At 43.4% G+C, this 57,671-nt stretch carries 56 protein-coding genes (2 of these 56 running past the window's edge); 28 read left to right on the forward strand and 28 right to left on the reverse strand.

What is annotated here, in order from left to right; genetic code table 11:
• Positions 1–290 carry the 5' portion of a hypothetical protein gene (locus EGM68_RS25225; protein ID WP_129550255.1) on the reverse strand. 202 nt of this gene lie to the left of the window's left edge, so 290 of the gene's 492 nt are visible here — the first part of the coding sequence; the start codon lies at positions 288–290; the stop codon falls past the left edge of the window.
• 119 nt (positions 291–409) lie between these two features.
• On the opposite strand from EGM68_RS25225, the gene EGM68_RS25230 reads away from it, so the two are divergent.
• Positions 410–1,594, forward strand: coding sequence for an RCC1 domain-containing protein (locus EGM68_RS25230; protein ID WP_016324907.1), 1,185 nt, complete (start codon positions 410–412; stop codon positions 1,592–1,594).
• A gap of 168 nt (positions 1,595–1,762) precedes the next feature.
• On the opposite strand, the gene EGM68_RS25235 is transcribed toward EGM68_RS25230, so the two are convergent.
• The gene (locus EGM68_RS25235; protein WP_025675722.1) at positions 1,763–2,392 is read right to left on the reverse strand and encodes a YfbR-like 5'-deoxynucleotidase; all 630 of its coding nucleotides are present in this window, start codon (positions 2,390–2,392) and stop codon (positions 1,763–1,765) included.
• Between the two features lie 167 nt (positions 2,393–2,559).
• On the opposite strand from EGM68_RS25235, the gene EGM68_RS25240 reads away from it, so the two are divergent.
• The 5 genes from EGM68_RS25240 (at position 2,560) to EGM68_RS25260 (ending at position 7,631) form a co-directional block, all read left to right on the forward strand.
• On the forward strand, positions 2,560–3,255 hold the full coding sequence (locus EGM68_RS25240) for a response regulator transcription factor (RefSeq protein WP_013373798.1): 696 nt from the start codon (positions 2,560–2,562) through the stop codon (positions 3,253–3,255).
• Positions 3,248–4,252, forward strand: a complete 1,005-nt coding sequence (locus EGM68_RS25245) for a sensor histidine kinase (protein ID WP_040102519.1) — start codon at positions 3,248–3,250, stop codon at positions 4,250–4,252. The genes EGM68_RS25240 and EGM68_RS25245 overlap by 8 nt, the downstream gene beginning before the upstream one ends.
• A gap of 102 nt (positions 4,253–4,354) precedes the next feature.
• Complete coding sequence (locus EGM68_RS25250; protein WP_013373800.1) at positions 4,355–5,116, forward strand: ABC transporter ATP-binding protein; 762 nt, start codon at positions 4,355–4,357, stop codon at positions 5,114–5,116.
• On the forward strand, positions 5,106–7,046 hold the full coding sequence (locus tag EGM68_RS25255; protein WP_129550256.1) for an ABC transporter permease: 1,941 nt from the start codon (positions 5,106–5,108) through the stop codon (positions 7,044–7,046). Before EGM68_RS25250 ends, EGM68_RS25255 begins: the two co-directional genes overlap by 11 nt.
• 189 nt (positions 7,047–7,235) lie before the next feature.
• Positions 7,236–7,631 (forward strand): hypothetical protein, encoded by a 396-nt coding sequence (locus EGM68_RS25260; RefSeq protein WP_129550257.1) that lies wholly within the window; start codon positions 7,236–7,238, stop codon positions 7,629–7,631.
• A gap of 85 nt (positions 7,632–7,716) precedes the next feature.
• Here the strand turns inward: EGM68_RS25260 and EGM68_RS25265 are convergent, their stop codons facing one another.
• Positions 7,717–8,691 carry an aldo/keto reductase family protein gene (locus tag EGM68_RS25265; protein WP_129550258.1) on the reverse strand — a complete coding sequence of 325 codons (975 nt, stop codon included), beginning with the start codon at positions 8,689–8,691 and terminating at the stop codon, positions 7,717–7,719.
• A gap of 164 nt (positions 8,692–8,855) precedes the next feature.
• Complete coding sequence (locus tag EGM68_RS25270; protein ID WP_129550259.1) at positions 8,856–9,821, reverse strand: radical SAM protein; 966 nt, start codon at positions 9,819–9,821, stop codon at positions 8,856–8,858.
• A gap of 244 nt (positions 9,822–10,065) precedes the next feature.
• Between EGM68_RS25270 and EGM68_RS25275 the strand changes: the two genes are divergently transcribed.
• The 4 genes from EGM68_RS25275 to EGM68_RS25290 all read left to right on the forward strand — a co-directional run bounded on the left by EGM68_RS25275 (position 10,066) and on the right by EGM68_RS25290 (position 13,755).
• Positions 10,066–10,929 (forward strand): hypothetical protein, encoded by an 864-nt coding sequence (locus EGM68_RS25275; RefSeq protein WP_013373805.1) that lies wholly within the window; start codon positions 10,066–10,068, stop codon positions 10,927–10,929.
• A 114-nt stretch (positions 10,930–11,043) separates the two neighbouring features.
• Entirely contained in the window at positions 11,044–11,520 is a 477-nt protein-coding gene (locus EGM68_RS25280; RefSeq protein ID WP_040102516.1) for a DsrE/DsrF/DrsH-like family protein, read from the forward strand.
• 135 nt (positions 11,521–11,655) lie between these two features.
• Complete coding sequence (locus tag EGM68_RS25285; protein ID WP_040102515.1) at positions 11,656–13,164, forward strand: aminotransferase class V-fold PLP-dependent enzyme; 1,509 nt, start codon at positions 11,656–11,658, stop codon at positions 13,162–13,164.
• 81 nt (positions 13,165–13,245) lie between these two features.
• Positions 13,246–13,755 carry a DUF1036 domain-containing protein gene (locus EGM68_RS25290; RefSeq protein WP_129550260.1) on the forward strand — a complete coding sequence of 170 codons (510 nt, stop codon included), beginning with the start codon at positions 13,246–13,248 and terminating at the stop codon, positions 13,753–13,755.
• A 114-nt stretch (positions 13,756–13,869) separates the two neighbouring features.
• On the opposite strand, the gene EGM68_RS25295 is transcribed toward EGM68_RS25290, so the two are convergent.
• Positions 13,870–14,922, reverse strand: coding sequence for an LLM class flavin-dependent oxidoreductase (locus EGM68_RS25295; RefSeq protein ID WP_129550261.1), 1,053 nt, complete (start codon positions 14,920–14,922; stop codon positions 13,870–13,872).
• A 250-nt stretch (positions 14,923–15,172) separates the two neighbouring features.
• Here EGM68_RS25295 and EGM68_RS25300 point away from each other — a divergent pair, with 250 nt between their 5' ends.
• Positions 15,173–15,928, forward strand: a complete 756-nt coding sequence (locus EGM68_RS25300; RefSeq protein ID WP_016822536.1) for an AIM24 family protein — start codon at positions 15,173–15,175, stop codon at positions 15,926–15,928.
• Positions 15,929–16,045: 117 nt separating this feature from the next.
• Here EGM68_RS25300 and EGM68_RS25305 read toward each other — a convergent pair whose 3' ends face one another.
• From EGM68_RS25305 to EGM68_RS25315, 3 genes are all read right to left on the reverse strand, one after another.
• Complete coding sequence (locus tag EGM68_RS25305; RefSeq protein ID WP_040102512.1) at positions 16,046–16,387, reverse strand: zinc ribbon domain-containing protein YjdM; 342 nt, start codon at positions 16,385–16,387, stop codon at positions 16,046–16,048.
• A gap of 154 nt (positions 16,388–16,541) precedes the next feature.
• Positions 16,542–17,408 (reverse strand): SDR family oxidoreductase, encoded by an 867-nt coding sequence (locus EGM68_RS25310; RefSeq protein ID WP_025678114.1) that lies wholly within the window; start codon positions 17,406–17,408, stop codon positions 16,542–16,544.
• 231 nt (positions 17,409–17,639) lie between these two features.
• Positions 17,640–18,593, reverse strand: coding sequence for an aldo/keto reductase (locus EGM68_RS25315; protein ID WP_129550262.1), 954 nt, complete (start codon positions 18,591–18,593; stop codon positions 17,640–17,642).
• Between the two features lie 156 nt (positions 18,594–18,749).
• Here EGM68_RS25315 and EGM68_RS25320 point away from each other — a divergent pair, with 156 nt between their 5' ends.
• Positions 18,750–19,415 (forward strand): TetR/AcrR family transcriptional regulator, encoded by a 666-nt coding sequence (locus tag EGM68_RS25320; protein ID WP_025678118.1) that lies wholly within the window; start codon positions 18,750–18,752, stop codon positions 19,413–19,415.
• A 278-nt stretch (positions 19,416–19,693) separates the two neighbouring features.
• Entirely contained in the window at positions 19,694–20,587 is an 894-nt protein-coding gene (locus EGM68_RS25325; protein WP_129550263.1) for a diacylglycerol/lipid kinase family protein, read from the forward strand.
• A gap of 14 nt (positions 20,588–20,601) precedes the next feature.
• On the opposite strand, the gene EGM68_RS25330 is transcribed toward EGM68_RS25325, so the two are convergent.
• Positions 20,602–21,144, reverse strand: coding sequence for a hypothetical protein (locus tag EGM68_RS25330; protein WP_025678121.1), 543 nt, complete (start codon positions 21,142–21,144; stop codon positions 20,602–20,604).
• A gap of 97 nt (positions 21,145–21,241) precedes the next feature.
• Between EGM68_RS25330 and EGM68_RS25335 the strand changes: the two genes are divergently transcribed.
• Together EGM68_RS25335 and EGM68_RS25340 are read left to right on the forward strand one after the other, a co-directional pair.
• Positions 21,242–22,156, forward strand: a complete 915-nt coding sequence (locus EGM68_RS25335) for a phosphatidate cytidylyltransferase (protein ID WP_129550264.1) — start codon at positions 21,242–21,244, stop codon at positions 22,154–22,156.
• Positions 22,157–22,289: 133 nt separating this feature from the next.
• Positions 22,290–22,631 carry a DUF3243 domain-containing protein gene (locus tag EGM68_RS25340; RefSeq protein WP_013373818.1) on the forward strand — a complete coding sequence of 114 codons (342 nt, stop codon included), beginning with the start codon at positions 22,290–22,292 and terminating at the stop codon, positions 22,629–22,631.
• Between the two features lie 139 nt (positions 22,632–22,770).
• Here the strand turns inward: EGM68_RS25340 and EGM68_RS25345 are convergent, their stop codons facing one another.
• Together EGM68_RS25345 and EGM68_RS25350 are read right to left on the reverse strand one after the other, a co-directional pair.
• Positions 22,771–24,768, reverse strand: coding sequence for a PTS fructose transporter subunit IIABC (locus EGM68_RS25345; protein WP_025678123.1), 1,998 nt, complete (start codon positions 24,766–24,768; stop codon positions 22,771–22,773).
• Positions 24,769–24,938: 170 nt separating this feature from the next.
• Positions 24,939–26,891, reverse strand: a complete 1,953-nt coding sequence (locus EGM68_RS25350) for a BglG family transcription antiterminator (protein ID WP_129550265.1) — start codon at positions 26,889–26,891, stop codon at positions 24,939–24,941.
• 147 nt (positions 26,892–27,038) lie between these two features.
• On the opposite strand from EGM68_RS25350, the gene EGM68_RS25355 reads away from it, so the two are divergent.
• The 3 genes from EGM68_RS25355 (at position 27,039) to EGM68_RS25365 (ending at position 29,188) form a co-directional block, all read left to right on the forward strand.
• Positions 27,039–27,767: an SDR family oxidoreductase gene (locus tag EGM68_RS25355; RefSeq protein WP_129550266.1), complete on the forward strand. Its 729-nt coding sequence runs from the start codon at positions 27,039–27,041 to the stop codon at positions 27,765–27,767.
• Positions 27,768–27,793: 26 nt separating this feature from the next.
• Positions 27,794–28,222, forward strand: coding sequence for a MerR family transcriptional regulator (locus EGM68_RS25360; protein ID WP_129550267.1), 429 nt, complete (start codon positions 27,794–27,796; stop codon positions 28,220–28,222).
• A 108-nt stretch (positions 28,223–28,330) separates the two neighbouring features.
• A complete protein-coding gene (locus EGM68_RS25365) occupies positions 28,331–29,188 on the forward strand; it encodes a GNAT family N-acetyltransferase (RefSeq protein WP_129550268.1) in 858 nt (285 codons plus the stop codon).
• A 97-nt stretch (positions 29,189–29,285) separates the two neighbouring features.
• On the opposite strand, the gene EGM68_RS25370 is transcribed toward EGM68_RS25365, so the two are convergent.
• Positions 29,286–29,843: a GNAT family N-acetyltransferase gene (locus EGM68_RS25370; RefSeq protein ID WP_129550269.1), complete on the reverse strand. Its 558-nt coding sequence runs from the start codon at positions 29,841–29,843 to the stop codon at positions 29,286–29,288.
• 245 nt (positions 29,844–30,088) lie between these two features.
• Here EGM68_RS25370 and EGM68_RS25375 point away from each other — a divergent pair, with 245 nt between their 5' ends.
• Positions 30,089–31,207: an RDD family protein gene (locus tag EGM68_RS25375; RefSeq protein WP_129550270.1), complete on the forward strand. Its 1,119-nt coding sequence runs from the start codon at positions 30,089–30,091 to the stop codon at positions 31,205–31,207.
• 222 nt (positions 31,208–31,429) lie between these two features.
• Complete coding sequence (locus EGM68_RS25380; protein ID WP_013373824.1) at positions 31,430–32,470, forward strand: CdaR family transcriptional regulator; 1,041 nt, start codon at positions 31,430–31,432, stop codon at positions 32,468–32,470.
• A 25-nt stretch (positions 32,471–32,495) separates the two neighbouring features.
• On the opposite strand, the gene EGM68_RS25385 is transcribed toward EGM68_RS25380, so the two are convergent.
• Together EGM68_RS25385 and EGM68_RS25390 are read right to left on the reverse strand one after the other, a co-directional pair.
• Positions 32,496–33,641: a glycerate kinase family protein gene (locus tag EGM68_RS25385; RefSeq protein ID WP_129550271.1), complete on the reverse strand. Its 1,146-nt coding sequence runs from the start codon at positions 33,639–33,641 to the stop codon at positions 32,496–32,498.
• A gap of 21 nt (positions 33,642–33,662) precedes the next feature.
• Positions 33,663–34,958, reverse strand: coding sequence for a GntP family permease (locus EGM68_RS25390; RefSeq protein WP_129550272.1), 1,296 nt, complete (start codon positions 34,956–34,958; stop codon positions 33,663–33,665).
• Positions 34,959–35,171: 213 nt separating this feature from the next.
• Between EGM68_RS25390 and EGM68_RS25395 the strand changes: the two genes are divergently transcribed.
• From EGM68_RS25395 to EGM68_RS25405, 3 genes are read left to right on the forward strand one after another with little or no spacing between them, the layout of a single operon-like run.
• Complete coding sequence (locus EGM68_RS25395; RefSeq protein ID WP_129550273.1) at positions 35,172–35,903, forward strand: GntR family transcriptional regulator; 732 nt, start codon at positions 35,172–35,174, stop codon at positions 35,901–35,903.
• Positions 35,896–37,434 (forward strand): gluconokinase, encoded by a 1,539-nt coding sequence (gntK, locus tag EGM68_RS25400; RefSeq protein ID WP_129550274.1) that lies wholly within the window; start codon positions 35,896–35,898, stop codon positions 37,432–37,434. The genes EGM68_RS25395 and gntK overlap by 8 nt, the downstream gene beginning before the upstream one ends.
• A 26-nt stretch (positions 37,435–37,460) precedes the next feature.
• Positions 37,461–38,807: a GntP family permease gene (locus EGM68_RS25405; protein WP_017426040.1), complete on the forward strand. Its 1,347-nt coding sequence runs from the start codon at positions 37,461–37,463 to the stop codon at positions 38,805–38,807.
• Between the two features lie 107 nt (positions 38,808–38,914).
• Here EGM68_RS25405 and EGM68_RS25410 read toward each other — a convergent pair whose 3' ends face one another.
• The 5 genes from EGM68_RS25410 to EGM68_RS25430 all read right to left on the reverse strand — a co-directional run bounded on the left by EGM68_RS25410 (position 38,915) and on the right by EGM68_RS25430 (position 43,303).
• Entirely contained in the window at positions 38,915–39,286 is a 372-nt protein-coding gene (locus tag EGM68_RS25410; protein ID WP_016822518.1) for a DMT family transporter, read from the reverse strand.
• The gene (locus EGM68_RS25415) at positions 39,286–39,837 is read right to left on the reverse strand and encodes a TetR/AcrR family transcriptional regulator (RefSeq protein ID WP_090737594.1); all 552 of its coding nucleotides are present in this window, start codon (positions 39,835–39,837) and stop codon (positions 39,286–39,288) included. The genes EGM68_RS25410 and EGM68_RS25415 overlap by 1 nt, the downstream gene beginning before the upstream one ends.
• A 188-nt stretch (positions 39,838–40,025) precedes the next feature.
• Entirely contained in the window at positions 40,026–40,982 is a 957-nt protein-coding gene (locus EGM68_RS25420) for an endo-1,4-beta-xylanase (protein WP_013373834.1), read from the reverse strand.
• Between the two features lie 294 nt (positions 40,983–41,276).
• The gene (locus EGM68_RS25425; protein WP_016324913.1) at positions 41,277–42,215 is read right to left on the reverse strand and encodes an alpha/beta hydrolase; all 939 of its coding nucleotides are present in this window, start codon (positions 42,213–42,215) and stop codon (positions 41,277–41,279) included.
• Positions 42,216–42,241: 26 nt separating this feature from the next.
• Complete coding sequence (locus tag EGM68_RS25430) at positions 42,242–43,303, reverse strand: LLM class flavin-dependent oxidoreductase (RefSeq protein ID WP_013373836.1); 1,062 nt, start codon at positions 43,301–43,303, stop codon at positions 42,242–42,244.
• A gap of 321 nt (positions 43,304–43,624) precedes the next feature.
• Between EGM68_RS25430 and EGM68_RS25435 the strand changes: the two genes are divergently transcribed.
• The gene (locus EGM68_RS25435) at positions 43,625–44,206 is read left to right on the forward strand and encodes a TetR/AcrR family transcriptional regulator (protein WP_016324915.1); all 582 of its coding nucleotides are present in this window, start codon (positions 43,625–43,627) and stop codon (positions 44,204–44,206) included.
• A 147-nt stretch (positions 44,207–44,353) separates the two neighbouring features.
• Here EGM68_RS25435 and EGM68_RS25440 read toward each other — a convergent pair whose 3' ends face one another.
• Positions 44,354–44,764 carry a YjdF family protein gene (locus EGM68_RS25440; RefSeq protein ID WP_019689041.1) on the reverse strand — a complete coding sequence of 137 codons (411 nt, stop codon included), beginning with the start codon at positions 44,762–44,764 and terminating at the stop codon, positions 44,354–44,356.
• A 285-nt stretch (positions 44,765–45,049) separates the two neighbouring features.
• Between EGM68_RS25440 and EGM68_RS25445 the strand changes: the two genes are divergently transcribed.
• Complete coding sequence (locus EGM68_RS25445) at positions 45,050–46,495, forward strand: DEAD/DEAH box helicase (protein ID WP_129548454.1); 1,446 nt, start codon at positions 45,050–45,052, stop codon at positions 46,493–46,495.
• Positions 46,496–46,558: 63 nt separating this feature from the next.
• Here EGM68_RS25445 and EGM68_RS25450 read toward each other — a convergent pair whose 3' ends face one another.
• Positions 46,559–47,641 carry an elongation factor G gene (locus EGM68_RS25450; RefSeq protein ID WP_240664109.1) on the reverse strand — a complete coding sequence of 361 codons (1,083 nt, stop codon included), beginning with the start codon at positions 47,639–47,641 and terminating at the stop codon, positions 46,559–46,561.
• A 267-nt stretch (positions 47,642–47,908) separates the two neighbouring features.
• Here EGM68_RS25450 and EGM68_RS25455 point away from each other — a divergent pair, with 267 nt between their 5' ends.
• On the forward strand, positions 47,909–48,499 hold the full coding sequence (locus tag EGM68_RS25455; protein ID WP_129548455.1) for an RNA polymerase sigma factor: 591 nt from the start codon (positions 47,909–47,911) through the stop codon (positions 48,497–48,499).
• On the forward strand, positions 48,460–49,524 hold the full coding sequence (locus tag EGM68_RS25460; protein WP_129548456.1) for a DUF4367 domain-containing protein: 1,065 nt from the start codon (positions 48,460–48,462) through the stop codon (positions 49,522–49,524). Before EGM68_RS25455 ends, EGM68_RS25460 begins: the two co-directional genes overlap by 40 nt.
• A gap of 93 nt (positions 49,525–49,617) precedes the next feature.
• On the opposite strand, the gene EGM68_RS25465 is transcribed toward EGM68_RS25460, so the two are convergent.
• The 5 genes from EGM68_RS25465 to EGM68_RS25485 form a co-directional block, all read right to left on the reverse strand.
• Positions 49,618–50,193 carry a histidine phosphatase family protein gene (locus tag EGM68_RS25465; RefSeq protein WP_090737577.1) on the reverse strand — a complete coding sequence of 192 codons (576 nt, stop codon included), beginning with the start codon at positions 50,191–50,193 and terminating at the stop codon, positions 49,618–49,620.
• A 172-nt stretch (positions 50,194–50,365) separates the two neighbouring features.
• Positions 50,366–51,076, reverse strand: coding sequence for an SDR family oxidoreductase (locus EGM68_RS25470; protein WP_129548457.1), 711 nt, complete (start codon positions 51,074–51,076; stop codon positions 50,366–50,368).
• A 21-nt stretch (positions 51,077–51,097) separates the two neighbouring features.
• Positions 51,098–51,658, reverse strand: coding sequence for an NAD(P)H-dependent oxidoreductase (locus tag EGM68_RS25475; RefSeq protein ID WP_129548458.1), 561 nt, complete (start codon positions 51,656–51,658; stop codon positions 51,098–51,100).
• A gap of 80 nt (positions 51,659–51,738) precedes the next feature.
• The gene (locus tag EGM68_RS25480; RefSeq protein ID WP_129548459.1) at positions 51,739–52,317 is read right to left on the reverse strand and encodes a TetR/AcrR family transcriptional regulator; all 579 of its coding nucleotides are present in this window, start codon (positions 52,315–52,317) and stop codon (positions 51,739–51,741) included.
• A 370-nt stretch (positions 52,318–52,687) separates the two neighbouring features.
• Complete coding sequence (locus tag EGM68_RS25485) at positions 52,688–54,187, reverse strand: malate:quinone oxidoreductase (protein WP_129548460.1); 1,500 nt, start codon at positions 54,185–54,187, stop codon at positions 52,688–52,690.
• 544 nt (positions 54,188–54,731) lie between these two features.
• Between EGM68_RS25485 and EGM68_RS25490 the strand changes: the two genes are divergently transcribed.
• On the forward strand, positions 54,732–55,088 hold the full coding sequence (locus tag EGM68_RS25490) for a hypothetical protein (RefSeq protein WP_129548461.1): 357 nt from the start codon (positions 54,732–54,734) through the stop codon (positions 55,086–55,088).
• Positions 55,089–55,119: 31 nt separating this feature from the next.
• Here the strand turns inward: EGM68_RS25490 and EGM68_RS25495 are convergent, their stop codons facing one another.
• Both EGM68_RS25495 and EGM68_RS25500 read right to left on the reverse strand, forming a co-directional pair.
• On the reverse strand, positions 55,120–56,697 hold the full coding sequence (locus EGM68_RS25495) for a sigma-70 family RNA polymerase sigma factor (protein WP_129548462.1): 1,578 nt from the start codon (positions 56,695–56,697) through the stop codon (positions 55,120–55,122).
• A 155-nt stretch (positions 56,698–56,852) separates the two neighbouring features.
• Positions 56,853–57,671: the 3' portion of a P-loop NTPase family protein gene (locus tag EGM68_RS25500; protein WP_129548463.1), read on the reverse strand. 45 nt of this gene lie beyond the right edge of the window; only the last 819 of its 864 coding nucleotides appear in the window; the start codon falls outside the window, past its right edge; its stop codon occupies positions 56,853–56,855.

A 57,671-nucleotide genomic window follows, 5' to 3' on the forward strand; every position in this document is an offset into this window, starting at 1 on the left:
CTTTGAGGTAGTTCTTGAGCAAATTGAACCGGCTGTTCAAATCGGATCAAATAATCCATGCTGGGGGCTGCCAATGGTTGTTCGATCTCTTTATCCATTTTTTCGATGCTTTTAATTTTAGCACGCCCCGTGTATACCGTTGTGCTTTCCAGGCGTTCTAAATCAAAAATGGATTGAGCCACCACTTCATTTGTATGAGGTTGTTTAACTGGCGACGCCGATTCCGTTTTAGAACATGCCGACAATAAGGCTGATACAAGTAAGACTAGGACAAAAACTCCTTTTTTCATCAGTGATCCTCCCTAATCTGGTTTATCATTTGCGACTTACTAATAAGACGTGACAGGAACAATTTGGTTGCTTTCATCATGTATTCATCCATTACTATTTCGAAAGGTGTGTAGTTTATATGTTAAAAAAACTCGCTCTAACCGCTCTTGCCGCATCAACACTTCTAGTGGGGAGCTCCATTACGGCAAGCGCCGATTCTGCCGTGAATTACGACCATTTGCTTTCAGCAGGGACCACTAACGCTTACTTGGCTATGGAAGATGGATCTTCATTTTACGCAACGGGAAGTAACGGCAATGGCAAGCTCGGCGTGGGCGCTGGCGGAGGGAATAATAAAACAAGCCCGATGCAAGCAGATGTATCTGACATCGCTATGATTGATGCTGGTGATTTGCACTCAACCTTGCTCAAAAAAGACGGAACGATCTGGTCTTGGGGTTTTGCAAGTTACGGCGAACTAGGAACAGGGAACAAGCGGGATACGGCAAGAGTCCCTGTTAAAAACAAATATATTGATAATGTTAAGGAAGTGAGAGCAGGAGGTCAATTTACACTTGCCCTCAAAAATGACGGTACGGTGTGGGCTTATGGAGAAAACAACTTTGGGCAACTGGGCATTGGCACCAAAGGAGTTTCCGCCTTTTCCGTTAAGCCTGTCCAAGTACAAGGCTTAGAAGATATTGTAGCCATTGACGCTGGTGACAGTTTTGGCGCAGCTCTAGACAAAAATAATCAGTTATGGGTATGGGGGCGTGGTTATGATGGCGCTCTGGGACAGGACGATAAAGAAAACCAGCTTACCCCTGTTCAATACCGAATTGATGATATCAAAACCTTTACCGCTGGAGCTGACCGTATTTATGTATTAACGAACAGCGGGGAAGTATACGCTTCGGGTAGCAATACTTCTGGTAAGCTGGGGGATGGAACCTCTACCTTTAGAAGATCACCTGTATTGATCAACATTTCCGACGTAAATAGACTGAAGGCAGGCAAAACCCAAACTTTCGCGCTGAAAAATGACGGAACTCTTTGGGGTTGGGGAACTAATAATGAAGGACAGGTAGGTGACGGGACCGATGTATTTTCTGTTAAAGTCCCATCCCAAGTTGTAGATGACACAAACACGCCACTAACCGATGTAGTAGCATTCAGTGCAGCAGGAACCCACTCCCATGCTTTGACAGCCGATGGGACGGTCTGGTCCTGGGGATTTAATAGAAATGGTGAACTGGGAATTGGCAATACCAAGCAACAAAATGCAGCCACTAAAACCAACTTCCCGAATCCATTTTCAAAATAAGCATAGCTCTTCCGTGCTTCTCAATCTAAAAGAAGCCAAAGTAGCAGTTCAATCAACTGCTGCTTTGGCTCTTTAATTTTACTTAGGAGCTGCTTATTACAAATAAGCCTATGATTATGTATGAACAGAAGCGCTTCACAGCTTCTGAAAGATAGTAAGGAAATTCTTTTACAGAGCTAAAGCCTCTTCCGTAATCTTTTTGATATCAATGGATGAAGGCGTTTCTTCCTTTACCATATCTGGTAGGATATTTTCCAAAAAATATTCAACGCATTTCAATTTAATATTTTTGATTTTTACAAGCGCATTGCGATACATCACGATAAATTCTTTTTCCGTATTTCCCCGCTGAAGCTCGGCAAATGCTTCATACACCTGATCCATTTTATCCGCTACTTCTAAAATTAAACCTTCAACAGAATCATCTTTACCTTCTCTTAGCTGTTTGCGGAAAATCGCTTTAAAATCCTCGGGAATATTCTCTTCAATAAAATACTCAATCATACCTTCTTCGACCTGCTGGATTAATAGTCGGAGTTCCTTGGAGGAATGCTTAACAGGCGTTTTAATATCTCCAATAAAAATTTCCCCATAATCATGACTGCTAGTAATCTCGTATAGCTTTTTCCAGTCAATGCAGACACCGTTTCTCTCTTCAATATCAGCTAGCGTTTTGGCATATTGTACTACTTTCCAGGAATGAGCCGATACACTATGTTCCTCAAATTTAAACTTGCCCGGACAACGGATAATTCTTTCCAACTCATTTAGCGATCGAAAATAGGTGTGAATCCCCATCCATGCATCCATCCTTTTAACGGTATGAGATTGTAGATATAAACCAACTATAAACCTCAACTATTAACAGCAGATTATCGCAATATCAAGTTGATTCAACCCCATATAGCACATAAACAAATTTTGCTATACACTTTATATAAAAAAATTAAAAAGTGGTGAAATCGTTGTTTAAAATCTTGCTGATTGAAGATGATGAAACTTTGTTCCATGAAATAAAGGACAGGTTAACTCAATGGGCCTATGATGTGTACGGTATACAGGATTTTAGTAAAGTCATTCAAGAATTCACAACGATAAAGCCTGATCTGGTCGTGATTGATATTCAATTGCCGAAATTTGATGGTTTTCATTGGTGTCGAATGATTCGATCCCACTCTAACGTCCCGATCATCTTCTTATCATCGCGGGATCACCCTACGGATATGGTGATGTCGATGCAGCTTGGAGCGGATGATTTTATCCAAAAACCCTTCCATTTTGACGTACTGATTGCAAAAATACAGGCCACACTTCGCCGTGTATACAATTACAATACAGAACCTGTTTCCCTGAAAACATGGCGTGGAGCGACGGTCGATTATGAAAAAAATGTAGTAGCCAATGAGGCTGGCTCCATCGAATTAACCAAGAACGAGATTTTTATTTTGAAGCTGCTGATTGAACAAAAAAATAAAATTGTCGCACGAGAGGAATTAATTAAAAGCCTCTGGGATGATGAACGTTTTGTCAGCGACAATACCCTGACCGTCAACTTGAACCGCCTGCGTAAAAAATTGGACGAGCTGGATTTGGGCCGTTTCATTGAAACGAAAGTGGGGCAAGGCTACATGGCTACAGAAGAGGCACCTGCCTATGATTAAAAAATATCTGAGGGAAAGGTTGAGCTGGATTCTACTGTTTGTGTGTCAGCAATTCCTGATCCTGTTCATCGCTTATGTGGATGCAGCAATTCCATTAATGCCGATCCTTTATATCGTCTTCTTATCTATGATGATTTTCTTGGTTTTTTTAATCATTCGCTATCTCAAAGAAACTAAATTCTATACCACATTAGAAGAATGGGAGAGCCCTCTAGAACTAACAGGTATAGGCGAACCAGAGAGTCCGTTTGAGCAAATCATTGAACAAAAAATCACTGACCAGACCGAACGGTTACAACAGATCATCTCGCAAAATCAACTAACACTTGAACATGAAAAAGATGAACTACTATCCTGGATTCATGAGGTAAAAACACCTTTAACCACCATGCATTTGATGATTGAGCGGTTGGACGACAAGTCCCTAAAAGCTCAGTTAACCTATGAATGGCTACGAATTCACTTACTGCTGGATCAACAGCTCCATCACAAACGCATATCTTTTATTGAAAATGATCTATATGTCGAGCAAGTGGATTTAAAATCTCTGGTTTTTAAAGAAATCAAAGCATTACAGTCATGGTGCATCCAAAAAGGGATCGGTTTTGACATCCGACTTGAGCAAATGGAAGTGCTAAGTGATGCCAAATGGCTGGCTTTTATCATCAGACAGCTCTTAACCAATGCCATCAAATATAGCGATGCCAGCGATATTATCATTCACAGCTATGAACAAAGGGATCGAATACAGCTTGAGGTCCAAGACTTTGGGCGCGGTATTGATCCGAAGGATATACCTCGTATTTTCGAGAAAGGTTTTACATCCACGACCCAACATTCTGATCATACTTCGACGGGCATGGGGTTATATTTAACAAAAAAGGCAGCGCAGTCCCTGCTCATACATATAGATGTGCACTCCAAACCGAACATGGGTACTACCTTCACTTTAATTTTCCCCAAACGAAATGATTTCGTAAGTATGCTGAGCATGTGACAGAGATGTCACATGCTTTTATATACTGTTCGCCCAATCAAAGGAAAATCATCGGTACGATTTTTATAATAAGGCTACAAGAACAATAAGGAGTGCATCGAAGTGAATATTTTAGAAGCCCATAAGATTCACAAAAGCTATGGTAATAAGCTAAATATGCAGGAGGTTTTGAAGGGAATAGATATCGTTATTGAAGAAGGTGAATTTGTCAGTATTATGGGAGCCTCCGGTTCAGGTAAAACCACACTGCTAAATGTCCTCTCCTCCATTGATAAAGTGAGCCACGGTTCCATTAAGATCAATGATATCGAAATGACGAAAATGAAAGAAAAGCAACTGGCTGAATTCCGCAAAAAGCATTTAGGCTTTATTTTTCAGGAGTATAATCTGCTGGATACGCTCACCGTGAAGGAAAACATCCTCTTGCCTCTATCTATCACCAAAACGCCTAAAAAAGAGGCTAACCGAAGATTTCAGGAAGTCGCTACAGAACTGGGGATTTATGAGCTCAAGGACAAATACCCCAATGAAATCTCGGGCGGGCAGAAACAGCGTACATCTGCGGCTAGAGCGTTTATTCATGAGCCTACTATTATTTTTGCCGATGAACCTACGGGTGCGCTTGATTCGAAGTCGGCATCCGATTTATTAAACAAGCTGGGTCAGCTGAACCAAAAGCGCAAGGCAACGATTATTATGGTCACGCACGATCCGGTTGCAGCCAGCCATTGCAGCCGCGTTATTTTTATTAAGGATGGGCAAATGTATACGCAGCTTCATAAAGGCGTGCAGGAGAGACAAAGCTTCTTCCAGGATATCATGAAAACCCAAGCGGTCTTAGGCGGGGTTCAACATGAACATTAATCTACTCATTCTAAAAAATCTGAAAAAAAATCTGAGCAATTATTATCTCTATGTTTTTGCTCTCATTTTCAGTGTTGCGCTCTATTTCTCCTTCGTCACATTACAGTACGATCCCTCCATGGACGAAGTGAAGGGTTCTGTTAAAGGTGCAGCCTCCATACGGGCAGCTTCTGTTTTACTGGTCGCTATTGTCTGCATTTTCCTTATGTATGCTAATAATATTTTTATAAAAAGACGCAGTAAAGAAATTGGCTTATTTCAATTGATTGGAATGACTAAAAACAAAATTTTTCGCATTCTAAGTGCTGAAAACTTAATTTTATACTTCGGTTCGCTTTTCGTCGGAATAGGGGTTGGATTCTCCTTTTCCAAACTAGTGATCATGATCTTATTTAAGACGACGGGTGTCGAAGCCATTGCCACTCTATATTTCTCTAACCAAGCACTGACTCAAACACTCATCGTTTTTGTTGTCATCTACTTACTGATCATGGTCATGAATTATTCTTTTATCAAAAGACAAAGTATTTTGTCTTTGTTCCGAGTGACCTCAACCACCGAAGGGAAAATCAAGAAAATAACGATCTTTGAGATGATCATCGGGATCATTGGCATCTCGCTTATCGCCTTAGGTTACTATGTTTCCTCCAGATTATTTGGTGGAGATTTTACATCCTTAAATGAACTATTTATGGCGATGGTGTTTATTTTGGGCTCTGTCATCATCGGGACATTTCTTTTTTATAAAGGATCCATCCGCTTTATTTCCAATATCATCAGAAAAAGCAAAGGCGGATATTTAAACATCCATGAGGTGCTGTCCCTCTCATCCATTATGTTCCGCATGAAATCCAATGCTTTGTTGTTAACCATTATTACGACAGTATCGGCACTTGCTATCGGTTTACTATCCTTAAGCTATATCGCCTATTATTCTGCGGATCAAGCAGCTGAGGACAATGTACCTTCCCATTTTGCCATGACGAATGTGCCGGATGCGGAGAAATTCAAAGCGTTACTTCATGAACATGATATAAAGTATCGAGAAAAGAAAATTGAAGTCATTCAAGTCAGTGTGAAGACAGCACAAATTATGGAGACTCCTATGGAACCATTAAATGATGGTACGGATTCCATGACACTGCCTGTCATTAGCGACCAATCTGTGGAGGGTACGGATGTATCTCCAGGCCAAACGGTTTTAACGGGCTATAATGATATGTTACAGAAATTCATGTCCTTGAAAGACTTTGGACCCTTGGATTTGAAGGGAAAAACAGAAGTCATACCTCAACAATATGTGGGTCTAAAAAGGGATTATGTCATTCCTTACTATTTTACAGCCGGGGGGCTACCCACTGCCATTGTAGATGAAACCATCTTTGAGCGGTTAAAAAAAGACGTAAATCCTAAGATTCAGAAGAAGTCATCCCCATATATTGGAATTGATATACTAAATGAAGCACAGATCAAAGAGGCCGATCGACTGTTTGCAGCTGCGAATTTTAACGATCAACAAACATCACAGCTTGAAATGAGCAGCAATCAGAAGAGAAATATGGGAGTGATCATGTTTGTTGTTGGCTTTTTGGGACTGACCTTTCTCATTACATCAGGCTGTATCCTTTATTTTAAGCAGATGGATGAGAGCGAAGACGAAAAGGCCAATTATACTGTATTGAGAAAGTTAGGCTTCACCCAAAGTGACCTGCTGCGAGGCATTAAAATAAAACAACTCTTTAACTTCGGCATTCCGTTAGTGATTGGCCTATCACACAGCTATTTCGCCGTCCAATCCGGCTGGTTCTTGTTTGGAACCGAAGTTTGGATGCCTATGATCATCGTAATGGTACTATACACTGCCCTATATTCCATTTTTGGAGTGCTATCCATTCTGTATTATAAAAAGGTCATTAAAGCAGCTTTATAATCAGTTATACGCCCAAAAGTCTCTGGCAAGAAAGTGCCAGGGGTTTTTCCAAATATTTGAGCATTTTCGTTCCTGCGTGTACAATAAAATAACTATTATCGTAACCCCAAAGGGGGAGAGCCTATTTTATTATTACTCATCAATGGCATCGGCATTATAGCGAATATTATACTCGGTTCCTCTGTAGGGGTGGCTATTATCGTAGGAATCGTCTTTTTCCTGATTGGCTTCCCTGAGTTTAAAAAATCGCCCAAACTCACGAAAAAGGCTAAAAAAGATATCACTTATATTATGTCAACATTATTAACGCTTGTGATATTCGTAGTTATCGTTTCTTGGAATATTCATACTTCAGGTGACCTGTTTCTTGAAGGTCCGCTAATACCGCAGATGAAGCTTCATTGGGGGCAAAAGGTATTGATATTGGGGTTGGTAGAAGGTCTATGGGCTGTCATCAGTCTAAAATGGCTGTTGCCCATCTTTTTTGATCCGCTGGATCTCAGTAAGAAGCAAATCCTTGTTTTAGTGAGCGGGATTGCACTTAGTATGATTTCAGGCATCTATGCGATGCTTGAAGCAAGTTAAAAAGTCTCGCCCTTCTCTGTTAAGGAACAGGAAGAGCGAGACTTTGTTATTGATGGCTTCCCTCTAGAGAGGCTCGTGTGAATGCTTAGCGCAAAGGCTCAAATCCCTCTGCTTGCTTCAGAATCTGCTCAATTTCCGCGCAGGTCTCCGGTTGCAGCGTCACCTCGACTGCTTTCACATTTTCTTCGATTTGTGCCGGTTTGGTAGCCCCAATCAGTGCAGCGCTGATACCCGGTTCTCTCAGAATCCAGGCAAGTGCGAGTTGTGACAGGGTGACACCCAAATCCTTTGCCAGCTTGTCCAGTTCCTGAACGCAGTTGAGAACGGTATCGTTCATGTAACTGCTGATGACACTATTGACAGAGGCATCAGCCCCGCGACTCCCCGTCGGTATAGGTTGTCCCGGTTTGTATTTACCCGTGAGGATGCCTTGGGCTAGAGGTGAAAATACAATTTGGCCGAGGCCTATCTGCCCGGATACGGGAAGAACCTCATGCTCGATATAACGCTCGAACATATTATAGATCGGCTGATTGGCAATCAGCGGCCGCAGATTCAGCCTTTTTCCGATACCATAGGCATCCGTGAGCTGGGCGGCACTCCATTCACTGACCGCAGCATACAAGATCTTGCCTTGAGCCTGAAGATCATCTAGCGCCCGCAGTGTCTCTTCCAACGGAGTATCTGGATCATAACGATGGCAGAAGTACATGTCGATATAATCCGTGCGGAGCCGCTTCAAACTCGCCTCACATTGCTCCATAATATGCTTGCGTGACAGCCCCCTGTCATTGGGACCGGAATCCATAGGAAAGAATACCTTAGTAGAAAGCACATAGCTCTCTCTCCGATAAGGCTTCAATGCGGCTCCCATAGCCTTCTCGCCTTCTCCACGGTTATACGCGTTCGCGGTATCAAAAAAATTAATCCCAAGTTCAAAGGCCTTGGCAATACAGGTATGAGCTGCTTCCTGTTCGGCGGCCGTACCGTACGTTAACCAGCTCCCCAGTCCGATTTCACTAATTTTAAGACCGCTGTTGCCTACATTTCTATATCTCATATCTACTCCTTCTTTCATAAGAAGCTTGCATTTTTATATATCTTAACATGTAAACCCTTTCATTAAAACAAATAATAAAGGACTCTTGGAGTTACATGAAGGACATCTACCACCCTACTTGTTAGGGCAGTAGATGTTTGTCACCTCATCATTTCAAATCATACCTACTCCATGCTTCCTTCAGGGAAAAGCGCATCATATGCAGGACAAGGCAGTTTGTCGAGAAACTCCTGAAGCTGCTTCGGCTTATTTTTGTAAATATCCTTTAAGGATGTTCCGTTATAGATATTACCGATGACTACAGGATGGCATAGTTCACAGATTAGGATGTCCCCGTTCCCGTGAAGATGAAGCTGTTTTTTACCATCAACACAGTTGGAAAAGTATACCCCCGGTTGCTCCTTGAAGCCCAGCGCCTCAGCAAAACGGTCCATACAGGTAAAATACAACACAGTATCGTCTTTTTTATGCGCAATCAGGTCATGAACGGAACGGACAAGTGCTTCCTTGGTGGAGATCGCGTTCCAATTCGTATGATCCATCACGATGCTGTTTTGGATTTCATGGATGCGTACACCGAGTTCGTAAACCTTTTCACTGATCGCTGGCATGTTGTTCTGCGTCTCTTCAAATAACAATGTCTCCAGCACCGTTTCCAGCTTGGCTTCGGTACACAAACGGATATTTTGAATGATTTTCTCATACATACGAGGGTGAACATGATAATAGGCTGCATATTTATCGGCATCCGTGAAGTTAAAGGAGATATGAATATTGGAAAGCCCTGCGTCACGCAGTTTCTCAATTCGTTCAGGGCTAAGCAAGCTCGCATTGGTATTAAGCTGGGTTGCAATTCCCTTGCTCGAACAGTGAGCCACGATGTCCAGACAATCGTCATACTTTAAGGTTACTTCGCCCCCGGAAAGTCGCACACGTTTTAACGTTGGAATGTCATCAATAATACCTATGACCTCTTTGCTGCTGATGCATTGTCCGTCGTTCCGCTGATATGCGCAGCAGTAATCACACTTGAAGTTGCAATTAGAGGTGACCCCGACTTCCAGTCCCTCCAGCTCGTAGATGCCCGGCTTTTCCAGTTCAAGTGCTTTATATTTGTTCTCTATACTCAATTTCTTATAATCCTCCCGATCTCAGGCTTGTGTCTTGAATTCCCTTGAGATTATACAGAATGGGATGGGTTTGTAGATATGACATTGGTAACGGCAGGAGTTTTAGAGTCTATTCTCATCACATATTGACATGTGGTATTGAATATCCCCAAAAAACATCCAAATTAGTGCAACAAAAAGGAAACTTATTCCGTCTCTTTATAATGTGCAAATAATAATACTAATGAGGAGGATTTTTAAAGAAATGAAAAAATTGTACAAAGCAATCTCTACAGCAGCACTTGCAGGAATCATCGGCGCTCTTCCGGTAATACCGACTCATGTCTATGCAGCAAGCTCTTCTGTCAAGAGCACTACCACAAGCTCATCTACTGTAAATGCATCTACACCATCAGACAGTACAGTTATTAAAAATGCTCAAAAGAAATTACAGGAGATTACAGGTAAGAAACTGGAGCTCGTTTACAAGCAAGCTTCAGGAAATGAAATCGAATTAAGTGTTAAAGGGCAAGGATTTGATCAAGTTTCTACCGATAAAAATGGGAATATAACGGATGCCCATGTCGAAGTAGGTAATCGCACATTCATGATTAAAAATAACAAGTTAGATCATACCGTAGAGGACGTTGACACGAGCAAGGCAGACAAGACAGCTCTGAAAGCGGCAGAAGGCGTGTTTGGAGCTCTTGACGGAGTAACCAAAGGAAACCTGAAGCACATCTCCCTGATTGCGAAGGGAAATAAAAAGGTTTTTGAATTTATGTTCCAAAACGGTGATAAGGAAAGCCCTGTTTGGATTCAGGTCGAAAAGGGCTCCAATCAAGTGATGTCGATCAATACCAGAATTCTCGCAGACAAGCTTTTCGGAAAAGACAAAGCAGAAGTCGATAAAGTAGAGCAAAAACTGAAATCATTCTCAGAAGATCAAATTCTGGAACTGGCCCAAAAACAGGCTAAAGAACTGCTAAACGTTGATCTGACCGGATATAAAGTGATTAAGAATACGCAAATGCACGGCAGAGTCACTTTTGAAAAAGATCATTCACCTAAGCTGAGTGGAGACTTTAATTCAAAAGGTCAGTTTTACTCCCTTAAGGTAGAATATTGATTCTTAACTGGTGTAAGTGCCTCCACTACAATTGTGATCAATATGTGAACTGGGCATAGTTCTCATTTCCAAATCCATACTGAATATATCTGTTGGTAATGGAGGCGGAAGATCGTGAACAAAAGGATGAATCTGCTTATGTTCAGCGGCGATTATGATAAAGCAATGGCTGGACTGATTTTGGCCAATACAGCTCGGGAGTTGGATGTCGAGGTTACAATGTTTTTTGCATTCTGGGGATTATCATTGGTTCGTGATCCCGATAAAATGACGCTTGAGGACAAGACCATTTACGAGAAACTTATGGATTTGGTGACTCCCAAAGGACCTGAAGCCTTGCCGTTGTCCCATATGAATTTTAGCGGTCTGGGCAAGTTGATGCTGACGGAAATGCTGGAAGACAATGAAGCACCGAAGCTGATCCATTTCCTGAAGGGAGCCCGGAAGAAAAACGTCAAATTCTATGCCTGCAAGCTATCGGTGGATATTATGGGTTTTAAACCGGAAGAATTCATCCCTGAACTGGAAATTATCGAGGCCAAAACGTATCTAAAAGACGCCCTCGAGTCGGACATGCAGCTTTTTATCTAATATATACTCATGCCTTATCCTGCTATTGGATGAGGCTTTTTAATTTGACTAAATGATGACATTCGCCTAATTATTTTAACCTATCCTCGCCTACCTACGTACCCTAAGAAGACAGAACGACTTGGGAGGCGCCGTATGCTCATGGCTCGAATCGGAAGTAGTAACTGTAGGTATCAGCCTTCTAACGAGGCTCATTTCCAAAAGTATCGCGAGAATACAATCGGTTATCACCAGACCTTTGAATCTCCATATGGGCTTAAAAAGCTGATTTATGCGGATTGGGCAGCCAGCGGTCGTCTGTATGGACCCATCGAGTCGAAAATAGCTAATGAATTAGGTCCATTTGTGGCGAACACGCATACGGAGTCTAATTTGACAGGTACTCTGATGACCCAAGCCTATGAAAAAGCAAAACAAATCATTAAGAACCACGTTCATGCCAACGAACATGATATCATTCTATTCGCCGGGTCTGGGATGACAGGTGCGGTGAATAAGCTTCAGCGACTATTAGGATTAAAAATACATGAAAAATTAAAGCCCCTCTACCCCATCGCCGAAAAAGACCGCCCCGTTATTTTTGTTACACACATGGAGCATCATTCCAATCATATTTCCTGGGCAGAAACCATTGGAGACGTTGTGTGTCTCCCTCCGGGCCCCGGAGGGATGGTCGATCCAGCGCATCTCGAACGACTGCTGCATCAATTTCGGCATCGCCCGATCAAGATTGGCGCTTTTACCGCCTGCTCCAATGTTACAGGGTTCGAAGTGCCAATTCACCAACTATCCCGCAAAATGCATGAACATGGTGGCGTATGTTTCGTTGATTTTTCGGCAAGCGCACCTTATGCGGAGATCGACATGCATCCTACAGATCCCCTTGAGAAACTGGACGGGATTGTATTTTCTCCTCACAAATTTCTTGGTGGCCCCGGCACAAGCGGCGTTCTCATTATGGATTCGCGGCTGTGTCTCCATTGTGCTCCCGATCAGCCCGGAGGCGGCACGGTAAGTTGGACCAATCCTTGGGGTGGATACGAGTATAAAGATAGTATTGAGGCCCGCGAGGATGGAGGCACTCCTCCTTTTCTACAGGCTGTTCGAACCGCGCTCTGTATTCAGTTGAAGGAACAAATGGGATACAACCGCATGTGGGAGCGTAAAAAGGAGCTGACCTCATTATTGCTAAAAGGCTTGAGCATCATACCAGGTCTACACATTTTGGGAGGGAGCAGCCAAGATCGGCTGGGAATCGTTTCTTTCGTTGTTGGTCATATTCACTATAACCTGATTGTAAAACTACTCAATGATCGATTTGGCATTCAGGCCCGGGGCGGCTGTTCATGTGCAGGCCCCTATGGACATTATTTGCTGGGCATCGACCAGCAAGCATCTAAGCAAATGACAGACCTGATTCATGCGGGAAACTTATCTCGAAAGCCGGGCTGGGTGCGTCTGTCGCTTCATCCCATGATGACCAATCAGGAAGTCTCCTATATTGTCTCTTCCATACGGGCTATCGTGGAAAACATAACAACCTGGCAAAAAGATTATACCTATCAACCGGAATCGAACGAGTGGCGATCTATGAATGAACATAACAAAATGGACATCAGCAAATGGTTCAACTTTAGCAATTAAGAGACTCTTGTCCGTTTCCTTCTTTCAAAATACTCATAAGCTACACTGTAAGATTACTATATGAGGAAAGAAGGGGCGACAATGGGTCTCAATTTTCGCAACAGCACCAATGCGGCTATCTTTGTAGTTTTTGCCTATCCAGACTTCAGCTGTACTCCTGTTAACTACTCCAAAGCAGGCTGGTATCGCGTAAACCCCGGTCAAACTATTCAAGTATGGAGCGGCTTCGCCGGAGGTAATACGTTTTTCTATTACGCCGAGGATGATTTTGGACGTACATGGCAGGGTTCATACTTCACTCAAGTTCCTGAGAATGCCTTCGATTGGTGCTGGGATACAGGCTGTACCACTTGTAGAAACGTGGGACTGCGGAGAATTGCGGTTAGCCCGTTCGTCTTGAACTATACTATCGACTTTATAAGAAGCAGCAGTCAAAGAAAACCTGCCTCAACCACACTCCGCATGACGCTGCCTTCCAAAGCAACCCAAGGGAAACCTATCTTGCGCAGAGTTCCTGCCAGACCTAAGAGATTACAACAAGGGAAGCCTCAATTACAGAAACGCATCACTCATAAAAAACGGACAAAATAAAGAATAATCTGAACAGATTAATTAGAAACAATACAGACTATTTAGAACCAAAAAGGAGCGACCTCCTTACACGGTCTGCTCCTTTCTCTTTTCTCTATACTGAGGTCAATCGGCTTATTTGCTCTCGGATTCCCACTTGGATATCTCTTCACGCACCCGTGGCGCTACCTCTGTTCCCAATAACTCAATAGCTCTCATGACATCATCATGCAGCATCGTGCCGACGGGCACATGCAACAGAAAACGTGTAATGCCTACCTGTTTACGGAGATGAATGATTTTCTTGGCAACTGTATCGGGATCGCCTACATACAATGCTCCTTCAAAGCTGCGCGCGGCATCGAAGCTAGAACGAGTATAAGGACCCCAACCGCGTTCACGCCCAAGCACATTCATGCTCTGCTGAGTGGAAGGGAAAAACTTTTCCGCTGCAAGCTCGGTGGTCTCCGCGATAAAACCATGCGAGTGGGATGCAACTGGAAGCAGCGATGCATCATGACCTGCGTGCTTAGCTGCCTTTTTGTACAACTCCACCAATGGTGCAAACTGCATAGGGCTGCCTCCGATAATGGCAAGCACCAACGGCAATCCAAGCAAGCCCGCACGAACCACAGATTCCTGATTGCCTCCACTCCCGATCCATACAGGCAAAGGATTTTGCACCGGACGCGGATACACGCCTAAATTGTTGATCGCAGGCCGATGTCCGCCTTTCCAGGTGACTTTCTCAGACTCCCGTATTTTCAAAAGAAGTTCCAGCTTTTCATCAAACAACTCATCGTAGTTATCCAGGTCATATCCAAACAACGGGAACGATTCGATAAAGGAACCTCGACCTGCCATAATTTCAGCTCGTCCGTTCGAAATACCGTCCAGCGTAGCAAAGTCCTGAAACACACGCACTGGATCATCCGATGAAAGCACCGTAACCGCACTGGTTAGGCGAATTCGTTGGGTCTGTGCCGCAGCAGCAGCCAGTATAACAGCCGGAGCAGATGCCGCATAATCTTTACGATGATGCTCTCCCACGCCGTACACATCCAGTCCTACTTGATCAGCAAGTACAATTTCCTCGACCACTTCACGTATCCGTTGTGCGTGACTGATAACCTCATTGGTTTGGGGATCCGGTGTTGTTTCTACAAACGTACTTATACCTATCTCCACTTGTCTTACCCCCTATTGTATGTTTCATTTTTCATTCGGTTGCTTTCGAAGCAATCATTTTAAAAACCGATATCTTTATATTGAACCTTTTTTATATCTTTTTCAAGCTCTCCTTTTCTGAGTTTGAAAATCAGGCGAGAGAAGTGCCGAGATCTGCGCAGGAAAAGCAGTCTCTTTGTCGAATTATGGTATGGAGTAAATAAGATTTCCATCCCCACACCATGAAAACAACAAGGAGGCGCATACATTTATGGCTTTTGTTATTAATAATTTAAAGGATAACAGCAATGTTGCCATCACTGACCAATTAGGTGGATTTACGGTACTGGAATACATAACAGATTTGAGTTGCACCTCGGTTGCGGCTGCGAAAGACAATTACTATATGAGCAAAAGTAACATGCGCCGCAAGCAGCTCATGATCGAAATCAATAATAGTGAGATTATGATGAGGGCTGGTGCCATGCAATATACTGTAGGTAGCATGGAAATGACTACCGGTGTAAAAGGCGTCGGAGGCTTAATGCGAAACTTGGTATCCGGTGCTGTAACAGGGACAGGTGCCATTAAGCCGCACTATAAAGGCACGGGAACCATCATGCTGGAGCCTACCTATCAATATATTTGGCTTATTGATGTCGATAATGATGACATTGCCATCGAAGACGGATTGTTTTTAGCTTGCGACACCACACTGGACATATCCGTAGTTGCACGTAGTAATCTTTCCTCTGCTGCACTGGGCGGAGAAGGGTTATTTAATTTAAGCGCCCGTGGAAAAGGAGTGCTGGCACTTCAAGCGCCGATCCCTTCTGATGAAGCGGTCGTTATAGAATTGCAAAATGATGTGCTTAAGGTGGATGGCAACTTTGCCCTTATGTGGTCCAACACCCTACAGTTTACCGTCGAAAAATCGGGGAAAACCAAAATGGGCTCGGCCGCTTCCGGCGAAGGGCTGGTTAATGTATACAGGGGAACAGGAACCGTGTGGCTGGCACCACTATGACATCTATGTGGGTATGAACATTGAAAGTCCAATGATGCCCAATGCTAATAAAAAAGGAGAAGCCTCGGCTTCTCCTTTTTATCCTCATGGAACTGAACAGTTTCTCTGCTATATACTTTAATTCTTTTTAACAAACTCCGATTTTAGCTTCATTGCTCCAAAACCATCAATTTTGCAATCAATATCGTGGTCGCCTTCCACCAGACGGATGTTTTTTACTTTGGTGCCAATTTTCAAGACGGAAGAGCTTCCCTTCACTTTAAGGTCTTTGATGACAGTTACAGAGTCACCATTCTTCAGAATGTTACCATTCGCATCTTTGACGACTTTTACGTCTTCACTGCTTTCAGTTTCTGACTCGGCAGACCACTCATGGGCGCATTCCGGGCAAATGAACAGACTACGGTCCTCATAAGTATACTCTGAATTACACTCAGGACAATTTGGCAAATTAGACATGGTATTATGTACTCCATTCATTTTTATTTCTATTCCAAGCTACCTTGGAGTTCCCTACAAGTATATTGGATAATCAGTCGCGGTTCCAGTTATGAATGTAACTAAAACAGATGCTAACCTTCCTAGGCAGCACCCGTTTTGTACGACACGTTTATTATGCTTGGATTTGCTTGACCAGTTCACTAATTCCTTGCTTAAGCGGCGTCAGGGGACGCTTCAACAGCTTCTCAAAATCGTTGCTTACAACATCCAAAGCTCCTTCACGAATCGCTTGTTGAATGCCTACCACAATAGGGATGGCACCTTCCGGTACTCCCGCACCGAGCATGATCTCGGCATACGCAGCATCGTCTACCTGCTGTACAGGAACGTCCTTACCCAGGACCTCAGCAAGTATCGCTGCCAACTCTTCTTGGGTAATCGGCTTACCAGAGAGCTCGTAGATTGTATTCTCATGTCCTTCGCCAGACAACACGGCTGCAGCCGCTTGCGCGTAATCAGCGCGGGCAGCCCAACCTACTCTACCGGACCCTGCTGAGGTTAACCATGGAGCTCCCGCGAGTACGGATTGGATCGTGCCTGCTTCATTCTCAAGATACCAATTATTACGCAAGAAGGAGTAAGGAATACCTGACTCACGAATGAACTCCTCCGTAATACGATGTACGGGTGCAAGGAATAGAGTGCTGTCAGCGGCATTGGCCGCACTGGTATACGCGATGAAGCCTACTCCCGCACGCACAGCAGCATCAACAGCCGCTTTATGCTGACGAATTCTAGTATCATTATCCCCGTCTGCGGATATAATCAACAATCGATCTACACCAGCAAATGCCTGATCCAGCGTTTCTGGCTTGTCAAAATCGCCATAACGAACGTCAACGCCTCGATTACGTAACCCCTCTGCTTTTTCCGGATTTCTTACGCTAACAATAAGGTCTTTTGCCGGGACGGATGCAAGCAATGTATCTACCACAATGGAACCCAGTTGCCCCGTTGCTCCTGTTAATGCAATTTTCATACGAAATCCTCCATTCAGTTTTTATTTACTTTTATATAGTAACTAAAAATATGATACATGTCTAATTTAGAGTCTAAAGGTATGCTTTTTAGCACATACTAGAATCCTGTACTGCCCCCAGTCCGTTCTATTAGTTGGCCACATCTATGAGATGCTAAAAATAATATAAAATAGCCCACCAGTAACTTGGTAGGCTATTTTATATTTAGTATTTTCATTATGAGAATAAGTCTAGTAACGGCTGCCAAACACATTTGAACTAACAGCATCGATACGAGCAAAATCCTCAGGGGTAAGTTGAATATCAACGGCCTTGATATTATCCTCCAAATACTTACGACGTTTCGTTCCAGGTATCGGCAATGTACCTCTTTCAATTGTCCATGCGATTGCTAATTGAGGTACCGTACAGTTCTTTTCTTTAGCAATTTCGGCTAGTCTATCAACGATACTAATATTTTCCTTGAAGTTATCGCCCTGGTAACGTGCCAATGAATTGCGTATATCGTCTGCTTGCAAGTTTTCATTAATATGACGTTCCCCAGTAATAAATCCTCTGCTTAAAGGACTATATGCTACAAGAGTAATCCCTAATTCTTTTGCAGTGGGCACAACTTCCTCTTCAATGTCTCGAGTCCAGATAGAATATTCCGATTGAATTGCAGAAATAGGATGCACTTCATACGCTTTGCGAATAGTAGCTGGATTAATAACAGACGCATTTATTCCGTTAGATAGGCCAAGATAACGTACTTTTCCGGCTTTCACTAATTCAGCCATTGCACCAACTGTTTCCTCAATTGGAACATTAGGATCCACCGTATGTTGATAATACAGGTCTATATGATCAAGTCCAAGACGTCGTAGGCTTTCATCAATTGCTTTCTTTACATAGTCAGGGTGTCCACCGATGAATTCCCAATTGGGACCATATGAAAACTTAGTAGCAACGATCGCCTGATCTCTTCGTCCCTTCAATGCTTTTCCTAACAGTTCCTCGTTATGACCGTTACCATACGCATCAGCCGTATCAAGCAAAGTCACCCCGAGATCAAGCGCCCGATGAATCGTTTTGGTAGACTCTTCATCATCTATAGCTCCATAAATACCAGGGGACATGCCCATCATACCCAAGCCAATAGAAGAAACTATGACATCACTACGTCCAAGTTTCTGTGTTTTCATTTTAGGCACCTCATTCTTATAAGTTCTTCACTTCATGTACAGATTAGCATACAAAAAATACAAAGTAAACAAAATAATTATTTATTGTTTACTTTGTATTCCGTTTGTATGCTGCTGTTCTAATTCAGGTTATAATAGATGCAGGAGGGACTTCACTTGAATAACTATATGCAAGATAAAAAACATGAAAAAAAGACCAAGCTTATTAACAAGCTACTGCCCTATCTACGAAAAAACGGACTTCAGTCTATTCGGATGGATGAGATTTCTAAAGTAATGGAGATCAGTCGAGCCACCTTATATAAGTATTTCGCAACTAAAGAAGAAATTGTACAGTTCATCGTAGACGGATTTATTGAATACCTGAAAGACTTGACTTATAGTTCTTTGGATTCCAGTCAAAGCTTTGGTACTCGTTTCTTGAAGATATTTGAACAGACTATTTCTCTTGCCGTTTATTTTTCAGACACTCTTCTTCAGGATATTGAAACCAGTTATCCAGATTTGTTTGATCGCTTTGACAAAACTATGAGAGAGCGCGAAGACAAAATACTAGCTTTTTATAAAGAAGGCATACAAGAAGGTTTTTTCAATGAAATTAACGGCAGACTGCTAATTAAGCAAGATGAAATTCTAAGGGACTTGTTTGATATTAAATACCTCATGACCAATCAATTTACGGTTCAACAAGTTTTATACGATTATTTTCAGTTAAAAAAACTTCAGTTGTTTAAGCCGGAAAAACTTGTAGTGATTGACGATAAAATGATAATGCCAGTACTAGAATACTTGACTCAAAAAATCTCCAAAAACATTCTTTAACCTTTATAATTTTCTAAAAACAAAGAGGCTCTTCAAACTGACAGAAGCTTCGTAAAAGAATTCGCTTTCTTTACGTTTGTTTGTTCGACTTCTTAAAAACGAAAAGAAGCTGCTCAATAAGCAGCTTCTTTTCGTTTAGATCGAATCACTTATCCATAATCCCCGCTTATTAGTGTATTCCAAACTTTCTGTATAGCTTTACGAAAAATGTTTGTAATTTCATGCTTTTCGGGTAAGGGTTGGTAACCCAGACTTTCCCCAAAGAGAGGAATATGTATATGAAGAAAGCTATGATCATTGTAAATCCCTCTTCTGGCAAAGAGGAATCCCTCCAACATGTCAGAAACGTAGAAGAAATTCTACGTGAGCAAGGATACGCCGTTACAGTCGAAGAGACGGCACAAGAACTTGATGCCACCCGTTTTTGCGTCACTGCATGTCAGGAAGCTTATGATCTAGTCATTTCCCTCGGTGGAGATGGCACGCTTCACGAAACCATTAATGGTTTCATGGATCAAGCCCATCGTCCAAAACTAGGGGTCATCCCGCTTGGGACCGTCAATGATTTTGCCCGTGCCTTACAAATTCCGCTAAGTCCTGAACTGGCGATCCGTACACTCACTTCTGCTCGCGTGAAAGTCGTAGATATGGGTCTCTTAAACGGTCGAATGTTTGCCAATGTTGTTGCCACTGGCTCGCTTGCCGAATCACTATCCGCTGTGTCGTCAGACGATAAATCCATGTTTGGTACATTTGCCTACTTTAAAGAAGGTTTGAAAGAACTTATCAACCATCCTGCCCATCCGCTTATCGTCCGCTATGATGACAAGACTTGGGAAGGCGAATCCCCACTCTTTTTTGCTGCTTTAACCAACTCAGTTGGCGGATTTGAGAAACTGGCACCCGGGGCGGCTGTTGATGATGGCCTGCTTCACTGCTTCATTTTCAAAAACCTTAATATATTGAACACGGTGACGGCCAGCATAAGCTTATTTTTAGGCAACCTGAAAGATCATAGTGATATCGTTTACTTTACTGCAAAGCATGTAAGTGTCAGCTCTGCAGAACCGGTCAGTACGAATGTAGATGGTGAGGAAGGACCCTCTTTGCCTATCGAGCTTGGTATTCTGGCGCGTCACATCGAGGTAATTGTGCCTGAGGAGTCTGAGTAATACGGTGCTTATCCTCAGGCTTGAGGCTCATAATCGCTCAATTTCCCCTCGTAGATCAGATGGAATCGGTCACTTTGCCGAAAATCGTCTGGTGTAATAAGGGCGGGCAACTTGTTCCATATTTTGATGCCGGATCGCTGTAAAATTTCCGCGACAAATTGCGAACAAAAATAAGAATTACTGAACTCGACTGGTTCTTTGAGTGCAACGCCAATTAATCCCAGTAAGTTATACATATATTTTTGCCGACTTCGGATAAATACATGTAAAACTCTCTTCATTTTCTCGACTTCACGGTCGGTTACTTGAAGCTCGTAGATGACACATGTTGTATTCGGAAATCTGCTGTATGTACCTGTCTTAATATCCTCTTTCACGAAACCACCATCCAGAGGGTTACTGGGGGTCTTTCTCCCGAAGCTGTATAACTCCGAAAGTTCTCGGTTGAAGGAAATGGAGGCGTGATTGTATGGTGCTCTTGTATAGCTTTTAATGACTCTCGTCAGAAACGTTCCCGTATTCGTAAGCAAGATAAAAACCGATTGATCAGCTACCATTTACGAAACTTCCCCTTATCAAGTTTGAATTATTCCTTCATAATAACATAGGACCCCCTTCAGGGAATCCTATTTCGCTATAAGTTGGTGAGTCGCAATGGACAGTTCGTTATTAACGTTAACCCTCATTTGTATAGCCTTATTAATCATCCATCTAATTTATATAGTGGTAGTCAAAACACAGCCAAACAAAGACTATGCAGCTATTGGACTTCGCATTAAGACCTGGTGGGGCATGTTCTTTATCTTTTGCCTGGCAACACTTTTCAATCCGATCGTTTCACTGCTTTCCTTGATGGTGCTTACTTTCTTTGCGCTAAAAGAATACTTCTCCATGATTAGATCCAGAAAAGCTGACCGCAGGTTGTTTTTATGGGCATACTTGGCGATTCCTGTACAGTTTTATTGGATTTATATCGGGTGGTATGGGATGTTTATCGTCTTTATCCCTATCTATGTATTCTTGCTGCTACCGCTCCCGCGATTGATCAATAAAGGAACCGTTGGTTTCCTACGTAGTGTCAGCTCGACTCAATGGGGACTCATGCTGATGGTTTTTGGACTGAGTCACCTGGCTTATTTTCAGTTTGCTACGCCGCAATACGGAGCAAAACTTGTACTTTTTCTAGTGGTACTGACACAGCTCAATGATGTCGCACATTATCTGGTATCACTCTATTTCGGCAAGCGGAAAATCGTCCCGACATCCAATCCCAATATAACTTGGGAAGGCTTTGCATTTGCTTTTCCCGTAACCATAGCGGCTTCGTATCTAATCTATCCGTACCTGACGCCGTTTGATCTGAAATTTGGGATTATTTTCGGTATGTTGATTAGCTTGAGCGGTTTCTTCGGGAGCTTAACGGTTTCCGTGCTGAAGCGAGATTTATTAATCGGCGATGATAATAAGTTCGATGCTTTGAAAAAAAGCTACTTAAGCCGGGTAGATAGCTTGACCTACACCTCGCCCGTCTTTTTTCACGTGATTCGTTATTTTTTCGACTTTATGTAACAATATGTTTTTCTTCATCGCTCCACGATACTCTGCTTGCTTCTCACCGTTTTCATTTTGGTTAGCCGGGGTAAGTACTACTGTACCGCAAGCAGTCCTTATCCTAGAAAACAATCTTGAGGAGGCGTTAGAAATGGCAGAGCATAATCATGTTGTGAATAAGGAAGGCGAAGTGGCCTTGAACAAGGTAGATGACGCGTTAAATCGGATAGACGACAGCAAAAAGGATGACATCTTGGGCAGCTTTGATTCATTCAAAAGTTATTTGAGCGACAAAATTGAAATGGCTCAAAAAATCGGCTTGAATGAAGAAGTGATGGCAAAAGCAGCTGAGAAGATCGCAGGCTATCTGGCAGCCAAGGAAGAACCGCGCAATAGCGAGGAGAAGCTTCTTCAGGAATTGTGGAAGGTAGGGGACAAAGAGCAGCAGCACGCGCTTGCCCACATGCTAGTACGTGTGGCTCAATCCTCGTAGAAATATTTAATTTATGAAAAACAATATTTTACTATAAAAGAGCAGTCTATCCTTAGATGAGGATAGACTGCTCTTGCGTTTACTATCGTTGCAGCGCGTTCCGCTAATGATTACAATATGTTCTGCTTAGCGCATGGAATTAATGCACCTGAGTCAGTAATTGATATGCATCTTCCTTGGTCGTAACCGCCAGAAGCGCTTCTCTAAAATGGTCGTCCATCAGCTTACGAGATAGCATTTGTAGCACCTTCAGATGGGCATTGTCCTTACTATTACGCGGAACAGCAATCATGAAGATCAGTTTCGCTTCACTTCCATCCATACTTTTCCAGTCCACTCCGCTCCGCTTCACCCCAAAGACCACGCTTGGCTTCAGAACAGCTTCCGATTTACCGTGAGGAATGGCAATATTCATTCCAATGCCTGTGGAGCTTTCCTTCTCTCGGTCCAATATAGCCTGTTTAAAACCACTGGCAGAACTTACGGCTCCATTTCTCTCAAGTGCTCCGATCATTTCATCAATCACGGCATCCTGTGTCGTTCCTTCCAGATCCAGATTAATCAGATCCATCGTTACAATATCTGTCAACTTCTCAATGTGAATGGCTTGCGAAGATACTTCGGGCTCGTTATTTGCAATCGCTGAAGCTGATGACTCGGCGGCAGTCGTAGTCATCGTAGATTGTTCCGTTACTGCGGCAGAATTTCCAGATGTCTCTTCTCCAGCAACAGCCGGATTTGCAGTTGCAATATCCCTTTTCAGCAGACTCACCAGGATAACTGAGACGGCTGCGCCGACAATAACAGCAATGAAGAACATGAACACATTGTCCACTGCACCAAGAATGGCTACAATCGGTCCACCATGAGCTACCTTATCTCCTACATTTCCCAACATCGCAATGACTGAACCGACCATAGATCCTGCCATGATACTAGGAATAACACGCAATGGATCTTGTGCAGCGAAGGGAATCGCTCCTTCAGTAATACCGAATAATCCCATCGTGAATGTAGCTTTTCCGGCTTCGCGTTCTGCTGGTGCAAATTTACGCTTGTTGATCATTGCTGCAAGTCCCATTCCAATCGGTGGAATACAAATCGCAACGGCGATCGGTCCCATAATTTCGTAATTTCCTTCACCAATCATGGCCGAGCCGAATAAAAATGCTACTTTATTGACTGGACCACCCATATCGAAGGAGATCATCGCACCTAAAATCAGTGCCAATAGAATTGAACTTGTACCTTGCATACCTGCAAGCCAACCCGTCAAAGCTTCAAACAATTGTGCGACTGGAGAACCGATTATAAAGACAAAGATTAATCCTACAATTAAAGATGACAACACAGGGATAATAATAATAGGCATGATCGGCTGTAACGCTCGCCCAACCTTCATTTTCCGAATACCCAGTGCAACATAACCCGCCAGGAAACCAGCGATAATTCCGCCGATAAATCCGGCTCCCGCCTCACTTCCATAAAAACTGCCGTTCGCAGCAATGAATCCGCCAACCATACCCGGTGCAAGCCCCGGTCTATCCGCAATACTCATCGCGATGAATCCAGCGAGGATTGGTATCATAAAGGTAAACGAAGCCGAACCGATATCCTGAACCGTCTTCCAAAATGAACCGTCCGGTATAACCAGACCGCCTGGTGTCTTCTCACCGCCAATCGTCAACGCAATGGCAATGAGCAATCCCCCAATGACAATAAAGGGCACCATATAGGATACACCATTCATCAAGTGGCGGTAGATAGGATTCTGCTTCGGTTTATTCTCCTGTGAGCTAGCTTCGGAGGCACGTGACTCTGCCTGGTACACAGGCACATTCCCCTTCATCACCCGCTGGATCAATTCTTCCGGACGGCGAATCCCATCTTGTACTCCAACGACCAGCAATTTCTTGCCGACGAAGCGGTCTTTGACCACCGTCTTATCCGCTGCAATAATAATGCCATCCGCTTCACGGATCTCCTGCTCCGTTAGTTGATTTTCTACTCCAATGGAGCCTTGTGTCTCGACCTTCATCTCGATACCCAGTTTGGCTGCTGCCTTTTGCAGATTCTCAGCTGCCATATACGTATGTGCAATTCCGTTAGGACATGAGGTTATCGCTAATATCTTCATAGTCATTCCCCTTCTCTCTGATGTTTCCGCTTACATTGATAGTATAACCGCCTTTTTTGCTGTTATCGGGCGAACTTTTTACCGGAACTTTCGGAAAAATAGAATAATACGGACAAAAAAACAGGACTTATAGATAAGTCCTGCTCCTAAGCACGGCTTTTAATTTTAGTTTATCCCTTTAGCTTCCCTAATAGTCTCATCGCATCGGTCTCCTTAGATAAAGCATGAACTAGAGCTGGCTGCTCACTGATTAGGGACAATTCCTTAAATAACTGCCGCATTTCTTCCCGCCCATCCTGTTTTACCGCAAGCAAGAACACAAGCTCTACTTTCTCGGTTCCCCAAGTAAGTGGCTTCTTTAAAGTAGCGACTACAATGGAGGACTGCCTTATCCACTCTGAGCCGCCATGCGGGATGGCTATGCCTCCCCCAATCGTCGTAGCCGACATTTTTTCTCGTGCCAATACGCTGTCCACATATCCTGTCTCCACATATCCTTTGTCCTCCAGTATTTGCGCCAGCTTGGAAATCAATTGTTCCGGACGCTGCACTTCTTGCTGGGGAAATACTAAAAAAGGTGTTGTGTACTTAAAAAATACAGATTCATCTGCGACTCTAGGTTCCGGCTCATCCATTCGTCTGATCACTTGTTCCAGTTGACGCTCATCCTTGGCATCCAGCAATGGAGAGACGAGAATGTGCGGAACGCTCAGCTCTGGAAGAGCTACGGTTGTAATGATGAGATCCACCTCCTGGGTTGCCAGATAGTCCTGGACTTCTGCCTTAGAAAGGGTTGTCTCCACATGTACAGCCGGAAACTTACGTTCCACCTTTGTGCGCAGTAGCTGGGACATACCGATACCCATGTGACACACGATGATGGCTCTCTGAGGATGACTCTCTTTCTGGTGAAGTCGCTCCACAGAAGCCTGAAAATGTAGCGTTAAATACGCCGCTTCCTCCTCAGGGAACGATAACCGGACCGAATCCCCTACCTCTTCCAGCGTAATAATAACCCGGTCGAACATGTAAGGATACATCTTCTTAATCTCAGTCAGCATAGGATTGGACACCGTCAAACCATATTGAAGCCGGTTCAGGGTCGTATATAAATGGACCTTCAACCCTTTCAGCAACATCTTATCCTTGGAAAAGTCAATCATATTCAGCTCCGACATCCGCCGGACTAACTGCTCAATCAGCTTAGGCAAAAGCGGATGGCTGTCTGCCAGATCGCTTTGTTTGCCCTTTCTATCCTCTTGCTGGTAACGGAACTTTCCGCCCAGCAAATGCAGGGTTAGATAGGCCGTTTCTTCCTTGGAAAAAGGTACGGAAAACAGCTTTTGCAGCTGCCGTAAAAACGAAGTAGCCCATGTAAATTCGGCCTTCTCCTGCAAAAAGGCAATGTCTTTCTCGGAGAGAGAGATGGGCTGTCCCAGCTTGGTTCGTTTGACCATTAAGAGAATATGGAGCATTAAACCCTCAAAAGCTTCATCAGTAAAGCTGAGTTCATGATGCTTTTGAAATGCTTTTAATTCATAATTGATGGTTGCAATCTCGTGCGGCTCAAACTGCTTGCGCATCATCTGTCCTGTTAACTCAGGACTATCAATCAGCTGATTCATCCGCGCCAAAGCGATCCGCTTGTTTTTCTCTGTGCCTTGAATGGTCAAGCCTACGCGCTGCTTGGTAACCAAGGCAAGATCAAAGCTGTGCAGCCAGTCATCAATCTTTTCCATATCTCTACGGATCACCGTCTTGTTCACATAATACTGGGAGGCCAGATCTTGTATCGTTACAGGCTTGGCATCCATCAAGAGCCGATAGGCGAGATGCAACACCCTCTCCTCATCCGATTCATGCTGGGCTGTACTCTCGCCTGCATACAGGCGGTGGAATAAATCAGCCTGCTCCACTTCACTTATCTCCAAATAAATACCGCGTCCCGGTCTTCTCACCAGATTAGCATCGGAGTGCTTGACTAGGTATTCTTCAATTACTTTTAGATCGTTTCGAATCGTCTTTTCTGAGCAATCCGTTTGATCGGCCAAATCCTGCACTAACCACAGTCGGTTCGATTCAGTTAACAACTTGCGGAAAATTTCTACTTGCCTTTTGTTCATTCCAATCTCCTATCTTCCAAAATAAAGAATGTTCAGGCATATCGGGCAATAATTCGTTGGTTTTGTGTTGACTTTAAGTATACTCCAAGTAGTACATTTAAAGCATGGTGGCCGCCAAATTTAAGAATGATGAAAAGAGGATTGCTCATGAATATTGGAAAAACAGTGCTTATTACGGGGGCCAACAAAGGAATCGGATATGAAACGGCCAAGCAATTGGGGGACATAGGTTTTACAGTTCTGATTGGCTCACGGAATGAGCAGAGTGGCCGGGAAGCGGTGGCTAAGTTGGCTAATGAGGGAGTAGAAGCCCGATTGATTTTGTTAGACGTGACGAATCAAAGTACGATTGATTCCGCAGTCCATCAGATCAAACAAGAATTCAGTTCCCTTGATGTACTAATCAACAATGCTGGAGTATCTCTTGGGGGGGCCACTCCTCCAAGTCAATTCCCTTTAACCGATTTAAAAGAAACGTATGAAACCAACTTTTTCGGTTTGGTCGCGGTGACTCAAGCCTTACTTCCTTTATTGAAAAAATCTCCACGCGGCAGAATTGTTAACTTATCAAGTGGCCTTGGTTCGTTAACCTATAATAGCGATCCTGAGCACGAGCATGCCCAATTTAATTTACTTGCCTACAATAGCAGCAAAGCAGCGGTTAATATGCTAACCGTCACACTTGCCAAGGAATTCAAGGACTCACCTCTCAAAATTAATTCGGCTGACCCCGGCTTTACCGCCACCGACTTAAACGGCTTTACAGGACCGGGTTCGGTACAACAAGCCGCTGCTATCGTTGTTCGTTTAGCAACTTTACACGATGATGGGCCGACAGGAGGGTTTTTCGATGCGAGTGGAGAAGTACCTTGGTAATTGTTACAATTAAGGAGTGGAATACTTTGCAGGAAATTCCAGAGACCGTAACCTCTATTAGTCAAGCTGCTGAACTAACAGGTTTAACAGAGGATACCATACGTTACTATGAGCGAATTGGCTTGCTACCTTATGCAGAACGAAAGGCTAACGGACACAGGTTTTACAGTAGAGATCAGATTCTAGGGATTATCTTTCTAACCCGATTAAAAGCTACTGGGATGACCATAGAAGAAATGAAACATTATCAAGAACTTTCGATGCAAGGTAACAGCACCATCCCGATCAGACATTCCTTACTTGAAAAACATAGTCATAAGATTCAAGGAGAAATCTCCAGACTGATGGAAACCCAAAAAATTATTGAATATAAACTCAATCATTATCGTGACCTCTCTACCAACCCTGATCTTACCGACACTAATTGCAACCCTACAACGAAGGAAAACTTATAATAATAACCCCTTTTCAAAGGGGTTATTTCCATTTTAACCAGGAGATTGATGGAGCCCCCGTAATACCCTACAATCGAAATATAACCTAAGTTTCTAGGGGGAGTAACAGTGATCACCTATTTGAGATGCAATGAAGTCAGCATGGAGCACATTTTCCAGGCATTTTCGCTCGGATTCTCAGACTATTCCATTCGCCTGACCATAGAACAGGACGATTTCGCGGCACGTCTTTTCGGTCCAGAGGGTAATTCACGGAGCCACTCTTTCCTTGCCATGGATGAAGATCAGCCAATCGGCTTGATTCTCGGCGGTATCCGGCAGTTTGACGGGCGCCAGACCATGCGTTGCGGTACGCTATGCATCGGTCCAGCTTACCGTGGCCAGGGTATTAGCAACAGGTTGCTCGAATTGCATAAACAAACGGCCATCTCCGCGGGCTGCCAGCAGCTATGGCTCGAAGTCATCAGAGATAATCACCGAGCTGTCCAATTCTATAAAAAGCACGGCTATCAGGCACGCTATACGCTAAAATATTATAACGCTATGCTCCCATCGGTCTCTCCCGCTCCTTCATCTTCGTACACTCTTAAAAAACTTATGTTTGATGATGTCGCAGATTTCCGTACAACCCTCACCGACTGTCACATCCATTGGCAAAGTGACACACCTTATTACGCCAACAGCACACAAGAAGTTTTTCTCGGCATCTATGCAGTCGATCAAACCCGACTCGGCATGATTGCTATGGGTGCTCAAGGTAAAATCAACTTTCTTTGGGTCGATCCCAAACATCGAAACCAAGGCCTTGGACGTACCCTACTTCATAAAGCGGCAGAAACCCAAAAGGCCGAGAAGGTATATATCTGCCTGTCCGACAATAACTCTCTTGAAGGCTTTATCCAAAAGGTAGGCTTCTCTAAGGACCCTATTGAGCAGTATGAAATGTGTATACCCCTTCATAGATAATGGTTCACCACATTTAAATCAAAAAGAAGGTTAATCATGTGTACAATGATCAACCTTCTTACTGTCCATATTCCCCTGTTTGATCCAACTATATCTTTCATTTCTGATACCGTTTGATATATTCTGATTTAACGAGTGCGCACATGCAAAGATCATCATATTTCCCGGACGTAAATTCATACTGGGACAGGATTCCTTCCTGCCGAAAGCCTGCTTTTTCAAGCAAACGCAAGGATTGTGTATTCTCCGGCTCTACTAGTGCCTGAATGCGGTTCAAGAGGAGGGTATTAAACCCATAGTCGATTACAGCTGCAAGTACCTCTGACATTAACCCTTGGCCCCAATAGGCTCTGGACAATTCATAACCCATTTCTGCCCGGTGATGACGTTGATCCCAGTTATGAAATCCGCAAGAACCGATGATTTTACCGTCCTTCGTTTGAAGAGCCCAGCGAATTCCCTGATCTGTCTCAAAAATCCGATCATACCAACGGATCTCTTCCAGTGCCTCTTCTTCAGACTCAAATGGGCTCAGTCCATAAAACTTCATCACCTGCTCATCTGAAAAGTATTCCAACATGTCCTTGCTGTCCGTCGCTACCATTTTTCGTAATACAAGACGTTCGGTTGTTATAACCGGAAACTCACCTTTCATATTCTCACCCCTGTCCCCTTGTTCACTTTCGCCAGCTTTCCATTCATACCTACGCCTCCTAAGTTCAATATTCGATGATCATTACTTTCTTCTTCCAATTATAAAGTAATTGAAAGAATACCTCTAAAGGGATATTTATAATTAGTTCTTTGTTTATAGAATGTTTTCCTAAACATGGATGATAAAAAGACCGTTATATAAGGAGTGTGTCTTAAATTATGGAATATTAAAATGAGGTGTACGATTTGGAAGACCAGCACATATCACAGAATTCACAGGCAACAGCAAGAGAGAGGTACATTCGGCATGGGCAAAACTATGGAGAAACAAACAGAATGGCCGAAATATCAAAAACCTACGGTTCGTCTATTTTGTTTAGACGTTGGGGAGCAACGATTTTTGATTTCATATTTTTTATAATCGGTTATATTTGTTTTTTTATCTCGGTCATTCAGGTAACAGACAGATGGTTGTTGCCTTTAGCGATTGCTTCCCGTTGCATTCTGATTATAGCTTTCTTCTGCTATTATTTGCTTTTGGAAGGTTACACAGGCTATACGCTTGGCAAATTCGTTTTTCGTATTAAGGTGGTTAACGGAGAAGGAAACCCTCCTGGTTTTCTTAAATCACTCATTCGCACGCTGCTCAGGTTAATAGATACCAATCCATTGCTAATGGGTTCACTACCTGCTGGTATCAGCGTGTTAGTAACTGCATCAAGACAACGAATTGGTGATTTAGCCGCAGGTACATATGTGGTAAAGGTACGGGATTTAGAGCCGATTAGCAAAAAGGTAATGAGATGGTCGCTCTTTATATTTTTTACCGCAATGGTGATTTTGGGAGCCTCGTTTGTAAATGCTATTTTTGTACTGGCAAACAGTTACGAGTCCAATGAAGCTCCGATAAGCAAGCAGGAACAGAGCTATGTAAGTAGAGATGGAAGATTTCAAATCTCAGCCCCGTTAGACTGGTCAACAGACCCGGACTGGGAAGGAAAAGCAGATATTGCGATATTTAATCCCTACATTCAAAAGTCTGTTATCGTACGATCCAATTCGAAGGAGAAATTGGGTAATGTAACGCGCCAGTACTACACAAAGAAAATCCAAAACAATATAACCAAAGAGTTTAATCTCTCTACGGTAGGACCTTCATCCAACACCACGATTCAAGGATATCCTGCCACTCAGTTCACGATTAAAGGACAGAAAGATGTAGACCGTTATGTCACCCATGTAGCTATTATTGAAACTGAAAATAATTTCTATCAGATCATCGGTTATACACCTGCATCAAAATATAGCCGTTTAAAGAAAGAACTTCATGACATTACCTATAGCTTTCGTGAGGTTCGACCATAGGCAACATGACTAGCAATGAGAGAATACGACGCAAAAAAACAGGCGCTCCTTGGAGCCCTGTTTTTTTGCATACAACTACTCTTGATATCTATGATAAAATAGGCTGACACGTTCAGCGCCCTGCTCTATTATATTGTTCAGATGCACAACGAATTGAAAACCCTTTCAAAAATGCGATATAGTAAAACACCTTACATCACTAGATAAAGGAGGAGTCCTGATTTGTTTCCGCTCTCCGAAAGACAAGCCCAAGACATCGTAGACAAAATGATGAAGGATATTCCATACAACATCAATATTATGAATGAACGAGGCATCATCATTGGCAGCGGCGAGAGTGAACGAATCGGAACCATTCACCAGGGGGCTGTTCAGGCGCTCGAAACCGAGAAAATGATTGAAGTGTGGCAGGACGGACATTACGAGAAAAAGGGAACCAATGAACCAATTGTCATTCATCATGAGCTAGTCGGTGTCATTGGTATTTCAGGCAATCCTGACGAAGTGCGTCCTTTTTGCAATATTGTTAAAACTACGGTGTCTCTTCTGATTGAACAGCGCATTTCCTTGGAGCATTTGGCCCACGAGGCCAACCGTAAAAAATCCGTACTGGAAATGCTGTTAAATCATCAGGGAGCCTACACCCAAAAAATAAAAAAAGAAGCTGCTCAATATCACATTGATTTGCTTCTCAAAACTTCGGCTGTATATGTAAAGCATCTTCCTTCAGATCCTGCTCATTTGGCCGAGTTATCCAATATATTGATGCAGCACCCATCCTTTCGGATGGAGGAAGACAGTTATCTCATCCTGATACAAAATCAGGAACCAACCGCCAAACTGTTGGAACCACTTGTACGCAGCCATCCCGATGTGCTGCTTGCCATCAGCAGACAAGAACACAGCATTGCCAATGTTTATATGCAAGCCAAGTCCGCTATGAATGTTTTACTAGCACTGCGTCCGCCTGTGCAGATCGTTTCTTTTGTTGAAGTCGAATTTCTGGTCAAATTAAGCCAAACCAACCTGACCAACACGATTCATCTGGTTAGCAAGCTGGAAGATACCGTGGATTTGCTGGATACGCTGCGAAGCTTTATTAACCATAACGGCAGTGTCTCCTTCACCGCAGATGAATTAAACATTCACCGAAATACACTGCAATACCGCCTGAAGCGCATCCATACCTTAACTGGCAAAGATCCCCGGAATCTCCTTCAGCTTTTTGAGCTTACGCACGGCTTATTGGCGTTGTATCAATAAACTGCCGGATCACTCGAGAATCCGTTCATTTCTCATTGAATTGAAGTACTCTTGCGATATTCTCGCACGTACGCTCTACATTTTGCGGTCCTTCGGCCAGCAGCTTACCCAGCTCCGAGGCTCCCGGCACGATGCCAAACACTGCATCTATTCCTTCCTTGTACAGCGTGTCGATCCCTTCCCCGATATAACCTGCGACCGCAATGACCTTTTTGCCGGATTGTTTGGCTGCCTGAGCTACTCCGTACGGAGTTTTACCGAATTTGGTCTGAAAATCAATGCCGCCTTCCCCCGTCAATACGATATCGGCCGTGGCTAGCTTCTGCTTTAAGCCAGTGTATTCAATCACGATTTCAATGCCTTTTTGCAGCGTCGCCTGAGTAAAAATCAATAAGCCCGCACCCAAGCCACCTGCTGCACCTGCGCCCGGAAGATCGCGTACATCCTTGCCCAGCTGCTGCTTCACCACATCCGCATAATGGGCAAGATTGGCATCCAATTGCTGCACCATTTCTGGCGTTGCCCCTTTTTGCGGGCCGAATACACGGGATGCCCCATGCTCTCCGCAGAGCGGATTTGTCACATCACAGGCTACAATCAATTGCACCTGCTGCAAGCGGTCATCCAGTGATGAAATATCAATACTGGCCAGCTCGCCCAGACTGCCGCCGCCGCGTGGAAGAGGATTGCCTGCTGCATCCAGAAATCTAGCGCCCAGCGCTTCTGCCATACCTGTACCGCCATCATTCGTGGCACTTCCGCCAATGCCAATGATAATTTTTCGAATTCCCTGGTTCAGACACTCCCGAATTAACTCGCCTGTACCATAGGTTGTTGTCTTTAACGGGTTTTTGTTGTCCTTATTAACCAGATGGATTCCGCTGGCAGATGCCATCTCGATTGCCGCAGTGGTGCCGTCTCCCAGCAAGCCGTATGCCGCATTTACAGGTTCTCCAAGCGGTCCGGTCACCTCCATGTAACGAAGCTGTCCGCCTGTCGCATCCACCAGTGATTGTACCGTTCCTTCACCGCCGTCTGCCATCGGAACGTGGACATAATGGGCTGTAGGATAGACCTTGCGCAGCCCTTTCTCCATTGCGATGCACACTTCCTTTGCCGTCATGCTTTCTTTAAAAGAGTCCGGTGCCAGTACAAATGTTTTCTCTCTCATTTTGTCACCCCATCGTGAATATTAAAGTATAAATCCATATATGATTGTTGCTACAATCGCCATAGTTCCGCCCACAATAGCCTCATAAGGGATCAATCCCATCCGTTGTTTAATGCTCATTTTCATGCTGTCTGCCGTAACGTGAAAATAGTTGCCCTGTGGTAAGGAATCAATGACGGTAGCTCCTGTATGCACCATTACAGCGGCGGCTAACGGGGCAGTCCCCATGTTCAAAATGGCTTCCCCAAACGAGCCAGTCGCCAAAATAACGCCCGTCGAGGTCGACGCTGTGGCAGCCGCCATCAGAATCCCTGCAAGCGGTGCCAAAAATGTGCCAGAAACTCCCGAAGCTTCAATCAAGCCAACTACCTGAGCAGATAAATTGGAGGCAGAGATCAGACCCGCAATCCCGCCTGCACCGATCAAGATAAGCACGGTTGCCGTCATTTTATTCAAACCGGAAGCCGAATACTTCAGAATATTGCGCCCTTGTCCCATGGCCAGCATACCCACAATCCCGGCAATCGGCAGAATGTACATTGCGTCGACCTTGAAATTCGACAGTGCTTCAATGCCAGAGATGGAACCAATCGGGTTAATCATCAGCAAAATAACGGCTACCACCGGAGCTACAATCGCCCGTCCCAATGCCGGGTACTTCGACGTATCGACATCACTATCCATAATATCCTGTTCGGATACCTTCACGCCCTTGTTTTTTAACATAGACGCCACCAGAACAGTCATGATTAATCCGCATATCGCGGGCACCACACCCGCCAACATCACGTGGCTTAAATCCAGATTAAACCCGCGTGCTGCCGCAATCGTATTGGGATTTGGAGAGATAATATTTCCCGCCTTTCCGCCTCCAGACAAGGCCAGCAGGAGAGCCAGCTTGGAAATCCCCATTTTGTTCCCAACCGACAAAGCAATAGGTGCCACGATTAGCACTGCGACGGGAATAAATACGCCTACTGCTGTAATAATCATCGTCGCTAACGCTAGGGCAAGGATCGCTTTACTGCCGCCAAACTTCTTTACAATAGTCTGTGCAATTGTCTCCGCTGCCCCAGACTCCATCATCACGCCTGCTAATACACCGGCCGCGAGCACACGAATGACCGTCCCCATCACACTTTGCGTACCACTAATTAACACGCTGATCGTTTGCTCCAGATTGGCTCCGCCCAATAAAGCGCCTACAATAGCTCCCAAAAATAAGGCGTAAACCGGATTCAGCTTTCTCAATATCAAAATAATTGCAATAGCCAGCCCTGCCAGAGCTCCTATCCAACTGATCGTTAACCCTTCCATCTGTCTAACCCCCCGGGCAATTTTTGATTACGCTTTCATTATATCGATTGCAGAGTGTGAATTATATTGAAGAACAGACGAAATTGATTGTGCATTTGCACAAAAAAACCGAACTGGCTTACAAAAATAATCTAATGAATACGCTTGCAAATTTAAAATTTTAGATTATAATACTTGTATACAAGTATACTTGATTGATGAGAAGGTGAATTTATGGTTCAATCCAGTGAATTCCTATATCCCTCCAAATGGCTTCTAAAAGCCTCTGCTGGTGATCGTGTAACATCCGAGCTTAGAATGCGCATCATTTCTGGTGCAATTGAAAGCGGTACCATATTATCTGAAAATAAATTGGCTGCTGATTTTGCTGTAAGTCGCTCACCTATTCGTGAAGCGTTAAAAATACTGGCTTCCGAAAATATCATCCGCTTAGAAAGAATGGGTGCCGTTGTTATGGGGCTATCAGAGAAAGAAATAGAAGAAATTTATGATGTTCGTCTACTTATAGAATCCTTCGTATTTGAACGTCTTATAAAGATGGACACTCATGATTTAGCAAAGGAACTTAGTAAAATACTCGAAATGATGAAAGTCGCGGTCAAATACAGTGATGCCGATGAATTTTCATATCAAGATGTCTTGTTCCATGAAACGATTATTCGTGCAGTTAATCATTCATACATCCTGATGATCTGGAATAATTTAAAGCCCGTGATGGAAAGCCTTATTCTGTTGTCGATGCGTATGCGTTTCAAAGAAAAGTATGAAGACTTTACGCGGATTGTAAAAAATCATGAGATTTATATTGAAGCAATCCAGGCAAAAGATAGAGACCTTATGATTAAGTCTTTACATGTAAACTTTGATGATGTTCAAGGTAAAGTAGAAGACTTATGGATGTCCCAACAATTGCTGTCTAAAGGAGCCGTGCCACAAAATGACTAACTATATGTTAGGTATAGATATCGGAACCACCAGTACGAAAGCCGTTTTATTTAGTGAAAAAGGCGAAGTCATCCAACAAGAAAATATTGGGTACCCGCTTTATACACCGGATATAGCGACAGCTGAACAAAACCCCGAGGAGATTTTTCAGGCAGTCCTACAAGCGACTTCCAATATCATGAAACATCACTCACAAAAAAAGCTATCGTTTGTTTCATTTAGCAGTGCCATGCATAGTGTCATTGCAATGGATGAACACGACCGGCCACTTACACCTTGTATCACTTGGGCAGATAATCGCAGCGAAGCGTGGGCACATCAAATAAAAGATGAGTTGAACGGCCAAGAAGTCTATAGACGAACAGGAACACCCATTCATCCCATGTCACCCTTAACTAAAATAGCTTGGATTGTGAATGACCTTCCTGAAATCGCTATCAAGGTTAAAAAATATATCGGAATTAAAGAATATATTTTCAAAAAGCTCTTTGATCTATATGTTGTTGATTATTCCCTGGCTTCAGCCATGGGCATGATGAATCTCGAAAAGCTGGATTGGGATGAAGAGGCCTTAAAAATTGCGGGGATAACCCGTTCCCAACTATCTGAGCTCGTACCCACAACCAAAATATTTACCGACTGTAATTCAGTTTTAGCAAAAGAGATGGGGATCGATCCACAAACACCATTTGTCATTGGAGCCAGCGATGGGGTTCTCTCTAATCTAGGTGTCAATGCGATACGAAAAGGCGAAGTTGCCGTCACCATTGGGACAAGCGGTGCCATTCGAACCATCATAGACAAGCCACAAACAGACGAAAAGGGAAGAATATTTTGTTATGCGTTAACGGAAAAGCACTGGGTCATTGGCGGGCCGGTAAATAATGGCGGGATGGTCCTTCGCTGGATTCGTGACGAGCTTGCCTCATCAGAAGTAGAAACAGCGAAGCGACTAGGAATTGATCCATATGATGTGTTAACTAAAATTGCTGAACGCGTAAGGCCAGGATCTGATGGATTGTTATTCCACCCCTACCTCGCTGGTGAACGTGCACCCTTATGGAATCCAGACGTACGTGGCTCATTCTTCGGTTTAACGATGTCACATAAAAAGGAACATATGATTCGCGCAGCCTTAGAAGGAGTCATTTACAATTTATACACCGTATTTTTGGCCTTAACCGAATGCATGGACGGGCCCGTGACCCGAATCCAAGCTACAGGAGGCTTCGCAAGGTCAGATGTTTGGCGGCAGATGATGTCTGATATATTCGCATCTGAAGTCGTCGTTCCGGAAAGCTACGAAAGTTCTTGTCTAGGAGCTTGTATTTTAGGCTTGTACGCCACCGGAAAAATCCAATCATTTGAAGTCGTCTCTGAAATGATTGGCAGTACCAACAAACATGCACCCAAAGAAGAAGCAACCAAGGAATATAGGAAGCTGCTGCCGATTTTCATTAACCTATCCAGAGTATTGGAAGACGATTATACACGGATTGCCAATTATCAAAGAAGCTTAATTAAACACTAAAAGGATAAATACAGGGGGTAATTACAATGCCATTAGTCGTTGTAGCGATTGGAATTTTAGCATTACTCGTTTTAATCATGGGCTTCAAATTAAATACCTTTATTTCCCTAATCATTGTATCGTTCGGCGTGGCCCTAGCCCTTGGAATGCCCTTAGAGGAAATTGTCAAAACCATTGAAGCCGGATTAGGCGGAACACTAGGCCACTTAGCGTTAATCTTTGGACTTGGGGCGATGTTAGGGAAGTTGATCGCTGATTCTGGGGGGGCCCAAAGAATTGCCATGACCCTCGTTGACAAATTTGGTGAAAAAAATATTCAATGGGCGGTCGTAGCCGCTTCATTCATTATCGGAATTGCGTTATTTTTTGAAGTAGGATTAGTATTGTTAATTCCAATCGTATTTGCCATTTCAAAAGAATTAAAGGTTTCTATCTTATATCTCGGTATTCCGATGGTCGCTGCTTTGTCCGTCACACACGGTTTCTTACCACCACATCCAGGACCAACCGTGATTGCTGGTGAATATGGCGCGAACCTTGGTGAGGTTTTACTTTATGGCTTCATTATTGCTATCCCAACCGTTATTTTGGCTGGTCCTGTATTTACGAAGCTTGCCAAAAAACTCGTACCTGCTTCATTTACGAAAACCGGTAACATTGCCTCTTTAGGTGAACAGAAAGTATTTAAGTCTGAGGAAACTCCTGGATTCGGAATCAGTGTATTTACTGCAATGCTTCCTGTCATTTTAATGTCGATTGCTACGATTATTACTTTGCTTCAAAAAACAATGGGATTTGAGGATAATAGTTTACTGGCAGCGATCCGTTTTATTGGTGATGCATCAACATCCATGTTGATTTCCTTGCTGGTTGCCGTCTACACCATGGGAATCGCAAGAAAAATTCCAATCAAAGATGTAATGGCATCTTGTACAACTGCTATTACTCATATTGGGATGATGCTCTTGATCATTGGGGGAGGCGGAGCCTTCAAACAAGTACTCATTAATGGCGGCGTAGGTGACTATGTAGCCGATTTATTCAATGGAACTACATTATCACCAATTCTGCTAGCCTGGATCATCGCTGCAATCTTACGTATTTCCCTGGGTTCTGCGACTGTTGCAGCCTTAACAACCGCTGGTTTAGTAATTCCGATGTTAGGACAATCTGACGTTAATCTTGCTTTAGTCGTGCTTGCCACGGGAGCGGGTAGCTTAATAGCTTCACATGTTAACGATGCCGGGTTCTGGATGTTTAAAGAGTATTTTGGTTTAAGCATGAAAGAAACCTTTGCCACATGGACATTGCTTGAGACCATTATTTCTGTAGCCGGATTAGGATTCATCTTAATACTAAGTTTATTCGTATAAACCATGATTTCAGGGCGGTAGATCCCCCACCTATCTTTCTTAGAATCTCTAAGTCGATAAGTGAGGATCTACCGCCTCTTTACAAACTGGAGTGATATTATACTTTTTCATTTTTGGACGATTGAACTGGTTGCTTCTGTTGTTCCTTTGGCCTCACCATGTCCTGCACCAAATAGGTTCAATACCACCACGCCAATAACAATTAAAGCAATCCCTACGATACTCCCTGTATTGATTTTCTCCTTCCAAATCAATACTGAAATCACCGTTGTAGCAACAGCCCCCACCCCTGACCAAATGGCATACGTCATATTAAGAGGAAGTGTCTTGAGGGTTAGTGAAATAAAGAAGAAAGAGATTACAAACGCGACAATCGTGAATAGAGTCGGATACAGTCTCGTAAAACCTTCTGAAGCTTTAAGCATTGAAGTACCAATAAGCTCACTAGCAATAGAGATTGCCAAGAAAAAATAAGCCATCATTCATTCTCCTTTATATATGTCTTTAATTCTTCTATAATTTTTTGCTTCAATTCTTCATTGGGAAGAGCGAGTCCGAACATTTCGGCAAACCACAAACCGTCTATAGCTAATCGGACAATCGTAGAACGAACCGGATTTAATTCGTCGTTTTCGATTTTATTTTGGATATTCGCATACTCATCCTGAAGCAGCTTGAGCATTTGAGGGTTCGTAAATTGTGCTGCCGAGAGAGCGGTATACAGGTCACTTGCATCCTGATCCCCGGAAAATGACGTATTCATATAAGCACGAGTCCATCTACCTTGGGAATGTGTATCGTTTTCTGCCCTTTCATTAAATTCGGTGATAAAGCTGGTCGATAGCTGTTCAACCATCCCCAGAATCAATTCATCTTTATTCGGAAAATGGTAAAGCAATCCTCCCTTACTTACTCCCGCTTTCTTAGCCACCGCTTCTAACGTTAATTTTTCTACTCCTTCTTCTTGTACAATTATAGAAGCCGCTTTAAGGATTAATTCTCTTTTTAATGTTTTTTTAGTTGTATTCATTCTGATCACCACCCATTTTACTATACCGTCCAGACGGTTTTATTTCAATCAAAAGATACGTTTAAGCTAAATAAAAAGAAGCCTTGGGCGTGTAACATTTCAGCCAAGACTTCTTCAAATAAACAACTACCCAGCCCGGATATTTAGCAAAAGTCCGCATCTGTTGGGTTTTAAGTGCCACCTATAGCTTATCTCTTCAGATACTGTCTCAGCCATTGGAGCGCAGGACGTTCCGTGCCGTTAGAGTTCAGCAGATGTGTACCATCTTTCCAAGTTTGTCCTTGGATATACCCCCAAAGCGTAACTCCCTTCACTGAGGGGTTTTGCCAAAGGACTGGAAACTTCTCTTTGTATCTGGCAAGTTGAGTATTATCATCCCCAGTTATATCCAGTTCCGACACATAGATCGGTAACCCGGTCGCCGACAGCTTATTTAGTACAGTATTCATCGTGTTGACTGAGACGTTGTCCATACTGAAATGGTGGCATTGAATGCCAATACCGTCAATCAGGCCTCTACTCTTGAGCTGATTAATAATATTGACATATTGGTCGGCTAAAGAAGGGTCGTTGATAATACCATAATCATTTATATGCAGTTTGGCATTCGGGAAAGCTTGTCTAGCCTGTTGAAACGACCATATGACCCAATCCCATCCGGTCGACCCGTCACCACCAATGGCATTGCGGTAGGACGGCTTCTGATGCAACGGCTCATTCACCACATCTACAAACGCCGCATTCGGATAGCGCTGACCTGCTGCTTTAATCCACTGAGTCACTTCCGCTTTCTGATCAGCAGCCGACAGTCCTTTAACCCATCCTGGCTCCTGGGCACCCCATACCAACGTATGGAACTTGAACGGGAAACCATTGCTACGGGCATAATTGTAGGCGGTATCCGCCTGCGACCAGTTCATGTTGTTACGACTGCCTTCAACCGATTCCCACTTAGTCGAGTTCTCCGGCGTCACTTGATTCCAGTATGTCCCGTAACTAGGAGGGACACTGCCCGCAATGATATTCCCCAGAAATTTGCTTCCATTTGCCAGGCCAGCATCAGCCTGGTTGACCAGAACAGATGATAACAACACACCCGCCAACGCCAAACTGCTCACCAGCTTGCCCACTTTAGTTCTTAACATAAAATCTCCTCCTCACACGTATAATTTGATAATACTCTTACTCAATAATTTAAGCGCTTACATTTCCAATTATAAGAATGAATAGTTGTTTTCTGCTACATGTGAAAGTATAGATTTTACCCGAAAAATCTTACATCATTGCAGAACAGCCACAACACGAATCCCAAACAACTCTGAAACGAAAAGAAAAGGCTGCTGCGAAAAGTGATATACCCCCTTCACAGTAGTAGGTTTTATTATTCAACCTGTCTATCTTCTTGGGAGCATATCACCTGAAGACCGCTCCTTAATTATTTAAGGATTAAGCGCTCTTGCAATCGCGTCTACATAACTTTGGCTGGCGCGTTGACTTACTTCTGCTTGAGGAACCATCCCTTCAAAATTGTGGAATGTGCCGGGATACAGATGAAATTCGACGTCAACGCCCGCTTGGGCAAGGCGTGCCACATATTCGATCGTCTCATCTCGGAATAGATCGAGCTGCCCTACGCACGTGTAGGTCGGCGGCAGACCAGCCAAGCTTTCTGCTCTCGACGGCACCGCATATGGGGAAACCTCGCTATCTTCGGTACGATTACCCAAGTACATGTTCCAGGCCGTCAAGTTGTTCTTCCGGCTCCATGGTGCATTATCGGCCGTAATTTCATGACTTGATGCCGTAACATTGCGGTCGTCGATCATCGGATATAGCGGCATTTGGAAGATAAGGGCTGGTCCGCCTTTGTCACGAGCCATTAAAGCAAGTGCTGCGGTTAGACCGCCACCCCCGCTTGCACCAGCAATTGCGACCCGGTCCAAGTCGATGCCCAGCAGCTCAGCTTCATCGGTCATCCACGTCAAAGCGGCATAACAGTCATCGATGGCAGCTGGGTAGGGGTGCTCGGGAGCAAGTCGATAATCGACCGATACGACGACGCAATTAGCCGCCTGCACGAAGCGTTCGCACAAAGCATCGTCCATATCAGGATGCCCCATTACATAGCCTCCCCCGTGAATCCACAGCATGGCCGGAAGCTTAACGTCAGTTCGCTGGGCAGGTTCGTAGATTTTGACTAATATCTCGCCTGCAACGCTCGGAATCATCCGGCTTGTCGTGCGTACGTGTTCCGACTGCTCAATAGGCGGACTCGACAAATAACTTCTGCTCAGTTCTAAATTCTCCTCCAGTTGGAAACCGGGGAATTGTGCAATTACTGACCTTAGTTCTGGTAATAAACGATTTTCAAAATCCATGCGAATCACTCCTATGTTAGGTTATTTTATAGTCTTTTTTCCGTCTCCGCTTCCCACTTGGCTATTTCCTTCCGCACTCGGGGTGCTACCTCTGTTCCAAGTAGCTCAATGGCTCTCATCACCTCGGCATGCGGCATCGTGCTTAACGGAACATACAGCATAAAGCGTGTAACACCTACATGCTTGCGAAGATGAATGATCTTCTGAGCAACCGTCTCGGGATCGCCAACATACAGCGCACCTTCAAAGCTGCGCGCGGCATCATAGCTGGAACGATCATAATGCGCCCAGCCTCGCTCCCTGCCCAATCTATTCATACCTGCCATCGTAGAAGGGAAATATGTATCTGCCGCTTGCTCATTATTCTCTCCGACAAATCCTATCGAGTGCGACCCAACTCTAAGCTGCGATTCATCATGACCAGCGTGCGCTGCTGCTTTCTTATAAAGCTGGACAAGCGGTGCAAAATTTATCGGGTTTCCTCCAATGATCGCCAGCATCAAGGGCAGTCCTAACAGACCTGCACGAATAGCAGAATCCTGCCTTCCCCCGCTGCCTACCCATATTGGTAAAGGGTTCTGAACTGGCCGTGGATACACGCCCAAATTGTTAATGGCTGGCCGATGTCCGCCCTTCCAGATTACCTTTTCGGACTCCCGTATTTTAAGGAGAAGTTCCAAATGTTGTTCAAACAGCTCATCATAGTCATCCAAGTCATAGCCGAACAGAGGAAAAGACTCAATAAAAGAACCCCGACCCGCCATAATCTCGGCACGTCCATTTGAAATACCATCCAGCGTAGCAAAGTCCTGAAAAACGCGCACCGGATCAGCTGAAGAAAGCACCGTCACTGCACTGGTTAGCCGAATCCGTTGTGTCTGCGCTGCAGCCGCGGACAGCACCATTGCTGGTGAAGATGCCGAATAATCCTTTCGATGATGCTCACCTACACCAAACACATCAAGTCCCACTTGATCAGCAAGGATAATTTCCTCGACAACTTCACGCAACCGCTGTGCGTGACTTATCACTTCGCCTGTCTGAACATCAGGCTTTGTCTCTACAAACGAGGTAATACCTATCTCCATGGTCTATCTCTCCCGTTCTAATAGCTTTCTTTGTGTGCCAATTGAATAACAATAAAATATCATACCAAACGGTATGTTATTTTCCCTAGTAAATATAACTCACAAAAAAGAATACTGTCAACAATCATAGTAAATCCACTTTGATTATTCTTTCATATGCACCTCCTCTTTTCGGGAAAGACCAACCTTCATTTGACAATTTTAAGGACTAATTATAAGATAATAACGTACCAATTGGTAATAAAATGAATGTCACTGAACATTATAATCAGATACATGGAGCCATTAAGAATAAAATCATGAGTAACGAGAGGTATTGTTATGGGACGAATCCGCGAATTTGACGAAGAGAAAGTTTTAGATGCAGCTATGCAAATATTTTGGGAAAAGGGATATGAAGCCACCTCATTAAGTGATTTAACTTCCAGAATGGAAATTCAACGCCCCAGTATATATTCCACTTTTGGGGGCAAAAAAGAATTGTTCGAAGCCGCGCTACGCAAATACACGATGTCCCGTGCTTCTTTAATCCGAACCAAACTTCAAAGCATTCCATCTGTAAAAGAAGCATTTCGTACTTTTTTTGAGGGTGTGGTTGAAGAGGAGTATGCGGAAAATCCTAGAAAAGGATGCTTTTGCATTAATACAATGGTTGAACTTGCGCCCCATGATGAGAAGTTTGAAATTCTTACAAGGGAGCATCAAATGTACCTGGCGGTCATTTTTCAAGAAACCATTGAACGAGGTATACAATCAGGTGAGCTTGAGATCGGACTAGATGCGAAGGCTGTATCACAGGCATTAGTTGTATCGTTAATTGGTCTGACCGTCATGATAAAGTCTCGTCCAGAGCGATCATTTATTGATAATACAATAGAAGTAACACTGACACTGCTTAAGTAATTTGGAATGGATTCATTTTAGCGGATACCAATCTCTATACGACAGTTTAAAGGGCACCCAGTCGGGTGCCCTTTGTGTGTAACACATGTTTTCACATATGCCGAGATAAAACATGCGTTACAATTCCGGATAAGGATGGAGGTTTTATTAATGTCCGCGATGTTTTTCCTTCGCTTTTTTCTCCTTTAATTCCCTTATCCGTGCCTTCATAGATTCCCTTTGCTGTTTAGAGTAGGTACGTTTCTCCAACTTGCGCTTCTCATACTCTAACTTTAAAGCCTCTTGTGCGTTGGAAGAGACTCCCTTCCGCCTTAATTCATACGCTGCCTGCCTTGCTAGCCGCTTCGGATTGACCTTCTTCGTTTCAGACCACTTTATAGCCACCTCTTGTGAAAGCCGACTAACAAGTTCCCACATTTCCTCACGGATAAAATGGAGAATTTCTTCGTCTTTAGGCTCTGTCCCAAAAATGTACCTAGCTGCCTTCAATTTCCCCTGGTCCTGCTCCTCCACGACTCCAACCCAATACTGTCCATCATGATAAATCGTAAGCTTCATTTGAATCCCCCTCATTTTAAATCGAAACGATGGACATCCCGAGGGGGGAAGGTTACTGACATGGCACTCTTGCAATTATAGAGTCTTCCATGCGCCTGGACTACCAACCAGACTGTGTTTTTTCGTCTCAGAAAAAGTATAGTTGCCTTACTGGAAAACAGCAAGTTAATCGCTGATATGTATTAGAGTGTAGCTGGAATAGAGTATACTGGTTGAGTATAAGTTCGATACACGATGACATGATATATGTAATGGTACTTAAATACAGCGCAGAAGAGGTTGAGAATGAGTCAAAAGCATTTTGCAGATTACCCATTAAGTGAAGAAATTGTGAGGGCTCTGGATAGCCTGGGCTATGAGACGCCAACAGAAATTCAAACGGAGGTTATTCCCGTTGCGCTTGAGAAGAAGGATCTTGTGGCCAAATCGCAAACAGGCAGCGGCAAAACAGCAGCATATGGTATTCCACTGTGTGAGCTAGTAGATTGGAATGAGAATAAACCCCAAGCTTTAATTCTGACACCAACCCGTGAACTCGCATTACAGGTTACTGAAGACATCACGAATATCGGACGCTTTAAGCGGATAAAAGCAACGGCTCTTTATGGGAAACATCCTTTTCATATACAAAAGGCCGAGCTAAAACAAAGAACACATGTGGCTGTAGGTACGCCCGGACGTGTACTAGATCATATTGAACGAGGCACACTATCCTTAAATCGAATTGCCTATCTCGTGATTGATGAAGCTGACGAGATGCTGAATATGGGCTTTATCGAGCAGGTTCAGTCGATTATTCAGGCACTGCCTAATGACCGAGTTACGATGTTATTTTCCGCTACTTTTCCCGAAGATGTAGCCAAACTGTCACGTAAATATATGAACGATCCTGTGGAAATTGAGATCAAGGCGACAGGTGTAACCACAGCCACGATTGATCACTCTCTTATTCAGGTGCGGGAGGCGGACAAGCTGGCTCTGCTACAGGATCTGCTCATTGTTGAGAACCCTGACAGCTGCATCATTTTCTGTCGTACGCAGGAGCATGTAGATACACTATTCAGAGCATTGGCTGACCTCGAATATCCATGTGATCGCATCCATGGCGGCATGGAGCAAGATGAGCGATTTGAGGTAATGAACGCATTCAGAAGGGGACAATTCCGTTACTTGATCGCAACTGATGTAGCCGCCAGAGGGATTGATATCACGAATATCACCCATGTCATCAACTACGATATTCCCCTTGAAAAAGAAAGCTATGTTCATCGTACAGGACGTACAGGACGTGCTGGCAAAACAGGGAAAGCCATTACTCTAATCACTCCTAAAGATAGCAAACGTTTAGCTGATATCGAAGCATACATTGGATTTGTAATTCCGCAAATAAAGGCTCCCTCAGAAGGGGCTGTTGATCTTCACAGAAAAGATTTCGAGCGGAAACTACATGTAAAAACTGTACTCAAAAACGACAAACGCGAGCAATTAAACCAACAAATTATGAAGCTCAATTTTAATGGCGGTAAGAAGAAAAAACTTAGAGCTGTCGACTTTGTGGGCACCATCGCTAAGCTGGATGGGGTAACGGCAGATGATATCGGGATCATTACGATTCTGGATAATGTGACAGATGTTGAGATTCTGAATGGCAAGGGCCCACTGGTGCTTGAGATTATGAAGAATACTACCGTAAAGGGCAAGCTTTTAAAGGTACGCAAAGGTCATAAGTAGAAGGTACGCTGTATAAAAAAGAGTGAGGCAATCCCGTTCAGTACGGCCGATGGCTTTCGTAAGCTATACAGGCGGGATGGCCGAGTTCATCTCTTGCTCCTCTAATTCATCTTTCCATTTATCGATATTATAAATCACTTTGAATTTCTCTTTTAACTGAGTAACATCTTCAACTGGCACATAGCTGTCCAATTCCATATGGAAGTCCGAAACATCTTTTTTTTGGTTATACATCTCTTTTAAAATATCAATGATTGTGGAAAGTATAGATTTAAATGATAATTTACAATTATCTTCGTCCTCGTCGAGTATACATAGATTTTCTACCCCACTAAAAAAGGAATTTCCTTTAAAATATAGCTTGTTACAGGTCATATGGACCTGCATCAATGGTTCGCATATTTGCCAATCTGCCTCAAGCATAGCGGTTTCGAGCGATGCATGTGCTCCATTAATGTAATAATAATCTCGATAAAAACACATTGAACAAGAGGCCTTCATTATTTTAATTTTTGAATCTACAGCAGGATACCCTAATACAAAACCTTCAGCTAATAATTTCTTGGAGAAGTAATCCAACGATTTTACAAATAATTGGTATCCAAGCTCCTTACCTTCCTCATCGTCTTTATGACAGCAATAATGAATAATATCTTCTTTCACTTGTTTATTTTCATATTGATATCCCATTCCAGCCTCTAAATGATCAATATGAATTTCAACTCCTGCAAATAAGTCATTTAAACTTGTTATTCTGGAATGATTGCCTTTTAAATTTATATTCAAGTCAGCAGTACATTCTCTATAGAGTATACAGGTGTCTTTGATATCCAGTTTAATGTCTTGTCTTTTCATAAAATCAGCGATTTTCTTTAGATGCAAATAATCCGTTCCTATAAAAACTATTTTCTTATATTCAATAGTCCCAGCATCAGATTGATTAAAATGAACAGCAATACAAACGTCCTCATCGTATGCTTTCAATGTCTCAGTACTTGCAATAATCCTACTTCGTAGCGCAGCTTGTCGAGGAAATGGCATGGTTAATCCAATATATTTTGATTCTAAGTTAGGTAGCAGCTTCATTTGATCATGAAGGTAAAGCATCACATTATCAAAATTATATTTCTTAGCATTTTCATTCATTAGAAACTGTGTCCTCTCCTATTTATTTACGAGATGGGCCTACTATTACTGGAATATCTTAATTTCATTTTACCATCCCCTCACTTCCACAATATACCTTTAACTCTATAAAACTAACCACGTGGGTGATAATTGTTCTGCTTTATCGTATTCTCTTAGAGAGTTGATAGAACACTTAAAAAAATTTAGACAAAGTGTCCCTTTCGGTCATCTTCGTTTGTTATACAGATATAATTTTCTTTTTGATCAGAGGGGGTGCCTACATCTTTGAATGAGGAAATCGAATACAGAATCAAACAAGTTCAAGCTGGCGAGATCCAGGATTACGCCTACATTGTAAAGGAGTATCAGCGTCAGATTTTTGTGTACTGCTGGAGGCTATTAGGAAGTGAGCAGGAGGCGGGAGAGGCTGTGCAGGATATTTTCGTCAATGCTTTTGAGAAAATTAGCAGGTACAAGCCGACAGTGGGCTTCTCCTCCTGGCTGTATAAAATGGCCTATCATCGCTGCCTGAACCTGATTCGCAGGAAGAATCTACAGCGCAAATTTAAACTTAGCCTGTTCACCTCAACTAACATGATTTCAGACAGTGCAGCGCAGGTTATGGAACGTCAGCTTTTCAGTGAACCGCTGAGCCGAGCGTTGGACCAACTGAGCGCGGAGGAGCGTAACCTGCTGGTGCTGCGCATTTTTGAAGAGAGAACGTTTGGAGAAATCGGGGAAATCATGAACAAAAGCGAGGAAGCTATCAAGAAAAAATACGGCAGAACAAAAACAAAGCTCAAAAAAATAATGGAGCCCCTAAAGGAGGACCACAAATGCGTGAGTTACAAGACAGAACTCAAAAACAAAGCCTGAAATACACCGATCTGCAAGACAGGGGATTCAAAAACATGGACAAGCTAACCGAGCCAGAGAATGCCTTAAAAATCCAGGCTTTTGACGTCTCTGACAAAGTGATGGAACAGGTCTACCAAAAGGCGACGCCCAAAAAGGGGAATATAGGAAAAATCCATTTCCAGCCTCGCATCACCGTCCCTATCATGATTTTGCTTTTTGTAGTAGGGGCCTCTGTGACCGGTTACGCAGCTTCACAATATCTTGAATTCCGCAACAGTAAGGGCGACGTTGTATTAAATACCGCCAAAACACCTGCCGAAACGGACGCCTCCAAAACGTATTCCTCCACCTACACACGGTGGAACGAAGAGGTGAAGAACCGTTTGCAACCAGGAGAGTATGCCGCTTATTACGTCAAAGACGATTCTATGAATCAAAACAACCTATCTAATCTGGCCCTGTTTGCGTACAAACCGGCTGAACTTTCAAGTTTCAACAGCTTACAAGATGAAATCAAGCGAACTGAGGCTCCATTATTCAGCAATCCCACTCATCTACCGGATGGCTATCAGTTTGAATTCGGATACGTCTATCCAATCGCTGCATATCCTGGGATGATGGATAAAAAGGAATATCGAGCTTTAACCGATAAACTGATGCAACAGTCCAAAGCTGCACCGAAGGGTGAAAATCTATTTATTCAAAAGCTGAGCTGGAACAAGTCAGACTCCTCCTTTGCCCGATATGCGAGAGGAAACGACTATGTAAACATTACCGTCACCAAATACACTCCTGAAGTCACAAAGACAACCATCATGCAAAATGAACAGGATTCGGCTGAGCAATTGACAATCAAAGGAACCAAGGCCTATTACATCAGGGCAAGTGAAGCAAGCAGGCCCTTGGAAGCAGGAAAAAATCGACTGGGATGGATCGATGAAAAAAGACATTTACACTACAACATATCCGATAACCAGGACAGCCCGCTGACCAAAGATGATTTGGTTAAAATAGCTGAGGATTTGCTTAATGCTTCATCGTAATAGATGTTACAGAAAGGTTTTGAAGAGAGACTATCCTGTACTAAGGACGGTCTCTCTTTGAGCAACGTTTTCGTACCTATTTCTCCCGTAACATTACGGCGTATACCACAATCTTTTAACTTCTATTAACTCCTGACCGTTGAACTTCATTCTGTATACATCTGGTTTGGATGTGTGTAGTAGAAATTTTAAGTCGTACTGCTTGTCATAATACCCCATCATTAAAGCCATTACAGCCCCATGAGTGCCTAATGCAACTTTCTGTCCTCGATAGATTTTTAACAATTCTTTTAGAACTGCTATACTTCGGTTCTGACAAACCGTATTAGACTCTCCTCCCTGTAAAGCAAAGTTTGGATCAGAAAATGACTTATCTAACAAAGGAAATAATTCCGCATCGGGCATTCGGTGGTCTTCATTCAAAAAGATCCTTTCTTTAAGATCTTCGAATACCAAAACTTCTTGTCCTGAACGCCGAGCCAGCTCTTGAATGGTGAGAATTGCTCGTTGATATGGACTTGAAACGAAAACCTCGATCCCTTCTCCCTTCAATAATTCAGTTATTCGATAAGCATCTGATTTACCTTTATCCGTTAAACCTCTTGTTCTTTCATTTCCTTCCGTCTTTGGTGACTCGCCATGTCTCACCATGTAAATGAAAGTTTCCAAAATAGCCTCCTTAAAGGATATCGTTTTGTTCTCGTAATTCCTGAAACCTCCCATTAATTATAATTCTTGAGCAAATCTTTCGTTATGACCAATCAGTCTGCACTCACCATACACGAATTGATAATTGCTGTTACGATGTCATATAAATCTTTTTCTTTCAATAAATAAAGCTTTACCACGGAAGCTGATCATCCATGTAATAGAATCCGCCTGTTGGACCCTCTTCCGGCAGGGTTGCCAGTCGGATCGCCGTTTTTGCTCCATCCTCCACCGACAGCTCCGCCTTTTCCCCACCCATTTGCGTTTTGACTAAGCCGGGGTGTACGGAATTGACCTTCAGATGTGTCCCGCTATTTTTTTGCGCCCAGTAGGCCGTCAGCATATTCAAAGCTGCTTTAGATGCCGCATAAGCCGGGGTAGCAAGACGCTGCACCCGTTCATTGGTCAACTGGAACTGAATCGAGCCTATAGCGCTGCTTTGGTTGACGATTCTGCCTGCTTTGCTCTTTAGCAGTAACGGCAACAGTGCTTCTGTAATCAAATAGGGTGCGAACGTGTTCACCTCAAAAGTATCTCTGAAAGCATCCCCGTCATAACCCGCTTTTTCTGCCAAAATGCCCGCATTGTTGACCAATATGTCCAGCCGTCCGTAAGTATCTTCGATGAATTGGGCCAATTCTGCGATATGTGCAGAATTCGTCACCTCGAGCTTCACGCCGACTGCCTGAATGCCTTCTTGCAACAACCCGGCGGCGGCTTCATCTGCTGCTGTTTTGGTACGTGCAGCGACTAATACCGTTATACCTTGCTGCCCCAGTTGTCTAGCAACCTCCAGTCCGATTCCTTTGCTTGCTCCGGTAATTAATGCGATTTTATTTGTCATGATTCATTTCCTCCTCGATTTTTATTTATTGATTGTGATCAAATCAGACGTTTGGACATGACGCACGGTCGCCAGATGCTGGACATATGCAGCCTGGCTCGCGGTAATCTGCTCATCCGTCACATGGTTCGCATTATGGATAGCAAAAGGCGGCAGATAGTGGGCACTCACATAGTTGGCCAGCGCCTCCATCGGCTTCGCGATGTCCCGAATCGTGAACAGGTTGTAGCCGCCGGGCTGATACGAGGCTGCAGTTCCTGCCGTCGAGATGGCGATGCCAATTTCCTTGCCCTTCAAGTGCTCCCCGCCGGGTCCAAAAGCCCAGCCGAATGCCAACACTTCATCGAACCACTGCTTCAACAAAGGCGGCGTACTATACCAATAGAGCGGATACTGGAAAATGATTCGATCATGGCTGTCCAGCAAAGCTTGTTCATGGGTCTTATCAATCTTCTGATCAGGATAGGCTTCATACAACACATGTACGGTCGTTTCAGGCTGCTGCCTCATGGTTTCCGTCCAGGCCCGATTAACTCGGGAGCTTTGCAAATCCGGGTGGGCAACGATGATTAATGTTTTCATACTAACTCTCCTTTGTTATTTCAAAGTTTATGAGAACGATCGTTCTAAAACCATGAAAAAAATTTGTTTTCGGTTATCGTCTATGTCTCTAAAATGCGTAGGTTTAACTCAGCTATCCGTTGCAGCTTTTCTTTCGGAACAGAAGTCCGCACCATAACCCTTAGTCCCGTTAAGGCATTTTGCAGATACTCAGCCAATTCCTTCGCTTCGTATTGCTGTGTAAATTCGCCGTTTTGCTGTCCCCACGTTACGATTTCTGCAAGCAGTTCCTCCGATTTTGCAAAGGCCTTTGTCGCTACCGCATCAATCTCCTCATCCCGTATCGCTAATTCGACAGCCGAATTCACGAACATACAGCCGGGAGGTACGTCCTCTTCACCGTTAATGATGAAGTCAAAAATGAACTGAAGTGCCTGCTTAGCCGTCCGAGATTGCTTGACCCCTGTCGCCCACCTACCGTTAATACGCTCTCCGAATCGGTCCATCACTTTGAGGAACAAGGTGTGCTTGTCGGTAAAGGTATCATAGATACTTCTTCGGTGAATCCCCATATGTTCGACGAGATCATTCATCGAGGTTTTCTCATACCCTTGCTCCCAGAACAGCTTCATGGCCTTTTCCAGAACAACGTTTTCTTCAAATTCTTTGCTCCTGGCCATTGTATCTACCCCCTGACCACTTAGAATATCTTTGGATTAATTTGCATGACCTTTTGGAAACGATCGTTCTACATTGGTCATCGCATATGTTTTTCTTCTCTGTCTGGCTTTATCCTAACATATTGGGAACGATCGGTAAAGAATTATTTATTTTTCCCTTTATAACCCGTTCCATAATTACTGCAGTCACTATAGCAGATACCGATAAACACAGAAGCATTACAAAGTTTTGCACTCGTAAACAATCATTTTAGCGGTGGAGAATTCCCCACCGCTTCAGATTGTTACTTATGCGACTTGAACACGTATCGTAAGATTACTGTGCAAATATTATAATAATTTGGATGATCGATTTACTAGCCATGTAAAATTAATGATGCAGCGGTTCTTTTTCTCCCAGACCCAGCACTTCTGTTGTGGTATTATAAATTTCTTGGTAAAGCTCTGGGTTTTCCGCTAGCGACAACCCATAAGAAGGAATCATCTCTTTTATTTTTGGTTCCCACTCTTCCATATGCTGTGGGAAGCATTTCTCTAATACCTCCAGCATAACGTGAACAGCAGTAGAAGCACCCGGAGAAGCCCCAAGCAATGCAGCTACCGATCCATCGGCGGCACTAACCACTTCCGTACCAAATTGAAGGGTTCCTTTACCGCCCTCTGTATCTTTGATCACCTGCACACGTTGGCCTGCTACCACGATCTCCCAGTCCTCGATTTTGGCGTTGGGAATAAACTCGCGTAGTTCCTCCAAACGCTTTTCATTCGATAACATCACTTGCTGGATCAGGTATTTGGTCAATGCCATCTCTTTTGCCCCTGCCGCCAACATCGTAATGAGGTTATTGGGTTTTACGGAACCAATCAGGTCCAAGTTTGAACCCGTTTTCAAGAACTTTGGTGAGAAGCCGGCAAATGGTCCAAACAGCAGTGCTTTTTGGTTACCAATGTATCTTGTATCCAGATGCGGGACAGACATGGGAGGAGCACCAACCTTCGCTTTACCGTATACTTTTGCATGATGTTGGGCGACCACTTTAGGATTGTTACATACCATAAATAGTCCACTTACCGGGAATCCCCCGATATATTTGGACTCAGGAATGCCGGTTCTTTGCAGTAAAGGTAGACTTCCGCCGCCACCACCGATAAAAACGAATTTGGCAGTATGATATTCGATTTTTCCGTTATCCAGATTATGCACTTTGACTCTCCACGAGCCGTCGCTCGCACGTTTAATATCCTTTACACTATGCTTGTATTTAATCTCGACATTTTTGCTTTTTAAATGGTCAAACAACATGCGTGTTAAAGCACCAAAGTTGACATCTGTTCCAGAGTCGATTTTGGTTGCCGCAATCGGTTCATTCAATGTACGACCTTCCATAATCAGCGGAATCCATTCCTTTAGCTTTTCAGGGTCATCGGAAAATTCCATTCCTTGAAACAGGGAAACACTTGAAAGCGCTTTAAAGCGCTTTTTTAAAAAAGATACGTTTTTCTCACCCATTACCAAACTCATATGGGGTATTGGCCTGATAAAGTCCTGTGGATTACGAATCAAATTACTGTTGACAAGAAAAGACCAAAACTGTCTTGAGAGCTGAAACTGTTCGTTGATATTAACCGCTTTACGAATATCTATAGATCCGTCTGATTTTTCGGATGTGTAGTTCAGCTCGCACAGTGCAGCATGACCCGTGCCTGCATTATTCCATTCGTTAGAGCTTTCTTCTCCTGCACTTGCCAGTTTCTCAAACACTTTAATTTCCCATTCCGGTGCTAACTCTTTCAGCAATGATCCCAGAGTCGCGCTCATGACCCCGGCACCAATTAAGATAACGTCTGTATTTTTCTGAATACTATTCATAAAAACCTTCCTTATCTCTTATATTTGCAAAAAAGAGCAGGCCCTCCTGCTTAACTGACTCAAGAAGCAAGGCTCCACTCAGGAACATACCTTTTCTATCTCCATTATAACTTAAATATAATCATTTAAAAATTATATCTACTTTTATCTGATAATTATAAATCATTTCTGCTAAAAAGTGAGAATTTTCTTTGCGAAAATAAGAATTGAACTCAGTTTTTTTATAAGAAACCTAGCTGATTTTGTTACTCCCGTGGATTACAGCTTCCCAATAATTAAATCAACAGTTTATGTATATGAATAACCAGGAATTGTTATGTAGGATTTCAAGAATTAACACGTGATTCATCTAGAGCCCGTACGCCAACTGTACAATGCGTAGAAATCAAGTAAAATAAGGGACATGAGGCGAAGATACCCCATGACCTGGACTATTTTTGAAACATTTTTTTTGTCAGGTAAGAACGGCTTCCGGACTGAAATGCTAAAGAAGCAGAATCCGCAATGAATCTGCCATCCTTGTAGGAATGGAGACTAGAGTGCTATGAGGAGAATAGTAGTTAGTGGAAATACGTATTTGTGGAATTATAGAACGGTCAGAGATATTTACTGTAGATCCAAGTTGACTATTATTTCTGAAAATAAAGATATAAAATTTATAATTCTGTTTACTACTAAAGATACAATTGTCACTGGTAGCCCTTTGAATGATGGATTACGGGTGATGAAAGAGGATAAACAATATTCTATTAATCTTAACCAACCTAAGTATGTTGCTGAAGTGTTGCAGTATATACTTGGTATGGAGTTAGATGTGACAGTGAAGAAAGTGCATGAGCTAAATGGTAATGAATTGTTGGTTAGTATGGGGTATCAGGATGTGACCGGGCTTTTGATATAAACTAAGCCCGCTCTACATCCAGAACTTGTTGTCATTTATGATACGGTTCCGTATACACCAACTGGTTTCTCTCTGAATCCCAGCGCCATGCTAAATCACCTTGCAGCCACAAGCCGCCATACCACTCGTCTATTCCCTTCATCTTCACCCAGTCATGTGCCCCCGCCGTTATATTTCTCCCTACTTCCGTTAATGCAACAACGCATTGGTCAAAGGATGGAGTTGTTTTCTTTTGATGATCAGGAAATGAGTGGGGCCCTTGAATCTCTAATAGTGCATGTGGTTGTTCCGACATATTCCTTAAACGATACCAAAATTCCAAATCACCCATTCCTAGACCACTCATTCGGTTCCCGATCTGCTTAAACAGCTCTTGTGGAGAATTCACTCCTTGCTGGACGAGTTCCAGGGTTGTCTGCTCTACGATGCCCAGCCCATTCATGGTGGAAGGTAGACGAGATAGGTGCAGTTCAAGTGCCACATGAGCAAAAGGCAGGGCAAATGTATCTTCACGTAAAATGTCAACATGCCGCGTTATATCCGGGGAAGTATATGCCTCCCAGATTTTTTTGCCCGTCTCAAGCTCCTGCTGACCGATCTGCTGCCACGTGCCTGACAATTTTTCTAACTGCTTCGTTGTAAGCTGTCCTAAGCCCCTAAACGGATCAATACCGGGGTAGTTGCCGATACACAGCAAGCTCAGTTTGGTTTGACCTAGGGTCTGCGTCGAAAACCAGTGCAACAAGTAGCTTAGCATCAGCTGGTCGAACAAATCGTGCTCGAACCATAGCACGACTTCGTCATACTTATGAAAGTTATGCAGAACCTGCTCCTGAGTCTTGCAATTGGACACATAGTCTTCCCCTGGGATACCGAGAGTTTTCTCTAAATATTCCACTCTAGCTGCTCTCGATGAGTGCTCGCTCATTTCAAGGGAAACCGGACCTACCGGATACACTTCTCTCCAGACCAAGATATCCCCACGAATGGTCCCTTTCCTCAGCTTGTCACCGACATGATCTCCGTTAACTATATGTAGCACCGACTCTCCTCCTTCATAAATATCGTTAAACATGGATACAAAGTCGGTGACAAGTAGTGAAGCTCTCAGCTTATTGCGGGCATCAAACAACCGTTTTTTCAGCACAGATGGAGATACGCTTAGATAGCTTGATATTTCACCGATTGAGTACCCTTGAAAATAGTACAGCTGAACCGCCAGTTTTAACTTGTCAGATAAACCCTCGACGGATTGATGAAGCTTTTGATGCCATTCCCTTCTCTCTGCGATGAGTTCCACTTCATATTTCTCCACATCCATTACTATAGTTTCGGCCAACGGCATCATCGTGGGCCTCTTCCGGCGCAAAAGACGATGACATTGACGTTCGACAATGATCTTGAACCATCCAGGGAACGCCTCTGCTTCCTGTAATTTATGGAGATTGGCAAAAGCCTCAGCGAACGCCTCCTGAACTGTATCCTCTACCAGACTCCAGTCCCCCAACCTCGTATATGCTACTGAAAAAGCCATCCCACTGAAATGCTGCACGATCTGCTTCCAAGCATTTTGATCGCCTAGCCGAGCTTCCTCAATCCAACACTGCACCTCTTGCACCTCCTCTGTATGCAAATTCTATATATAAGTGCCGGTATTGCTGCAAATGGTTACTTTGTTTGATTGAAGTTGCGAAAAACCTATAGCAAGTTTAGAGCCATCCCTTATAGGATGGCCCTCTCTAATTAAACTATCGTTTCCCGTAATTATAAATACTTCATCATGATGTTTGAAACGGTCTGTTGTTGATTCCCCCAATCATAATCGGAGTTATCCAGTATAAAGGATTGAAAAGGAAGTTGCTCAATAATGTGCAATTCTAGCTCTCGTCGATACTCAAGGAACTGAATATATCCTTCGTACCCGTGCAGCCCTTTATTCTTTCCATAATTCTGCTCTGTATGGTACCAAATCACAAAATCCAGCCACTCTGGAGACCTCATCGTTTTCACTCGCTCAATCGTCTCACGGACACTAGGTTGCTTCAAATAAAACAAAATTGGATTTAGGTCTTGAATTTGCTCCGCAATCTGTAATACATGCTGAACAAATCGATCATTTCCAGCATCGTGTCGAGCGAGTAATGCACACCCTGGATTCTGTAAAAAACAGCATTCGAGTATGATTAGCTTTTCCTTTTCTCGCTGTTCTTTAGCAAAGGAACCCCAACGTTGAATCATCAACTCGCAAAATTTTTCTACAGGTATTCCATCGTAAATCTCATAACGCTGGATTTCCTCATACAGGCTTGCGGGAATTCCATTTTGAGCTGATTGCTGCGCAAGTGCATATGCGATTAAAGAGTCGTTACCGTGCAAAGATACAAACGGATCAATGTAATGAAACACATCGGAATAGCTAGACCGTAGTCTATCAAGTTCTTCGTTCGGCACACATGCAACCGATTCATAATCAGCGGGATGTCGTAAGTTCCCTTCTAAAAATAATTCCGTTTCTATTTGATGCAGGTTTAACATGTCATGTATGTATCTAGATAATGTGGATTTGCCAGAGCCAGGTATGCC

It is taken from the genome of Paenibacillus sp. M-152 (genome assembly GCF_003856555.1).
GTDB lineage: Bacteria > Bacillota > Bacilli > Paenibacillales > Paenibacillaceae > Paenibacillus > Paenibacillus polymyxa_C.

Bases quoted from the DNA above. Each gene is read 5' to 3' on its own strand.
- EGM68_RS25265 (WP_129550258.1), bottom strand. From the start codon at position 8,691: ATGAGATATAGAAATGTAGGCAACAGCGGTCTTAAAATTAGTGAAATC.
- EGM68_RS25315 (WP_129550262.1), bottom strand. From the start codon at position 18,593: ATGAAAACACAGAAACTTGGACGTAGTGATGTCATAGTTTCTTCTATT.
- EGM68_RS25285 (WP_040102515.1), top strand. From the start codon at position 11,656: ATGCTCATGGCTCGAATCGGAAGTAGTAACTGTAGGTATCAGCCTTCT.
- EGM68_RS25440 (WP_019689041.1), bottom strand. From the start codon at position 44,764: ATGAAGCTTACGATTTATCATGATGGACAGTATTGGGTTGGAGTCGTG.
- EGM68_RS25245 (WP_040102519.1), top strand. From the start codon at position 3,248: ATGATTAAAAAATATCTGAGGGAAAGGTTGAGCTGGATTCTACTGTTT.
- EGM68_RS25445 (WP_129548454.1), top strand. From the start codon at position 45,050: ATGAGTCAAAAGCATTTTGCAGATTACCCATTAAGTGAAGAAATTGTG.
- EGM68_RS25475 (WP_129548458.1), bottom strand. From the start codon at position 51,658: ATGAAAACATTAATCATCGTTGCCCACCCGGATTTGCAAAGCTCCCGA.
- EGM68_RS25490 (WP_129548461.1), top strand. From the start codon at position 54,732: ATGAGGAGAATAGTAGTTAGTGGAAATACGTATTTGTGGAATTATAGA.
- EGM68_RS25430 (WP_013373836.1), bottom strand. From the start codon at position 43,303: ATGGAGATAGGTATTACCTCGTTTGTAGAGACAAAGCCTGATGTTCAG.
- EGM68_RS25345 (WP_025678123.1), bottom strand. From the start codon at position 24,768: ATGAAGATATTAGCGATAACCTCATGTCCTAACGGAATTGCACATACG.
- EGM68_RS25305 (WP_040102512.1), bottom strand. From the start codon at position 16,387: ATGTCTAATTTGCCAAATTGTCCTGAGTGTAATTCAGAGTATACTTAT.
- EGM68_RS25385 (WP_129550271.1), bottom strand. From the start codon at position 33,641: ATGAGAGAGAAAACATTTGTACTGGCACCGGACTCTTTTAAAGAAAGC.
- EGM68_RS25335 (WP_129550264.1), top strand. From the start codon at position 21,242: ATGGACAGTTCGTTATTAACGTTAACCCTCATTTGTATAGCCTTATTA.
- EGM68_RS25480 (WP_129548459.1), bottom strand. From the start codon at position 52,317: ATGGCCAGGAGCAAAGAATTTGAAGAAAACGTTGTTCTGGAAAAGGCC.
- EGM68_RS25405 (WP_017426040.1), top strand. From the start codon at position 37,461: ATGCCATTAGTCGTTGTAGCGATTGGAATTTTAGCATTACTCGTTTTA.
- EGM68_RS25255 (WP_129550256.1), top strand. From the start codon at position 5,106: ATGAACATTAATCTACTCATTCTAAAAAATCTGAAAAAAAATCTGAGC.
- EGM68_RS25410 (WP_016822518.1), bottom strand. From the start codon at position 39,286: ATGGCTTATTTTTTCTTGGCAATCTCTATTGCTAGTGAGCTTATTGGT.
- EGM68_RS25450 (WP_240664109.1), bottom strand. From the start codon at position 47,641: ATGAATGAAAATGCTAAGAAATATAATTTTGATAATGTGATGCTTTAC.
- EGM68_RS25470 (WP_129548457.1), bottom strand. From the start codon at position 51,076: ATGACAAATAAAATCGCATTAATTACCGGAGCAAGCAAAGGAATCGGA.
- gntK (WP_129550274.1), top strand. From the start codon at position 35,896: ATGACTAACTATATGTTAGGTATAGATATCGGAACCACCAGTACGAAA.
- EGM68_RS25330 (WP_025678121.1), bottom strand. From the start codon at position 21,144: ATGGTAGCTGATCAATCGGTTTTTATCTTGCTTACGAATACGGGAACG.
- EGM68_RS25235 (WP_025675722.1), bottom strand. From the start codon at position 2,392: ATGGGGATTCACACCTATTTTCGATCGCTAAATGAGTTGGAAAGAATT.
- EGM68_RS25390 (WP_129550272.1), bottom strand. From the start codon at position 34,958: ATGGAAGGGTTAACGATCAGTTGGATAGGAGCTCTGGCAGGGCTGGCT.
- EGM68_RS25230 (WP_016324907.1), top strand. From the start codon at position 410: ATGTTAAAAAAACTCGCTCTAACCGCTCTTGCCGCATCAACACTTCTA.
- EGM68_RS25435 (WP_016324915.1), top strand. From the start codon at position 43,625: ATGGGACGAATCCGCGAATTTGACGAAGAGAAAGTTTTAGATGCAGCT.
- EGM68_RS25425 (WP_016324913.1), bottom strand. From the start codon at position 42,215: ATGGATTTTGAAAATCGTTTATTACCAGAACTAAGGTCAGTAATTGCA.
- EGM68_RS25485 (WP_129548460.1), bottom strand. From the start codon at position 54,187: ATGAATAGTATTCAGAAAAATACAGACGTTATCTTAATTGGTGCCGGG.
- EGM68_RS25340 (WP_013373818.1), top strand. From the start codon at position 22,290: ATGGCAGAGCATAATCATGTTGTGAATAAGGAAGGCGAAGTGGCCTTG.
- EGM68_RS25275 (WP_013373805.1), top strand. From the start codon at position 10,066: ATGAAAAAATTGTACAAAGCAATCTCTACAGCAGCACTTGCAGGAATC.
- EGM68_RS25300 (WP_016822536.1), top strand. From the start codon at position 15,173: ATGGCTTTTGTTATTAATAATTTAAAGGATAACAGCAATGTTGCCATC.
- EGM68_RS25395 (WP_129550273.1), top strand. From the start codon at position 35,172: ATGGTTCAATCCAGTGAATTCCTATATCCCTCCAAATGGCTTCTAAAA.
- EGM68_RS25350 (WP_129550265.1), bottom strand. From the start codon at position 26,891: ATGAACAAAAGGCAAGTAGAAATTTTCCGCAAGTTGTTAACTGAATCG.
- EGM68_RS25355 (WP_129550266.1), top strand. From the start codon at position 27,039: ATGAATATTGGAAAAACAGTGCTTATTACGGGGGCCAACAAAGGAATC.
- EGM68_RS25460 (WP_129548456.1), top strand. From the start codon at position 48,460: ATGCGTGAGTTACAAGACAGAACTCAAAAACAAAGCCTGAAATACACC.
- EGM68_RS25420 (WP_013373834.1), bottom strand. From the start codon at position 40,982: ATGTTAAGAACTAAAGTGGGCAAGCTGGTGAGCAGTTTGGCGTTGGCG.
- EGM68_RS25310 (WP_025678114.1), bottom strand. From the start codon at position 17,408: ATGAAAATTGCATTAACAGGAGCAACGGGGCAACTGGGTTCCATTGTG.
- EGM68_RS25290 (WP_129550260.1), top strand. From the start codon at position 13,246: ATGGGTCTCAATTTTCGCAACAGCACCAATGCGGCTATCTTTGTAGTT.
- EGM68_RS25415 (WP_090737594.1), bottom strand. From the start codon at position 39,837: ATGAATACAACTAAAAAAACATTAAAAAGAGAATTAATCCTTAAAGCG.
- EGM68_RS25325 (WP_129550263.1), top strand. From the start codon at position 19,694: ATGAAGAAAGCTATGATCATTGTAAATCCCTCTTCTGGCAAAGAGGAA.
- EGM68_RS25370 (WP_129550269.1), bottom strand. From the start codon at position 29,843: ATGAAAGGTGAGTTTCCGGTTATAACAACCGAACGTCTTGTATTACGA.